51 protein-coding genes, 1 other RNA gene and 2 pseudogenes (2 of these 54 cut by a window edge) are annotated in these 57,671 nt (G+C 46.1%); 24 read left to right on the forward strand and 30 right to left on the reverse strand.

Annotation, left to right across the window (positions count from 1 at the left end; translation table 11 throughout):
* The 3 genes from C2U43_RS19550 to C2U43_RS19560 all read left to right on the forward strand — a co-directional run.
* On the forward strand, window positions 1-310 hold the 3' end of the coding sequence (locus C2U43_RS19550) for an HlyD family efflux transporter periplasmic adaptor subunit (RefSeq protein ID WP_085951585.1). It extends 854 nt beyond the left edge of the window; the window shows 310 of its 1,164 coding nt (coding positions 855-1,164); its start codon lies off the left edge, out of view; it ends in the stop codon at window positions 308-310.
* 72 nt (window positions 311-382) lie between these two features.
* Window positions 383-746, forward strand: a transfer-messenger RNA (tmRNA) gene (ssrA, locus tag C2U43_RS19555).
* A 165-nt stretch (window positions 747-911) separates the two neighbouring features.
* On the forward strand, window positions 912-2,141 hold the full coding sequence (locus C2U43_RS19560) for an integrase domain-containing protein (protein ID WP_049238486.1): 1,230 nt from the start codon (window positions 912-914) through the stop codon (window positions 2,139-2,141).
* A 156-nt stretch (window positions 2,142-2,297) separates the two neighbouring features.
* On the opposite strand, the gene C2U43_RS19565 is transcribed toward C2U43_RS19560, so the two are convergent.
* From C2U43_RS19565 to hxsD, 5 genes are read right to left on the reverse strand one after another with little or no spacing between them, the layout of a single operon-like run.
* On the reverse strand, window positions 2,298-3,905 hold the full coding sequence (locus C2U43_RS19565) for a TIGR04141 family sporadically distributed protein (RefSeq protein ID WP_049238476.1): 1,608 nt from the start codon (window positions 3,903-3,905) through the stop codon (window positions 2,298-2,300).
* A gap of 18 nt (window positions 3,906-3,923) precedes the next feature.
* Window positions 3,924-4,559 (reverse strand): His-Xaa-Ser repeat protein HxsA, encoded by a 636-nt coding sequence (hxsA, locus tag C2U43_RS19570; RefSeq protein WP_075200726.1) that lies wholly within the window; start codon window positions 4,557-4,559, stop codon window positions 3,924-3,926.
* A complete protein-coding gene (gene hxsC / locus C2U43_RS19575) occupies window positions 4,556-5,668 on the reverse strand; it encodes a His-Xaa-Ser system radical SAM maturase HxsC (RefSeq protein WP_023323122.1) in 1,113 nt (370 codons plus the stop codon). The genes hxsA and hxsC overlap by 4 nt, the downstream gene beginning before the upstream one ends.
* On the reverse strand, window positions 5,661-7,049 hold the full coding sequence (gene hxsB, locus C2U43_RS19580; RefSeq protein ID WP_049238477.1) for a His-Xaa-Ser system radical SAM maturase HxsB: 1,389 nt from the start codon (window positions 7,047-7,049) through the stop codon (window positions 5,661-5,663). The genes hxsC and hxsB overlap by 8 nt, the downstream gene beginning before the upstream one ends.
* On the reverse strand, window positions 7,049-7,321 hold the full coding sequence (gene hxsD / locus C2U43_RS19585) for a His-Xaa-Ser system protein HxsD (RefSeq protein ID WP_049238478.1): 273 nt from the start codon (window positions 7,319-7,321) through the stop codon (window positions 7,049-7,051). The genes hxsB and hxsD overlap by 1 nt, the downstream gene beginning before the upstream one ends.
* A 348-nt stretch (window positions 7,322-7,669) precedes the next feature.
* On the opposite strand from hxsD, the gene C2U43_RS29845 reads away from it, so the two are divergent.
* Genes C2U43_RS29845 through C2U43_RS19605 form a run of 6 tightly spaced genes read left to right on the forward strand, consistent with a single transcriptional unit; the run spans window position 7,670 to window position 12,867 of the window.
* A complete protein-coding gene (locus C2U43_RS29845) occupies window positions 7,670-8,044 on the forward strand; it encodes a hypothetical protein (protein WP_123912595.1) in 375 nt (124 codons plus the stop codon).
* A 16-nt stretch (window positions 8,045-8,060) separates the two neighbouring features.
* Window positions 8,061-9,215, forward strand: coding sequence for a hypothetical protein (locus C2U43_RS19590; RefSeq protein ID WP_004114812.1), 1,155 nt, complete (start codon window positions 8,061-8,063; stop codon window positions 9,213-9,215).
* Window positions 9,208-11,082, forward strand: a complete 1,875-nt coding sequence (locus tag C2U43_RS19595) for a ThiF family adenylyltransferase (protein ID WP_049238479.1) — start codon at window positions 9,208-9,210, stop codon at window positions 11,080-11,082. The genes C2U43_RS19590 and C2U43_RS19595 overlap by 8 nt, the downstream gene beginning before the upstream one ends.
* Window positions 11,075-11,563, forward strand: a complete 489-nt coding sequence (locus C2U43_RS19600) for a Mov34/MPN/PAD-1 family protein (RefSeq protein WP_049238487.1) — start codon at window positions 11,075-11,077, stop codon at window positions 11,561-11,563. Before C2U43_RS19595 ends, C2U43_RS19600 begins: the two co-directional genes overlap by 8 nt.
* On the forward strand, window positions 11,563-11,841 hold the full coding sequence (locus C2U43_RS29435; RefSeq protein ID WP_158654553.1) for a hypothetical protein: 279 nt from the start codon (window positions 11,563-11,565) through the stop codon (window positions 11,839-11,841). Before C2U43_RS19600 ends, C2U43_RS29435 begins: the two co-directional genes overlap by 1 nt.
* A 45-nt stretch (window positions 11,842-11,886) precedes the next feature.
* Window positions 11,887-12,867 (forward strand): IS5-like element ISKpn26 family transposase, encoded by a 981-nt coding sequence (locus C2U43_RS19605; RefSeq protein ID WP_000019450.1) that lies wholly within the window; start codon window positions 11,887-11,889, stop codon window positions 12,865-12,867.
* A 142-nt stretch (window positions 12,868-13,009) separates the two neighbouring features.
* On the opposite strand, the pseudogene C2U43_RS19610 reads toward C2U43_RS19605, so the two are convergent.
* From C2U43_RS19610 to C2U43_RS19635, 6 genes and pseudogenes are all read right to left on the reverse strand, one after another.
* Window positions 13,010-13,900 (reverse strand): annotated as a pseudogene (locus C2U43_RS19610) (DNA-binding protein); the annotation flags it as partial.
* The gene (locus C2U43_RS19615) at window positions 13,897-15,207 is read right to left on the reverse strand and encodes a tyrosine-type recombinase/integrase (RefSeq protein ID WP_089640394.1); all 1,311 of its coding nucleotides are present in this window, start codon (window positions 15,205-15,207) and stop codon (window positions 13,897-13,899) included. The pseudogene C2U43_RS19610 and the gene C2U43_RS19615, both read right to left, overlap by 4 nt.
* Window positions 15,200-16,402: a tyrosine-type recombinase/integrase gene (locus C2U43_RS19620; RefSeq protein ID WP_089640395.1), complete on the reverse strand. Its 1,203-nt coding sequence runs from the start codon at window positions 16,400-16,402 to the stop codon at window positions 15,200-15,202. The genes C2U43_RS19615 and C2U43_RS19620 overlap by 8 nt, the downstream gene beginning before the upstream one ends.
* A gap of 282 nt (window positions 16,403-16,684) precedes the next feature.
* Window positions 16,685-16,999, reverse strand: coding sequence for a hypothetical protein (locus C2U43_RS19625; RefSeq protein ID WP_089640396.1), 315 nt, complete (start codon window positions 16,997-16,999; stop codon window positions 16,685-16,687).
* Between the two features lie 21 nt (window positions 17,000-17,020).
* Entirely contained in the window at window positions 17,021-17,227 is a 207-nt protein-coding gene (locus C2U43_RS19630; protein ID WP_024130865.1) for a helix-turn-helix transcriptional regulator, read from the reverse strand.
* A gap of 282 nt (window positions 17,228-17,509) precedes the next feature.
* The gene (locus C2U43_RS19635) at window positions 17,510-18,355 is read right to left on the reverse strand and encodes a DUF6387 family protein (protein ID WP_001067211.1); all 846 of its coding nucleotides are present in this window, start codon (window positions 18,353-18,355) and stop codon (window positions 17,510-17,512) included.
* 499 nt (window positions 18,356-18,854) lie between these two features.
* Here C2U43_RS19635 and C2U43_RS19640 point away from each other — a divergent pair, with 499 nt between their 5' ends.
* Window positions 18,855-20,096, forward strand: a complete 1,242-nt coding sequence (locus C2U43_RS19640) for an integrase (RefSeq protein ID WP_033811201.1) — start codon at window positions 18,855-18,857, stop codon at window positions 20,094-20,096.
* A 447-nt stretch (window positions 20,097-20,543) separates the two neighbouring features.
* Here the strand turns inward: C2U43_RS19640 and C2U43_RS19645 are convergent, their stop codons facing one another.
* Genes C2U43_RS19645 through C2U43_RS19655 form a run of 3 tightly spaced genes read right to left on the reverse strand, consistent with a single transcriptional unit; the run spans window position 20,544 to window position 24,162 of the window.
* Entirely contained in the window at window positions 20,544-22,538 is a 1,995-nt protein-coding gene (locus C2U43_RS19645) for a DUF3732 domain-containing protein (protein WP_033811202.1), read from the reverse strand.
* A complete protein-coding gene (locus C2U43_RS19650; protein WP_033811203.1) occupies window positions 22,535-23,002 on the reverse strand; it encodes a three component ABC system middle component in 468 nt (155 codons plus the stop codon). The genes C2U43_RS19645 and C2U43_RS19650 overlap by 4 nt, the downstream gene beginning before the upstream one ends.
* Window positions 22,993-24,162: a hypothetical protein gene (locus tag C2U43_RS19655; RefSeq protein WP_033811223.1), complete on the reverse strand. Its 1,170-nt coding sequence runs from the start codon at window positions 24,160-24,162 to the stop codon at window positions 22,993-22,995. The genes C2U43_RS19650 and C2U43_RS19655 overlap by 10 nt, the downstream gene beginning before the upstream one ends.
* A 753-nt stretch (window positions 24,163-24,915) precedes the next feature.
* On the opposite strand from C2U43_RS19655, the gene C2U43_RS19660 reads away from it, so the two are divergent.
* Window positions 24,916-25,989 carry a hypothetical protein gene (locus C2U43_RS19660; protein WP_033811204.1) on the forward strand — a complete coding sequence of 358 codons (1,074 nt, stop codon included), beginning with the start codon at window positions 24,916-24,918 and terminating at the stop codon, window positions 25,987-25,989.
* Between the two features lie 258 nt (window positions 25,990-26,247).
* Here C2U43_RS19660 and C2U43_RS19665 read toward each other — a convergent pair whose 3' ends face one another.
* Window positions 26,248-27,228 carry an IS5-like element IS5 family transposase gene (locus tag C2U43_RS19665; RefSeq protein ID WP_000019402.1) on the reverse strand — a complete coding sequence of 327 codons (981 nt, stop codon included), beginning with the start codon at window positions 27,226-27,228 and terminating at the stop codon, window positions 26,248-26,250.
* A gap of 66 nt (window positions 27,229-27,294) precedes the next feature.
* Here C2U43_RS19665 and C2U43_RS19675 point away from each other — a divergent pair.
* The 6 genes and pseudogenes from C2U43_RS19675 to galE all read left to right on the forward strand — a co-directional run.
* Window positions 27,295-27,408: pseudogene (locus C2U43_RS19675) on the forward strand (transcriptional regulator MelR); the annotation flags it as partial.
* Between the two features lie 193 nt (window positions 27,409-27,601).
* Window positions 27,602-29,062 (forward strand): Na+/H+ antiporter NhaC, encoded by a 1,461-nt coding sequence (gene nhaC / locus C2U43_RS19680; RefSeq protein WP_103285663.1) that lies wholly within the window; start codon window positions 27,602-27,604, stop codon window positions 29,060-29,062.
* 123 nt (window positions 29,063-29,185) lie between these two features.
* The gene (locus C2U43_RS19685; protein ID WP_103285664.1) at window positions 29,186-30,358 is read left to right on the forward strand and encodes a MalY/PatB family protein; all 1,173 of its coding nucleotides are present in this window, start codon (window positions 29,186-29,188) and stop codon (window positions 30,356-30,358) included.
* Window positions 30,359-30,512: 154 nt separating this feature from the next.
* The gene (locus tag C2U43_RS19690; protein WP_003826059.1) at window positions 30,513-31,148 is read left to right on the forward strand and encodes a carbonic anhydrase; all 636 of its coding nucleotides are present in this window, start codon (window positions 30,513-30,515) and stop codon (window positions 31,146-31,148) included.
* A gap of 208 nt (window positions 31,149-31,356) precedes the next feature.
* Window positions 31,357-32,295, forward strand: a complete 939-nt coding sequence (locus C2U43_RS19695; protein ID WP_103285665.1) for a glucosamine inositolphosphorylceramide transferase family protein — start codon at window positions 31,357-31,359, stop codon at window positions 32,293-32,295.
* A 52-nt stretch (window positions 32,296-32,347) separates the two neighbouring features.
* Entirely contained in the window at window positions 32,348-33,364 is a 1,017-nt protein-coding gene (galE, locus tag C2U43_RS19700) for a UDP-glucose 4-epimerase GalE (protein ID WP_103285666.1), read from the forward strand.
* 46 nt (window positions 33,365-33,410) lie between these two features.
* On the opposite strand, the gene C2U43_RS19705 is transcribed toward galE, so the two are convergent.
* From C2U43_RS19705 to tctD, 14 genes are all read right to left on the reverse strand, one after another.
* Complete coding sequence (locus tag C2U43_RS19705; RefSeq protein WP_103285667.1) at window positions 33,411-34,802, reverse strand: DUF4832 domain-containing protein; 1,392 nt, start codon at window positions 34,800-34,802, stop codon at window positions 33,411-33,413.
* A 31-nt stretch (window positions 34,803-34,833) separates the two neighbouring features.
* Complete coding sequence (locus C2U43_RS19710) at window positions 34,834-35,241, reverse strand: hypothetical protein (RefSeq protein ID WP_003826052.1); 408 nt, start codon at window positions 35,239-35,241, stop codon at window positions 34,834-34,836.
* 2 nt (window positions 35,242-35,243) lie between these two features.
* Window positions 35,244-36,356 (reverse strand): glycosyltransferase family 4 protein, encoded by a 1,113-nt coding sequence (locus C2U43_RS19715; RefSeq protein WP_079934240.1) that lies wholly within the window; start codon window positions 36,354-36,356, stop codon window positions 35,244-35,246.
* Window position 36,357: 1 nt separating this feature from the next.
* Window positions 36,358-37,569: a glycosyltransferase family 4 protein gene (locus tag C2U43_RS19720; protein ID WP_103285668.1), complete on the reverse strand. Its 1,212-nt coding sequence runs from the start codon at window positions 37,567-37,569 to the stop codon at window positions 36,358-36,360.
* 14 nt (window positions 37,570-37,583) lie between these two features.
* The gene (locus tag C2U43_RS19725) at window positions 37,584-38,573 is read right to left on the reverse strand and encodes a glycosyltransferase (protein WP_103285669.1); all 990 of its coding nucleotides are present in this window, start codon (window positions 38,571-38,573) and stop codon (window positions 37,584-37,586) included.
* 4 nt (window positions 38,574-38,577) lie between these two features.
* The gene (locus tag C2U43_RS19730) at window positions 38,578-39,948 is read right to left on the reverse strand and encodes a hypothetical protein (RefSeq protein WP_048215715.1); all 1,371 of its coding nucleotides are present in this window, start codon (window positions 39,946-39,948) and stop codon (window positions 38,578-38,580) included.
* Entirely contained in the window at window positions 39,945-41,156 is a 1,212-nt protein-coding gene (locus C2U43_RS19735; RefSeq protein WP_103285670.1) for a lipopolysaccharide biosynthesis protein, read from the reverse strand. The genes C2U43_RS19730 and C2U43_RS19735 overlap by 4 nt, the downstream gene beginning before the upstream one ends.
* A complete protein-coding gene (locus C2U43_RS19740; protein WP_103285671.1) occupies window positions 41,153-43,282 on the reverse strand; it encodes a GumC family protein in 2,130 nt (709 codons plus the stop codon). Before C2U43_RS19740 ends, C2U43_RS19735 begins: the two co-directional genes overlap by 4 nt.
* 2 nt (window positions 43,283-43,284) lie before the next feature.
* Window positions 43,285-43,842 (reverse strand): polysaccharide biosynthesis/export family protein, encoded by a 558-nt coding sequence (locus tag C2U43_RS19745; protein ID WP_003826038.1) that lies wholly within the window; start codon window positions 43,840-43,842, stop codon window positions 43,285-43,287.
* A gap of 1 nt (window position 43,843) precedes the next feature.
* A complete protein-coding gene (locus C2U43_RS19750) occupies window positions 43,844-45,130 on the reverse strand; it encodes an outer membrane beta-barrel protein (RefSeq protein ID WP_103285672.1) in 1,287 nt (428 codons plus the stop codon).
* Window positions 45,120-46,448: an undecaprenyl-phosphate glucose phosphotransferase gene (locus C2U43_RS19755; protein ID WP_103285673.1), complete on the reverse strand. Its 1,329-nt coding sequence runs from the start codon at window positions 46,446-46,448 to the stop codon at window positions 45,120-45,122. Before C2U43_RS19755 ends, C2U43_RS19750 begins: the two co-directional genes overlap by 11 nt.
* Window positions 46,449-46,561: 113 nt before the next feature.
* The gene (locus C2U43_RS19765; protein WP_000019450.1) at window positions 46,562-47,542 is read right to left on the reverse strand and encodes an IS5-like element ISKpn26 family transposase; all 981 of its coding nucleotides are present in this window, start codon (window positions 47,540-47,542) and stop codon (window positions 46,562-46,564) included.
* A gap of 648 nt (window positions 47,543-48,190) precedes the next feature.
* The gene (locus C2U43_RS19770) at window positions 48,191-49,603 is read right to left on the reverse strand and encodes a sensor histidine kinase (protein WP_048225208.1); all 1,413 of its coding nucleotides are present in this window, start codon (window positions 49,601-49,603) and stop codon (window positions 48,191-48,193) included.
* Entirely contained in the window at window positions 49,590-50,264 is a 675-nt protein-coding gene (gene tctD, locus C2U43_RS19775) for a transcriptional regulator TctD (RefSeq protein WP_003826032.1), read from the reverse strand. Before tctD ends, C2U43_RS19770 begins: the two co-directional genes overlap by 14 nt.
* 153 nt (window positions 50,265-50,417) lie before the next feature.
* Here tctD and C2U43_RS19780 point away from each other — a divergent pair, with 153 nt between their 5' ends.
* Genes C2U43_RS19780 through C2U43_RS19790 form a run of 3 tightly spaced genes read left to right on the forward strand, consistent with a single transcriptional unit; the run spans window position 50,418 to window position 53,369 of the window.
* Window positions 50,418-51,395 (forward strand): Bug family tripartite tricarboxylate transporter substrate binding protein, encoded by a 978-nt coding sequence (locus tag C2U43_RS19780; protein WP_008785593.1) that lies wholly within the window; start codon window positions 50,418-50,420, stop codon window positions 51,393-51,395.
* Window positions 51,396-51,409: 14 nt separating this feature from the next.
* The gene (locus tag C2U43_RS19785; protein WP_095533105.1) at window positions 51,410-51,844 is read left to right on the forward strand and encodes a tripartite tricarboxylate transporter TctB family protein; all 435 of its coding nucleotides are present in this window, start codon (window positions 51,410-51,412) and stop codon (window positions 51,842-51,844) included.
* A 10-nt stretch (window positions 51,845-51,854) separates the two neighbouring features.
* Complete coding sequence (locus C2U43_RS19790) at window positions 51,855-53,369, forward strand: tripartite tricarboxylate transporter permease (protein WP_003826025.1); 1,515 nt, start codon at window positions 51,855-51,857, stop codon at window positions 53,367-53,369.
* 91 nt (window positions 53,370-53,460) lie between these two features.
* On the opposite strand, the gene C2U43_RS19795 is transcribed toward C2U43_RS19790, so the two are convergent.
* Entirely contained in the window at window positions 53,461-54,357 is an 897-nt protein-coding gene (locus C2U43_RS19795; RefSeq protein WP_032944682.1) for a LysR family transcriptional regulator, read from the reverse strand.
* Window positions 54,358-54,440: 83 nt separating this feature from the next.
* Here C2U43_RS19795 and C2U43_RS19800 point away from each other — a divergent pair, with 83 nt between their 5' ends.
* From C2U43_RS19800 to gabD, 4 genes are all read left to right on the forward strand, one after another.
* Entirely contained in the window at window positions 54,441-55,058 is a 618-nt protein-coding gene (locus C2U43_RS19800) for a short chain dehydrogenase (protein ID WP_286583196.1), read from the forward strand.
* A 248-nt stretch (window positions 55,059-55,306) separates the two neighbouring features.
* Entirely contained in the window at window positions 55,307-56,284 is a 978-nt protein-coding gene (glaH, locus tag C2U43_RS19805) for a glutarate dioxygenase GlaH (RefSeq protein WP_048215707.1), read from the forward strand.
* 17 nt (window positions 56,285-56,301) lie between these two features.
* A complete protein-coding gene (gene lhgO, locus C2U43_RS19810; protein WP_103285674.1) occupies window positions 56,302-57,570 on the forward strand; it encodes an L-2-hydroxyglutarate oxidase in 1,269 nt (422 codons plus the stop codon).
* Between the two features lie 23 nt (window positions 57,571-57,593).
* Window positions 57,594-57,671, forward strand: partial view of an NADP-dependent succinate-semialdehyde dehydrogenase gene (gene gabD / locus C2U43_RS19815; protein WP_103285675.1) — the start only. Its footprint extends 1,371 nt past the window's final position; 78 of the gene's 1,449 nt are visible here — the first part of the coding sequence; the start codon lies at window positions 57,594-57,596; its stop codon lies off the right edge, out of view.

The following is a 57,671-nucleotide window of genomic DNA, read 5'->3' on the forward strand; positions in this document are numbered from 1 at the left end:
GTTCATCCACCCTGGTCAACGGGCGCTGGTAAAGATAACCGCCTATGACTACGCCATTTACGGCGGTCTGGAAGGCGTAGTCGAAACCATCTCCCCGGACACCATTCAGGACAAAGTGAAACCGGAAATCTTCTATTACCGCGTGTTTATCCGCACCCATCAGGACTTCTTACAGAACAAACTGGGACGCCATTTCTCCATAGTACCGGGCATGATTGCCACAGTGGATATAAAAACAGGTGAAAAAACCATCGTCGACTATTTAATCAAACCGTTTAATCGCGCAAAAGAAGCGCTGCGCGAGCGCTAAATCCTTGAGGATTAGGGGTTGCGGGGGCTGGTCACGCGTGTCACAAGTCTGTTATACTTGCTCTAACACATTGGGGCTGATTCTGGATTCGACGGGATTCGCGAAACCCAAGGTGCATGCCGAGGGGCGGTTGGCCTCGTAAAAAGCCGCAAAAAAATAGTCGCAAACGACGAAAACTACGCTTTAGCAGCTTAATAACCTGCTCTGAGCCCTCTCTCCCTAGCTTCCGCTCTTAAGACGGGGATCAAAGAGAGGTCAAACCCAAAAGAGATCGCGTGGAGGCCCTGCCTGGGGTTGAAGCGTTAAAACTAATCAGGCTAGTCTGGTAGTGGCGTGTCTGTCCGCAGGTGCCAGGCGAATGTAAAGACTGACTAAGCATGTAGTGCCGAGGATGTAGGAATTTCGGACGCGGGTTCAACTCCCGCCAGCTCCACCACTTTTTAGTTGTTTGAAGTACAATAAAGTCTACTAAGCCCGCACAGCACAAGCTCTGCGGGCTTTTTTACGTCTATTGTCGTCCAGTGAGAATTGCTGAGAACTATCACTTATGGCACCCTGAATGGGACCCACTAAGAAGGGTCCAAAAACCGAGGGTCCCAAAATGGCAAAAATCGCTAAGAAGCTCACTGACACTGAAATCAAAAGCACCAAGCCAGCCGACAAAGAAATCAACTTGTTTGACGGAGATGGTTTGATACTACGAATCGCTCCCCTAGTGAAGGGAGGGAAGAAAAATTGGTATTTCAGATATGCAGTGCCTGTGACCAAAAAGCGAACTAAGGTGAGCTTAGGAACCTATCCTCACCTTACACTTGCGAAGGCACGAGCTTTACGTGATGAATACTTGTCGTTGCTTGCAAATGGTATAGACCCACAAGTTCATAACACCCAGAAAGCCAATGCCCTGAAAGATGCCACGGAACATACATTTCAAGCAGTAGCCAAGAAGTGGCTTGATGAGAAAGTCAAAACGTCAGGCATCTCCCAGGATCATGCTAACGACATCTGGCGAAGCCTAGAGAGAAATATCTTCCCAACGTTGGGTGATATCCTCATTAAGGAGATTCGCCCTAAAATGCTTAAACAGCATTTAGACCCCATAGAAAAACGAGGTGTCCTTGAAACACTTCGCCGCATCATATCCCGCCTGAATGAAATTTTCCGCTATGCAGCAACAGAAGAACTCATAGAATTTAATCCTGCTGACAATCTTGCCCAGAGATTTAGTAAGCCGAAGAAACAGAACATGCCAGCCCTGCCCCCAAGTGAACTGCCCCGCTTCCTTATGGTGTTAAACAATGCCTCAGTTCGTTTGGAGACAAGATTGCTGATTGAATGGCAATTGCTGACCTGGGTTCGTCCAGGGGAAGCCGTTCGTGCGAGATGGGCCGATATAGATACTGGCAACTCGATGTGGAACATCCCGGCTGAGTTTATGAAAATGAAGAAGCCCCATAAAGTTCCACTAAGCAAAGAAGCTTTGCGAGTCCTGGAGTCAATGAAAGCGATAAGTGGGCATCGTGAATGGGTGTTTCCAAGCATAAAGGCTCCTCTTAACCATATGCATGAACAAACAGCTAATGCGGCCATAATCCGTATGGGTTTCGGAGGTGAGCTTGTAGCCCATGGAATGAGATCTATTGCACGAACGGCCACAGAGGAGTCGGGTAAGTTCAGGACTGATGTCTTAGAAGCGGCCCTTGCTCACTCGAAAAAAGATGAAATAATTGCAGCTTACAATCGAGCAGAATATCTGGCAGAACGAGTGATTCTCATGCAGTGGTGGAGTGATTATGTCATTGCTCAAAAATTTAAAGCTATTGCGGCATAACAACTCTATGAGGGGTTAAATCTCCTAGCCCCTTATCCACCAAGACATAAACCTTTTTTGACACCACTTTGTTCTAAACCAAGATACATGGACTGTAACTTACAAAAGCGATTTTCTGCATGAACTGGCAAACATCTCTGGCATTGAAAAATTTATTTAAAGCTTGTTCTTTTGTGGTTTACATAGCTTCTTTTTATAAATATCTTGGTCCACAGCAATTTTGCAGATCCTGACCTCATACCCAAAATTGGTAATACTCTTGTGGAAATTTTTTAAGTTTATTTTAGAAAACAAAGGTAAATCTTCGGGAAGATTTTTATTAGAAGCTATGGCGAAAACTAGTTTATATTTTTTAGCATCTGGTCTATTCATATGATCGGCTAATTTTATATGAGCAGGTAGTTTCTCATTAAGTTTGCTTCGAAATTCAGAGTCACTTATAAAAAGCTCAGCACCTACAAATCCTTGTGAAAAAAGATGGCTCATACTTTGCGAACCAGTATAATATTTTACATGGATAAAATCTGATTGACCTCTGATAAGATCACAAAATTCAATCTTACTTTTGCCACCACCATGATGAATGAATTTCTGATCCATGTGTGTAAAGGAATTATCATCGTGGCAAAGTTTTTTATTATAATCCTCCTCTCGTTTATATGAATATACAGGGAATTTATCCGACTCCTCATAATGAATTATTTTTTTCATTTCATCATCAATAGTCGATACAAAATTCCTATCTGCAACATACCATATAGAGTCTCGAAGAATATAGTTCTGATCACCTTCTTTTATCTCGGCATAGAGGCACCTATATAAAGACCATTTTTTTATCGATTCAAAATCGGCATTCAAAACATGCAGGTAACTTTTTTTGAGTTCATCAACAGTTACATCAGTTTTCTTACCATCAAAATAATCACAAACATGGTATATTGATAAGGTTTCATGAATGAACCTTTGTCTCTTATCAAAGCAATAGCCTATTTGATTTTCCCAGTCTACTATTTCTGGCTCTCCAAGCCATAAATCATTGAAGTCTTTGTCCTTTATCCGATCAATCAAAAGTGAATCCAATATCTCAACTTCTTGTTCATCAGCCTCCTTGATATTGTTAACCCATTCGAATTCTTCAGGAAGAGGTAATAAGTAAATAGAGTCTATTTTGGTCAACAGTGCTGGAATAGCCTTCAATTCAATATCCGGCATGATCACAAACGCATCTTTGCCAGTAATTTTACTTCCTAAAATATCTTCTGTCGAAGTGCCTGTGAGAGTTGTGAGAATATCCATCTCAGAATCTATTTTTAGGTTGTATATATCGACTTCTTTACTGCTCTGACTGCGAGTTAACAGGTTCGTTTCGTTGTGACTGCCTTTATCTAAACTGCGAATTTTTTTATGTTCTATACTATTAAGAGTTGTTTTAAGCCCAAATCCTTTGACAATGCTGCCATCATTGATTAAGTGATGACCGGTTCCAAAGGGAATAAGATATCTGGAATTGTTAGCTTCAATAACTAATACTGCTCCTGTGCTACTATTCATACCGAAGAAATCAGGTTCTATGCCAGGATTTTGGCCCATAAAAAAGGTGCTCCATTCAGGAGGTTTTGGGTCCATATACTCCTTTACATATAGATGTGCTCGTGCATCCTCCATCTCGAATTCAACAGGTCTTTTGACCCTTTCCAAATTCAAAACCTGATCAATATCATCGCTAAACCTTTTTGTTTTATAAATAGAGAGTTTTATCTTCATTCTATTTAACCTAATATTTTAACGAGCCAGTATGTTCAAAGAGTTCAATAACTGAGAATCTAATGTTTCTCTTACTGGAGTAGGAAGCCCATATGCAACTCTGTAATTTTTGATAGCAGTTCGTGTCGCAGGCCCCATACTTCCGTCTATATTGCCGTTATAAAACCCTTTATCCAGTAATGCGAACTGCACTCGCATGATCAAACGCTTACGCTTTTCAGTATCAGAAGCCAGCCCACTACTTGCACGAGTAGTTCCATTCATTCCAGCAGAGTTTGTGGTCGTAGAGGCATCGGTGTCATTAGAGCGAAGCGAACGAACAGATGAAGAAGACGATGGCGAATTTGTACCTGAAGTGGATGAGCCTGATGAGCTTGGTGAACTGTATGTTTTAGGATAATAAGGAGTGCTTCCACCATAGTACCCACCACCAGACGAAGATCTATGAGAACTATGGCTTCGATGGGAGCTATGACTACGATGCCCTGCAATGTAGAAAGGTACTTCCGTGTTAAGTGGAGCTATAACTAAATCATGCTCATTAAGAGTCATACCGGGCAAATCACTTGCACCAGTGGAGGAATCACTTGCCCATACAGAATTATTGAGTGCTAAAAATCCCGGAAGCAGAGCAGCGAAATTAAATTTTTTCATAAAATTGGTCTCGGTGGTTGATGAAAACGGCCTTTTGATGAACTGAAATAACCAGCACAGGAAGACTTCTGAGTACATTCATCACATTCTTTGGGGTAGTAATTTTTCCAGTCAGAAATTGACTGAGTAGCAAATCCCCAAGCTCTTTCAGGAAGATGGCACAATGGGTAATTGAAGATTGTTAGGGTGATACCTGACCTTTGTGCTGTTCCTATGGCAGAGAGAATTTTCTCACTATAGCTATCATGCTCAATGAAGATTGATGACCAGTTTTTACGTGCCCAGCCGATAGATTCTAACCCCATAAGAGAAATCTGGTTGATATTGGAAAACACGCGACCAGCGAACTCTATGATTTTGTCCAGTTCCATATAGTTAGCCAGTGTCGGAATGATTCTTAACTCAATGTTGATCCCTGAGTTACCGGCATTGATAAGCCCCATAACTGTCTCATCAAATGCCCCTTCGCTTCCAACCAGATAGTCATGAACTGACGACCTTGAAGAATAGAGCGGAATACCGAAAGTTATTTTGAGCTTTTCGCTTCGCTCTTTCATCTGTTGAGTAAAACTGACATCTGCAAACTTTCGTCCATTGGTCAAAACATGCAAAGCTGTCTCAGGTGAGTTTTCGATTATGAAGTCCAGAAATTGCAAGAAATCTTCGCCATACAGTAGAGGTTCTCCCCCACTCACTCCTACTACACCATTCAGGGAGAAAGAGGCGATGGCAAGTGCTGACTGGTTAAGAAGCCAGTCATCGTTTCCTGTCTTAGGAGGCTGAGAACAAAAAAGGCAACGGTTGTTGCACCTTTCAGTTACCAGAACAGTGTTATGGTTTGCTCTCCGTGACAAAATCACCCTAATCATGTTGCCATTGTTAACAATCCCTATATCACCATCTTCTATGGAATTGAAAAGATCAGTGCTCACAACGAAGTCTGCAAAATATGCAGGAAGTCTGGAATCAAGTTGAGTTTCACTGACCAGTAAATTTGGCAGATAGAATTGAGGATTTTCGGGCTTAGATTTGCACAAGCGATAGAAACCTTGCTGAACTGGCAGATCTGCCGTAAATCTGAAAATGTCGTTTCTCAGCACCTCAGACATAAGCCCACCCTTTAAGCATCTTTGCCATCGGTCCATCCTGAGAGATTTCATTCAGAAGGAAGCGGAACATGCCTTTGTGATACTGGCAGAAAGTAGAACGACTCTTGTCACCAACAGGTTCGCCATGAACACTAATGTTCTGGCAAGGATCTGCTCCACAGAAAGGCTGGTATGCACAGGTGTCACAACCTGGCATGGCGAAGTTAAATGAAGATGAGAGAGCGGAACGGTAGTATTCGTTGCTACTGAATGAGAGTGAGGCAAACTCTCCTGCACTGAAATCTGCTTCCGGGTTTACTTTCTGAAGCATACGACTTTCATCACTACCGTAGACTTTACCGTCATAATTGAACAGGATGCAGTTCAGCACAACTCCGCTTGGCGATTTTAGATCTGCATAACCACTGAAGCCTGGATTGAAAATTCGCTTGAGATGAATAGCAGCCGAGTGCTCAATGACAGGTATTCCCCTTTCATTCTGAATCAACACTTCCTGCATCAACTCTTTATAAAAAGCAAAATACTCTGGCATTGAAAAAGTGAAGCTCTGCTTCTGAGCAAACCCATAAGGACTAACAGGCCTGATAAACATGTCTGTAAGACCCAGAGACAAATGAGCATCTACTATGGAAGCTGGCTCTTTAGTCAGCTCCTTAGTAACTGTGGTAACCGTAGCTACCCGGTTTGCGCCAAGTTCTTCTGTGATTTTCCGAATACCAGTTACTGCTTTGTTATGAGCTTGAAAGTCAGTAAGGATGCGATTCTTGTTATGGACAGCTTCATTCCCATCGAGCGAGACCGAGAAGGTGATATTCCGCTCTTTAACCCATGAGAGAATGCTTTCATCGAGTAATGACAGACTTGTAGCAATCACCATTTCAAAAGCATCACTACCCAATGAAATCTCACACTCGTGATAGATTGACTGAACAAGATCGAACCTGAGAAGTGGTTCACCGCCCTGTACTTCTATCTTGTAGGGAGGTGTACCTAGTTTCTTTATGGTGCTGACAATTTGCGGTATCAGTTCAGGATTGAGGTCATAACCATCAGCGGTGACCGATGCCCTACTGACCTGGCAATATTTGCAAGTATGATCACAACGAAGAGTAGGTACAATCATGAAGATTGGCCTGATCGCCAGTTCATTCATGAGTCGTTTGGCAAAAGCCGAACTTAGTGCATAAGGGGTAACGGAGGAAGATTCATCTCCGCAAATGAAAAGTTTGCTTTCAAGCGATGAGGACTGTTCTTGACTGATGTGACCGTTTACCAGATCGAGAAATTCCTGCTCTCCTAAAAAATGATGAAAGCCAGCGAGGTTACTGATGAATACCCGGCCGTCAGGCATCCTGTCGAAGTTGAAAGGCATCAGTATCATTATGCAAGCCTGTCATCTATGCTTCGGAGAACCTTGCTGACAATGGCATCACGCAATTGACCGGTTTGATGATGAAGTTTCTCGCGGAGGCTAAAATCGTTTAACAGCCTTCCGAATTCAAACTCACATTCAGGGCCACTTATCTCAAAGAAGATAATCCAAGAGGATATGTTTTCTTCAAGTTTCCATGGACTTACAGGAGTCATCCAGTATAGGGTGTTTCGGATAACCCATTCAGAATAAAGATTTTTTTGTAATATCTTTTCCCACATCGCCATTACCTTCCAAAAGAAATAATAACGGAAAGAAACTTATTCCATTTAGGGATTTTTTTTATAGATTAATGATATAACACCTTTCAAAACATGTTACTGAGTATGTCAAAATTCTGAGATTCAGTTCAACTAGAAATTAATCGAATCAAGCACTCACATGATGCAGCAGTACTTCTCTAGACAATCTAAGATCATGATCTAAAATGAATAAATATAAAAACCTCTTCAAAAGTTACTTATAGGCTACATATGAAAAGGATAATCGGTTATCTCTTCACATTACTCTTACTTGTTGTGCTTGTGTATGCAGGATTAGTAAAGGGCGATGTATTCCCTGAATGGATCATGAGTAAGAAGCTCATGATTCGTTGTGGATTGATAGGTGTTCTTGGTGGAACTCTTTACTGCATTCGTGGAGTATATCTAAACAAATGCGTTAGGAATTGTTGGGATGACCGTTGGCATGTTTGGTATGTATTAAGACCTATCGTTAGTGGCATTTGCGGTGTAGTGGCTTATCTATTCCTTAAAGCTGGATTAATAGTGTTAGATGCATCACAAAATGGCAGTGGTGGTGACTACGGATATATGGCATTTGCCTTCTTTGCAGGGTTGAATGTCGATAAGTTCGTTGGCAAAATTGAAGATGTTGGTATGGCTATTTTTGGGATTGAAAAATCTCGCACAGCAAGATCGGGTGATAATTCCGATCAGAAATAATTAAAAAGGATATGATATGTCAGCAAAGATATGCTTCTTTCCTGTTGGGAATGGGGATATGACCCTCATCCAAACGGAAGATGATAAAAATATTTTAATAGATTGTCGCATCAGGGATGGTGAAGAACATCCTGATGTTCGCACCCAACTCAGAGAAAAGCTTCCTCGAAATAACGAAGGCCGTTTGTTTGTCCATCTTTTTATTTGGACTCACCCTGATTCAGATCATTGTGATGGGGTGGCTGACCACTTTCATTTAGGAAAACCAGAAGATTGGAGTGAGAAGAACGATAAAATTTTTATAAATGAGATTTGGTCAAGTCCAATTGTATTCAGGCGACACCATGCACAAAATCATCCGTTATGCGATGATGCAATAGCTTTGAATAAAGAAGTTAAAAGAAGAGTTAATCTTTATAAAGAAAAAAATTATTTGGATGGAGTTGGAAACCAAGTTCTGGTCTTAGGAAAAGACGAAGATGGGAAAACAGACGACATACCAGGTATCCTATTAGAATTAGACCAAACAACCCGCTGGATTAATCAAAGTTATTCTTCATATTTTGAAGCTCATTTATTGGGTCCTTCACCCAAGAAAGATCTTGATGAGTTGGAAGATAAATTAGGTAAAAATCATTCCAGCGTGATAATAAATTTTGAAATTAAAGGTGACAATAAAACTGCACACTTTTTAAGTGGTGGTGATGCAGAAGTCGTTTGTTGGGAAGGTGTTAGAGATCGTTTAACCAATAAATATTCTATGTCATGGTTAGATTATGACATTTTACAAGCACCACATCACTGTTCTTGGCATAGTCTATCTCATGATAGTTTAAGCAAAAAAGGAGATGATGCTAAAACTTCCGAGAAAGCTATGGAAGTTTTTAATAGAGCAAAAGAAAAAGCATTTATAATTTCAAGCTCTAAAACAATTGAAAATGACGAAAAAGATCCTCCAGCATACCGAGCCAAAGAAGAATATGAAAAAATAGTAGACGATGTGCAAGGTCAGTTTTTATGTGTGTCAGACCATAAAAAGAATGGAGAGAATATTCCGTTAGAAATTGAAATTTCCGATAACGGTATTAAGAAAATTGCTGCATCTGCATTAGGTATGGCTGAATCATCAAGTGCTGCTGTAAATAGACAAGGTGGTGGTGGTTATGCCTGATTGTCTTAGTAAAAAGATAGATCAGTTGAGCACAATCCTTGCACCTTATGGTGCAAGGAAGGTTTCTACGAATGAATTATCAAAATTCAACGATAAATATGTTTGTGCCTGGGAATTAGTAACTGATTTAGAATTTAGTAATGAACCTATTGTATTGCAACTAAGATACAAAACTCTTAGTCAATTTGACATTCCAGATGTGTTTATTTCCTCACCTAAAATTGATGTTTGCCAACTCCCGCACTTAGAAAAAGATGGCAAGTTATGTGTTTGGCCTGACAGTTATATCATCGATCATAATGATATGACCTATGCAGTCGATTTACTAAACGATGCTATACTAATGCTAAGAAAAGGAATAAATGGAGATTTAAATGAGGATTTTATTGATGAGTTCCAGAACTATTGGATTTATCAATGTAATAAAATAGATCGACTTATAAGCCTGTGTGATCTAACAAATAAAAACACAAGGTTGGTTTTCGGTTATCGGACTCGGAAATTTGGAGTAATATATTCTGACACACAAAAAGAATTAATTAACTGGTTGGAAAACCAAAAAATATTGCCATTAGAATCGGATGGAAGTAATTCAAAAGATAAGCGAATAAGGCAACAGCAACTCTCTAAAGTAGTTTCAATTCCATTGATATTCTTCAATGAAGCCTGGTATCCGAGTCAGTATCCCAAAACTGCAAGGGATTTTTTTGAACTCATAAATCAGCAACAGGAAGATCCAGAAAGCACTATTGAATTGATCTTAAGATCTTGTGCTAATATGTTCAATGTCAAGCCAATAATTCTAATTTCATTCCCAACTCCTTCTGGGATGAATATTATAGGAATACAGATTCCTAAGGGAGTTAGTGATCTTGCCACTGACCGCTTTGATACCAGAGGTATTAGTCGGGGTCGATTCAGAAATACAGCTTTATTAGATGGTTATAGAAATTACATCGATGGAAAGATTTTAAAAAATAGAATAGGCCAAACTAAAACAGAAAATCTTATAGTAGACCGTTCTGACGATTCTTGGTTAACGGGCCGTGAGCATAACAAAACTTACAAGAAAATCTCTGAACATAAAGTAGCTATCGTCGGATGTGGTTCAGTAGGATCTTCGGTATCAAGACTGTTACTTCAATCAGGCATTAGAAAAATGATGCTTTGGGATGATGATTTAATGAAGAGTGAAAACTCCTCTCGTCATCTATTAGGATTTGATTCTGTTTATAAAAATAAAGCATTAGCTCTTGCCTCAAGGCTACGAGAAGAGTTTCCAAATGTCTATATAGAAGCTTTTAATGAATATTGGACAGAAGATTCCAAGAATAACAAAAAAATTGCAGAAGCCGATATTATAGTAAGCTGCACTGCACATTGGAATACTGAACAGCAGTTAATTAAAAGACAGTCGGAAGACATTCTCGGTGCTATTGTCTTTGCATTTGTTGAAGCTCATGCAATAGCGGGGCATGTAATAGTCAACCAAGTGGATTCTGATGCTTTTAATAGTTGGCATATTACAGAAGGCAAAAATATAGGTGCATTAAAATATCCTGCTACTTACTGGAAAGAAAATACTCGTAAAAGAATAGCAGCATGTGCCGGAGAGTTCCAACCATACGGAGCTATCCCTTTGACTAATTTACATGCTCTAACGGCAAGAACGGTAATAGATCTAATTATGGATCGTTTTTCAAATAAATCTTTTGCATATAGTTACATAGGAAGAGAAGCAGAGCTTTTAGAACTTGGTGGTAACTGGAATGATAAATGGATTGCACAATTCGGAAACCCAGGAAAGGGTGATTGTATTATACCTTTGATTTTTGAAAATTCTAATTGGGAAAAAAGTGATGCATAAATTTCATTGTACCGAATTAGATTTCAAAATATGCATCAGCCAAAGCATAGTAGATGAATTATTTTCTCATCGTCAAACCCACTGTTTTAGTAAAGAATCAGGAGGTATGCTATTTTCCAATAATCTCAATGATTCTGAGATTGAAATCAATAAAATAACCACACCAGGCTCTACTGATTTGAGGAAAAGAAATTATTTCAAGTTAGATGAGAATAAAGCCAAAGAAGATATCATATCGTTATTCAAGCAAGGTTTTCACTACTTAGGTGATTGGCATACCCATAACGAAAGCATGGCAAGCCCATCAGGAACTGATATCCGAAGTATCCATGATTTATTTATCAAATCAGGTCATACAAGACCTTTTTTTCTCATGCTAATAGTCCCAAACAAAGAAAATATTTCCAACTGTTATTTATCAGCAGCAGATGGGAAAAAATTATATACTTTCAAGCATATTCCAGATAAGGAAGAATTTTAATGAATAATTCATTGCCTCAAAGCTATACAAAAATTTCGTTAGGGATAATAATATTTGGGTTTTTAGCACTTTTGGCGATTATACTTATAAAAGAATACAACAACGAATTCTTGTCTAAGTATTGGTTATTGCTCCCTCCAATTTTATTGGCTTTCGGTTTTGCTATTTTCTATAAGAGAATGGAAAAAACTGCAGAGTTTATTTTCTCAATTGCATCAGCATTGGGGGCACTGACTCTATGTGTTGATACCTTAGGGAAGGTGCGAACAAGTTCCTGATATGAGATCATCATATTCATCCGGAGCGCATCCCAGAGGGACATCATGAGCCATCAACTCACCTTCGCCGATAGTGAATTCAGCACTAAGCGCCGTCAGACCCGAAAAGAGATTTTCCTCTCCCGCATGGAGCAGATTCTGCCATGGCAGAATATGACCGCTGTCATCGAGCCGTTTTATCCCAAGGCGGGCAATGGCCGACGGCCCTATCCGCTGGAGACCATGCTGCGTATTCACTGCATGCAGCATTGGTACAACCTGAGCGACGGTGCCATGGAAGATGCCCTGTACGAAATCGCCTCCATGCGCCTGTTTGCCCGATTATCCCTGGATAGCGCCCTGCCGGATCGCACCACCATCATGAATTTCCGCCACCTGCTCGAGCAGCATCAACTGGCCCGTCAATTGTTCAAGACCATCAATCGCTGGCTGGCCGAAGCAGGCGTCATGATGACCCAAGGCACTTTGGTGGATGCCACCATCATTGAGGCACCCAGCTCTACCAAGAACAAAGAGCAGCAACGCGATCCGGAGATGCATCAGACCAAGAAAGGCAATCAGTGGCACTTTGGCATGAAGGCCCACATTGGTGTCGATGCCAAGAGTGGCCTGACCCACAGCCTAGTCACCACCGCGGCCAACGAGCATGACCTCAATCAGCTGGGTAATCTGCTTCATGGAGAGGAGCAATTTGTCTCAGCCGATGCCGGCTACCAAGGAGCGCCACAGCGCGAGGAGCTGGCCGAGGTGGATGTGGACTGGCTGATCGCCGAGCGTCCCGGCAGGGTAAAAACCTTGAAGCAGCATCCGCGCAAGAACAAAACGGCCATCAACATCGAATACATGAAAGCCAGCATCCGTGCCAGGGTGGAGCACCCGTTTCGCATCATCAAGCGGCAGTTCGGCTTCGTGAAAGCCAGATACAAAGGGCTGCTGAAAAACGATAACCAACTGGCGATGTTATTCACCCTGGCCAACCTGTTTCGGGTGGACCAAATGATACGTCAGTGGGAGAGATCTCAGTAAAAACCGGAAATAACGCCAGAAATGGTGGAAAAAATAGCCTAAATAGGCTGATTCGATGTGTTTGCGGGAAAAAAATCGGCCCAGATCCGCGAAATTTTAATCAGCGAGTCAGCTTGGGAAGAAATGACCTGCTTATTCGCACCTTCCCTAATTCCCTTGCATTTTGTGATAAGGAAAGCAGTCTCCTAATCGCTTTCTTCGCAACTGGTATCATAACCTGTGGAATCCACTTGATATTATGGCCATACCCCTTAACCGAATAGAATCTCAGACCATATCTTTCGACACCCTTATCATCTTTTTGTGTAATCTCACAATCAGCAGGTAAGGCTAAAATCTCAGAGATTCTGCTCGGACAACAAAGTAGAAGTGCAAATACTGAACTGGTGAACTTATCCCTTGGGCTCAGTAACTCATCATTTTTAGAAAAAATATCAGCAATAGCGAGTAATGCCTCTTCATCTGGTAACTTATCGCGTCGGTGATAATCCTCGATCTCAGGAAGGTAATTATTTTTGACTTTCTGTTTCACATGGTTTTTCCATGAGATATATCCTGACTTAACAAGATTATGTTCACATAGAAACTTTGATATTTTTTCAAGCTGTATTCCACATTTAGCCAAAACGTTACCTTCAAAATATTTACTTCCGATCTGCATTGCCTCATCGAAAACAACGGCTGTAACATTATAAATGAGACCACTGTTCAGAACTTGCAAAAGAGCCTGTTCGAGACATCTCAAGGCCATCATTGTAGCCCCATAATTTTTCAAGGGTTTCAATGAGTGTTGATATCTAATATATGCTTTCGCAAAATTGATATAATCTTCGTGCATTGCATCATTGGAATCAAAGACTTTATTTCCAACCCCTATTTTTCTAAATGTGACATATCCTTTCCAGGCATACTGGTTCCAATCCTGAGTTTGGGTTAGTCCGATCAGTTGATAGCGACAAAACTTTATAAATTCATTATAGTTGCTTTCTGCCGTAAGTTGTTTTTTAGATTTAAATAAAATAATATTATTCATTTGACATTTACCTCATCAATATCAACCGGCTTAAAGAAAGCACATTTATCACAAGGGAAATTTTTATTTAAGTTCCGACTTATGCATTTTTTTGAAGAGCAAAACTTAATATGATAATTCTCTTTCGAAGTGATTCCATTCATAAAAATATCAGCGACAAATGACAACTGTTCTGAAACTGCGGAATCAATTCTTTCAACACTGTCAGCATGATTTTTAATATAAATCCCCGCACTTGAAGTAGAGGAATGATCCAATAACTCAGCTATAGTATTAACATTATGCCCATCCTTAGCCAGCATAGTTGCTATTGTATAACGAAGCCTGCGAGGAGTAATATTTAGTATCGAACCGGTACGGTTGGATATTATATTCCCATTATTAACAACACCTTTCAATGCTACATTAGCAATTATAGGCTTCGCATATAATTTATTATATTCCAGAAGAATTGAACCTGTTATGGATAAATCTGAGAGTTTTTCCTCATTTAAGAAAATAGGAACTTCTCGTTTAGAATAATCATCAAGAGTTTTTCCAAGAGCTTGCTCAACGAGTTTCACTGATTGATTAGCTTGCAATTGAACAATTGATGCAACCTCTGATATTATTGCAAGTTCTCGATATCGTAGTTCTTTACCCCGTTGTTTAACTCGTGGCACTGAAATTACATATTCTACTTTGCCATTATCTAAGTTCTTTTGAAGAAGGTCTTTATATTTCAACATAACTAACTGCTGAGGTCTTCTACCTGTAAGGCTGATCAATAGTGATATTGCATAATGTGGCAGTGACAGTTCACCTTTTCTATATGCATGATTCATAGCCTTAATCAAAGAAGTATGTTCTTCTTTAGTTAGTGGTCCCTCTGTTGGATCATCTTGAAGCACAGACTGACCAGATTTTTTTATCTTTAGGTCCAAATGCTTTAACAGTTCTACCGCACTTTCATCTATTCCTGGATTTCCTAACTCAAACCATTTAATCAAAAATGGTCGTAAAACGCGAAGTGATGCTGGGGCTTTTGATAATTTCTTATTTTGATATTCAATTAGAACCTTATCATCAATATGAGTAGGAGATACTTTACAGATAAGACTCTCCATATTTCTAACAATATTTTTCACATACAAATAGCTGTTGCTATTAAAATAATATTGTACTGTATATACAAATCCACAAACCAAATTTTCGTTCATAGCATATATTAAGTTTGTAAGATTGATTCCATTGCTTTCAATCGAACTGACGATTTTATGCTCATGCAAAGACATTTTATCAGAGTTATATTTAATTAAATTATTCATCAAATTCTCCTTTGAATAGTTGCTCTTGTTGTTGAAGTGCAGTTTTTTTCGATAGCTCAAAAATATGCCTGCGATTATAAATCATTGAAGTTTCTGAACCCGGTCGCCATCCCATGAGATAAGAACGGATTTGTTGCTCTTTTTCATCGGATATGTCCTGATTCTTGTCTATTGCTTTCGAAAACTCATAATTCCATGTATGTCTGAGTTTGTGACCTGTCAATCCCCCTAGAAGTGAGGAGGATTGACGAACAACACTCACCACTTTGTGATATGAAGAAAATGAAATAGGTTGCCCTTGAGTTTTTCCTTCCTTATAAGTAATAAACAGGAAATCATGTTTGTTAGAATTTTTTATCTTTCTTCGATCATTCATAATATAATCTGAAATTTCAAACATGAGCTTTGTATCAGCAATTAATTTCCTCTCACAAGTTTTAACTAATGGCTGATACACTCGCGAATCTGTTTTATCATTTGCTCTTCTTCTTATTGCAATTGTCGATTCTGCAAAATCTATATCACCAATTCGCAGATTCAAAAGTTCACCTGCTCTCAGGCCAAAGCAGTATAATAGCAGGAATATTAGATTGTTTCTTTTTTGCACTTTTTCTGAAAAAGGATTTAATTTACTACCCGGTGCAAGAGTGCTAAACAAAGAATCCAATTGTTCTTTATCTAAGCTTTTTTCTATATCCATATTATATTTATCATTGTTTCTCGGTTTCTTTCGTTTTATGTTGTTAATGAAATCTAAAATATATTTGAGAGTATCCTTCTGCCCTGTATGAGAAAGATGTATTTTGCACAGCCATTCCAGATAGTTAGCTATGGTTGTAATCCGAAAGTACTTAGTTGGTTTTTTGACAATTGAACTCCTAAAATTATCATCCTCGCCATCTCGGAAATTGAATGAAGTGAATTCAATCAAATCTTCAATTTCATGAGGAGCCAGAAATATCTTTTTCTGAATTCTTTCATCAATATTGATCTCTTTCCTCATAAAGAATCGATATAACAATGAAATGCTACCGGCAATAACCTTCATTGTTGATATAGACTCTGACCGATTCCTGACCTGTGTTGTTATATACAAGTTAGGATAATACAATGGTTCACCAGTATTTTTATTTACAATATGACAATATCTCTCACCATTTTCGAACATAAAAGAATCCACACAAATACTACGCATATTTTCCTCCTAAACTTTACAAAAAGTATAATTCCAATATATTAATAATAAGCATTTCGTAGATTTACAAATTTATTTGAATCGATTAAGTCATTTAGTTAAATTAAAACAGTGAGATAGACGATTATTCCTGTCAAATTATCATCTGGTAGATCTAGTTAATATTATGTACACCTAATACTTCGAAAACTATCTCACTGCCTTGCTAATAAACGGCAACCAAAATTATGTAAGTTATTTTGTAAGGTTTTATGCCAAAATATGGGACCAAACTTTACACTTTTACAAAAGAGTTTTCAGCCCAATCTGATATTGAATTACTCGCTTTGAAAGATTTCTCATTTCAACGGGACATTTAATTAGCGAGAACCATGTTTCATACACATAAAACTGTTCGAAAATATTAAGCTCAGAGATCGAATCTAACGGTTCTCTTAAATTCCCCACTAAATACTGGCTTAACCAGTAAACAATCTTTCTGTTAAATTCATTATTAGGTAAATCGTAAATCGCTCCGGGTTTGAAGATCTTGTAAAAAAGATCATCGCCTAAATTGCACATATGGTTATCTTCACACACAAATTCTTCGATATTCATAAAATTCTCTCCCAGGTTTAATTAAGCAACTTTATTGCGGCTTGTTTCGATTACAGACTGAATCCAGGCATCAATCTCACTTTCAACGAAAGCTACTGCACGACTTCCAATTTTGACAGGAGCAGGAAACTTGCCATCGTTGATCAGACGATAGATCCATGCTTTTCCGTAGCCAGTTCGTTCGAGAACTTCTGGTAGGCGTATGAGGCGGGTTGCTTGATTGTTCATTTTGTTTCCCCTTGTCGTTGCGGTGAAGTCACTATACGAACACTTGGGAAAAGAAAGGAGCGAAGCTCCTGAAACGGAGATTCTTCGCTGCTATGCAGGATGGTTTTCTCGAAGTTGGTGCCGTACAGAACAGGGGAACTTGAGAGTAGCTGAAATTCCCCTGTTTTATAGCAAGTGGCAAAATGGCTGGTTTAAAGTAAAAATCGCAAAAAAAAAGCATCATTTACGATGATGCTTTTGGTTTTCTTTTTATAATAAAAACAGATGGTTATAGATAAAACACTAATCCGATAGTTTCATTACATCAGAGACTTTCATTTGCTTCAAATGGCTATTTTTGTTCATGAAGTAATGGAATTGTCGGATAAAGTCAGTTGTGCAGGATTTAAGAGCCAAAGGCCTGTCGGTATCTTTGATTTGACTAGACTGCCTCATTTCGCTTTCTTCGTCATCGTCTGTATACAGTAGTCTGGATAACCTGTCGTCAGAGACACGGATTTTTTTAACGGCTGCCCACACCAGGATATCCAGCATAGGTATTACACGATAGCTGATGAGTTTCTTGATAGTTCCGTATCCAAAACGAACAGATTCCAATGGGTTTTCATCAATACCCTTAACTTTACGCCATTGCGGTAATGCAGCTTTAAGCGACTCTGCAATCTCTTCGTCTGTGCCACTTGCCAAATCAATCTCGAACATGACTGTTCGTGTAAACTGATCTGGCATAATGTCTGAAAGTGATTCCTCTCGAAGCTCTGCGTTTATAGAATAATTGTCACCTTCATGCCAAAGAAAACCTCCACGTTGCATTGCAATAATGCTCGTTTCAGCAAGGCGATCAAGGGTTGTTAGAAAAAAATGGGGAGGCTGGAAAAGTTTGTTAGCAGGAGTCATGTACCCCAGTTGCCCTTCTTCGATTAAAAAAGGGTTGCCGCTGAAAATCTTTGAGAAGTAACCCATAAGAGTTCTGCTCTCAAACTCTTCTCGATATTCCTTAAAGAACAAGTTTCGGGCCCATATCTCATGGTAGAACTGGATCAATGAGAGGTCTTCAAATTTGCGATATGTATCAATCTTAAACCAACTCTTGATGTCTTTTGTATGCTCTGGTGACCAATTGTTCAAAATTCATTCTCCACCTATGCTGGTACTGCCCTACGGGTACAATTCAGTTATGTTGAAAAACTACCGTATACATTAATCGGTGGAAAGCAGATCCTTCTTACGCAGTTCAGCTACCAACTGGGAGTTGAACTGAGGATTTGTTATCTTTTGATACAATTTGCCAATCAGCTAATAGTGAGAAGTCATACCATTAAGATTTATGGTTCCTTTTTAGAACCCCCCATAATATTAAAAGTCAAAATAAAACTATAAATCAGTAGATTGAATAACTAATTACAGGGACGCCAGCCCACCAAAATTCTCCATCGGTGATTACCAGAGTCATCCGATGAAGTCCTAAGAGCCCGCACGGCGCAAGCCCTGCGGGCTTTTTTGTGCCCTCAATTTGTCCCGCGAAGTCCGAAGATAACTAATTAAATCCGAACCTTTTAGGCACCTTGTTAGGCACCTCATAAAGCTTTATTGTTTTTGAGGTGCCTAAAACTATGGAAACCCGGCAATGGCAAGACAAACCAAACCTCTATCCGTTAAAGAAATCGAATCTGCTAAACCCAAGGAAGCGGACTACGTTCTCTATGATGGCGATGGCCTTGAGCTACTTATCAAATCCAGCGGGAGTAAAATCTGGCAGTTTCGCTACATTCGCCCCGTCACTAAGAAGCGAGCGAAAAAGAGCATTGGCCCCTACCCGTCAGTTACGCTTGCCGATGCCAGAAACTACCGGGCAGAGTCACGCTCTCTCCTGGCGAAACAAATCGATCCACAGGAACATCAGCAAGAACAACTTCGCAGTTCGCTTGAAGCTAAAACCAATACTTTCCAGCTCGTGGCTGAACGATGGTGGAATGTGAAGAAAGCCAGCGTGACAGAGGACTATGCCGACGATATCTGGCGCTCTCTTGAAAGAGATGTCTTTCCTGCAATTGGCGACGTTAGCGTTACAGATATTAAAGCTCACACACTGGTTCAGGCCGTCCAACCAGTTCAGGCCAGAGGAGCACTGGAAACCGTTCGTCGCCTGTGCCAACGCATTAATGAGGTCATGATCTACGCCCAAAACACAGGGCTTATTGATGCTGTTCCCAGCGTTAATATCGGTAAAGCCTTCGAGAAGCCTCAGAAAAAGAACATGCCCAGCATTCGACCGGATCAGCTACCTCAACTGATGCAGACAATGCGAACAGCCAGCATTAGCCTTTCCACACGCTGCCTGTTCATGTGGCAACTTCTTACTATTACCCGCCCTGCCGAAGCGGCTGAAGCTCTCTGGGAAGAGGTAGACATAGAAGCGCGAGAGTGGAAGATTCCTGCAGCACGCATGAAAATGAACCGCGACCATACTGTTCCATTGTCAGATGAAGCAATTGCGATACTGGAGATGATGAAGCCGTTAAGTGGAAATCGAGAATTTATCTTTCCCAGCCGCATCAAGCCAAACCAGCCGATGAACAGTCAGACCGTAAACGCATCGCTAAAACGCGCAGGTTTTGGTGGGGTCCTCGTTTCACACGGTTTGCGATCTATTGCCAGTACAGCTCTCAACGAGCAAGGTTTTCCGCCTGATGTGATTGAGGCTGCATTGGCCCACGTGGATAAGAATGAGGTTCGCCGTGCTTATAACCGCAGCGATTACCTGGAACAGCGTCGCCCGATGATGCAATGGTGGGCTGATTTTGTGATGGCAGCTGATTGTGGAAGTATGATTGAGGGCAGTATGAAAGGAATGAGGTTAGTAGGGTGACGGGTAACTAATAACAGTTCCTACTTTAATACAGTGCTAAATGAGGCTTTAAATTTCATCCCCGTAAGCGCCAAAAACGGAAGTTGGTATTTTTTGCCAAATTGAAAGATGCTTACTGATATGCCAGCTAAACCCGTGCCTATCCAGATTCAGTTATCGTTTCTGAAATCAGGTTGTTAGACAGTAAAATGGGTCGAAGGATGACCCGTTTTTACTTATTCGAAAATCGGCTCGCCATCACCGGGAAAAAACCATTCGCAGACTTTACCGTGTAACCTAATGCGCTTAATACCGGGCTGATTTCTGGACGATGAGCAGTGCACACTACCACTCTGAATCCGAAAGCCAGAACTACAGACTGGTTCGGGACCGGGACGCACCGCTGTTCTCTTGATATGGAGCTTTCGACTACCTTCCATAGCCACCGATTTGCTCCATAGCGATCAGTCAGTCCGCAATGAACCCACGGTGGCGCCATTTCGCCCGTACGAAATCCTTGAAGTTGTAGCCCTGTCCGAGATTGAGTCCATCGGCGTGATCGCAGACGATGATCTGTGGCATCACGCCCGTCTCACGCGCCGTATCATCACAGAAATGCGCCATCTGCGTGAACATGTTCGACACCGCATCGATGTCATCATGCAGTTCTATACCTTGGGTGTCCTCGGCCCGCAAATTCTCGGCTTCGAACTCCTCGCCCTCATCCTTGGAAGGGAAGTACACCTGAGTTGGTTGATCCAGAAATAGGATGGGGGGGATTGCACATTTGTCCCCCCAAGCAGCGAACTGGTAATGTAGCGCCATAAACAGGGTGAGGTGTGAGTACACCCAGTTGGCACCACTGCCCATAGAGCGGAGAAACACTTTCTTGTGCGCCTCTTTCTCGTGCCACAGGTCAAACGTATTAATATCAAATCGCAGGGAGCCCTTCCTGTAGGTCTCCTCGAAATGGAACCGCTGACCGATCTCCTTCATTTTTTTGTTGATATCCCGAGATAACCGATCCAGCTCGATATCAACGTCATACTTATCCAGAAGCTCCTGATACTTCTTGACCTGCTCTGCCCAATACGCCTTAATCTTCTTGAGGTCAGATGGCGGATTCTCGATGAACTCATCGATAGCGATCTCAAGTAACAGCTTGGCCTTTTTCGGCGCATCTTCGAGCGAGCTTGCTTCTGCAACCCGCCTATCATGCTCTTCGAAAGGTTTGAGCGAGGTTTGAACGCTCTTCAGCTTCAGCCGAATTTCCTTGATCTCCTTTCTCAGATCACGACTCTCCTGCCCCAAGCTCTCTCGGGCGTAGGAGGAAAGCCTCAACTCGGTATTGAGCCACTCAATCGCCTGAGTGAGTTTGTTCGCCTGATCTTCGGGAATGTCGGAGTGCGACTCACAAACGGGGCAGAACGTGTGATCAAAGCTCGTGGAACGAGGGACTGTCAGTGACGCATACGAGGTACCGATCCCCTTGACCTGCTCGACAGACCGTTCCAGCAGGTTCAGCCGGCCAATGGCTGAGCGTAGTTCGGCCACAAGCTTGGCTTTCTGGTCACGCAAGGAGTTGAGGGTTTTCTCGTAGTCGTCGGCTAGACCATCCACAAAAACTGGGGTCGCGAGCATAAGCCTGAGCGCTTCCTTTGGCTTGAGGAAAATTTCATCTGCCGTCATGTCGAAGAGGGGCTTTCCTGCAAGAGCTTGGTACTGATCCAGCAGTCTGTTGAATTTCGCGATGGCCATCTCTCGCGCTTTGTCGTCTTTCGGTATTTTCAGCTCAACACGCCGAAGCTCATAGGACGCCTCGGTCAGATCTTTATACACATCAAAGTAATCTTCCTTCACGATCCCCATGAGAATCTTGAAGTGGTCGATCGCCTGGTCTCGTTTAACCTTCTCATCGAAACGGTAGAAAATCGCATGCTTATTCGCGACCAGATTCTGGTGCTGCAGCATAAATGACGGGAAGCTTCGCACGGACGGCGTCGCACCTTTGGCCCCCGTGACCTGCTTATACATTGGGTCTGTATCAATGTTCTCCATCGTGATACCGAAGAACTTGCCCAGGCTCTTCAAGAACTGATCTTTGTGAATATAGTGTCGTTCATCGAAGAAGTATTCGACGTGTCCCATGAGCTCAAGAATGTTGTCCGCCTCTGTCCCAGTGACTTCACGCAAGAAGCAGCGTTTGGAAGCTGCTGTACGCCCTATTACCAAAGTCAGCGTAGGGAATTGCAGGACGGTGAAAAATGTCTTGCCACGCTCGGTCAGCTTGCCATCAGGGATAGTGTCTTCGCTGCTGCCCAGGCAATAGTCGAAGATCTCCAAGATAGCACTCTTACCTGTCGAAGACTTCCCGGTAATGATGTTCAGACCCCGAGTAAACTCCACAGCATGAATCCGGTCGTCTTTGTCAACGACGCCGATAAACCTTACATAGCAGTTCATAGCGATTTCAACCCCAAAGACCTGTAAACAGAAACAACATTTTCACCGTTAAACACAACAGCGAGCTTTCGTGCGTACTTGATGAGCTGGGCATTAGCATTTTCTTCCCTGATCTTACCTTGGGGTTCCACCGACATGTCGTCATTGACCTTGATGCTTTTCTCGGAGGTAAGGATGAGCAGGGAAGCATGGGTGATTGGCTTGTATTCCTCGATCCTGGCCTCCAAGCCAAGAACACGGCTTGGCTCCTGCATCAGCGTGCGCAATGAGCTGTTTTTCTTGGCATAGTTCAAGAACTTATGCATGGGCTTGTATGTCACTAGCGGCAGCACTAGGTAGCTAAGAAGGATGTCCTTCTCTGTCGGATCCCAGTGGTCATAGAACGAGTGGATGATGGGCGCGAGAGCAAATGGCGTCCGGCGCAAGGTATAGATGTAGTCGGCAGCGTTCAGGTTCACGGCCATAGTCTCCAGTAAAACGTTTTGTCTTCGTCATCGGTTTTCACATCAGCCAGCATGTGGTAGATGCCGTTTCGAAAGTCCGCCGTCGTATCTTCAAAGGTGTTTAACTGCACCACGGTTTCGGCGTGCTGCTTGTAGAAGAACTTCAGCGATTGGCGCCGCAACTGGATGGGACAGGTCTCATCCATGCAATCAACCATCGCACTCAGGCGTCCATCCAGATGACGATCAAGGTGGTTTTTCTGGTAGCGCTTGACGTCAAATTCAGAGGCCAAGTTGTCGCTATACAGCTCATCAATGACCTCACCCGCAATGAGCAATTGCAGGGCGGCCTGCTTGATCCGTGCTTCACCACCGATCTCTCGAATTTTCTGGACGAAAGGCCGGTCAGCAATTTCATCAAGATCAATCTTCTGCTTCAGAGCGTCGGTATCGACCTCCGGAAAGATGCTCGAATGTTTCATGTAGAGCTTGGTCAGATCAACAAACTTGGCGGTGAACTCCTCGCAGGTGATCTCCCAGCCAGTATTGATGTACCGCGAGCTCCCAATAAAGCCCAGGATGTCATCCATGAAGGTCTGCTGCTTCGACTCCCGTATGACCCTGAGTTTGTCCACCTTATAGGCATGGAGTCGCTCGTTGAGCGAAGGTGAGCCGGTGATGAATACCGCGCGCTCCAGCACCTCCAGCAAATCGTCTCTGATTGCCAGATCCATGACCGACCGCTGCAACTGCAGGGTTTCCGATGGCTCCGTCGCCTTGGAGGCGGCAAAGCGCTGCTCAGCACCGTCGTAGATCGCAAGCAGTAAAGCGAGCTTTTCGCCAGCGGTGGAGCCGTTCCAGTCGGTCAAGGTGGACTTGGGTGAGTACTCCTGGTTCGTCAAGAGTATCAGGCTTTCGTAGGCCTTATGGTCAAACGCTTTATTCAACCAATTATTCAAGGTGTTCCAGATGTTCTGGTGGCCATCTCTCAAGGTATCGGCATACAGCTTGACCTCCACCTGAGCCACATCCTCCAAGGTTACATCGCCGTACACCTCGACCCAGAGGCGTTTCCCCTTCTCCAGCTTATGGCAGTACTCAAGCGCAACAACTAACTGATACATAAGGGCTTCGAAAAGCTTCGAAGCATCAAACGGCAATTTCTCTGACAATTTATCCATAAACATTCCATGACCGACTTCAGAGGCAAGAGCGACCATTACACTGAATGCACTCTAGCGTGATGATCCATATTCCTGGAAACGCCGACTGAGACTTTGCCACCAACTTGATCAGTCTCAAATACTATATAAAAAGACAGTAACTGCGACGGTTTTAGACCCCAATATAACTGATAAATAACCAATTAACTCAATTGACGCCACCAAATAGTAGCACTGCAAACCAAGTGTTCGCAAAGGGCTTTCATTTACTAGGGGATAGCTTCTAAAAACTATCAAAGGGATAACGCTTACTGCTCATGTGAACCTCTCTTTAAGCCATTTTAAATGACTCTGAGGTGTCTGTTAAACCCGTGGCGATTCAACCGCCGATATGACTGTGAACGGATTTCCAAGGAGAGTAACTCAGGTGACCGAGCGAGAGATGTGACCACTCGCCTACTACAGTATATCTAGTGTGATCATTGTCTCTGTCAACGATAAAAAATCCGCCAACCTACGATGACTGTGGCTATGCACTTGGCCGGATGATACCGGTGCTACATCAATATGACGATGTCGAGCTCATGCCATATCGATCCGATCCCGAGCTTATCACTCGGGTGTTTTTCTTGATCAGATATTGCTACTATGATCGGCATAGAACAGTCTGGATTGATTACCTTCTAAGGGTCTATTATTCGGCGCAGTTACTTGGAAAGTACAGCACATTGCAACTAGTAATTTTATAACATCTATGTGCGAGGGATGAATATGCAAGGTTTAAATTATCTATCGGAAGTGGAAAAACTAAAACTATTTAAAAACATTCGAATCGGAATGAGCTCTGAGGAAGAGTTTGATGTTTTCCTTACTTCTATTGGGAATGATAAAAATAAAGATGAAATAAAAAGGCGAATTAACGGTTTATTTTTAGAGGACGAATTCGCTTTATTGTGCTTTTTTATGGAAGTATGTACAAGTTTAGCGTCTTTAGGCCAATCACCAGTAAATAACACTGGCATTAAGGTACCGGATTATCTGGCCAGTTTTAACATGCCCAAGGGTAAGGAATTAAAATGTTTTATTGAGGTAAAGACAAGCAATGCTTTAGAAACCAAAAAAATCTCAGGATCTTTTTTAAATAAGTACAGTGAGTTCTGTCACAGATTTCGATACCCTTTATTTATTGCATCACGCATACATCAAAACAATCTTCTTTTCTGGATATTGCAAAGTGAGAGTGAGTTTATAGATTCTGGGCGAAAAGTAGAGGTGTGTAATTTAACTAATAATAGTGGGTGTATTCTCTTAGATGATTGGTTTATTTGCGCAATTAGTGCCTTAAAAGTGACAATTCATTTTAGCGAGTATCCTTTAGTATCTCAGGCCAGATATGAGGACAAGGGGTATTTACATCGAATTACCGTATCACAGGAGTATGGTGGAAAGATTTACGAGTTTAATCTTGATGAGAAAGAATTTGTTTTAAATGCCTTCCTTGATGAGTTTCAGTCTAATGATGTTTATTATAAAGAAAAAAACATATTAGTAAGAGAAATACCTGAGCACTCTGGTGATCTATTGAGCAGCTTATTACTAAGGATGAATATGAGAGTAATTGATTCAGCCAGCCCCGACGACAGATTGAATGCAAGTAGAATGTTGGTAAAAATAGAATCAGGCTACAGTTCTTACATAAACAAAAGTTATTTGAAAAACATAATTAATATATTAAATAAAAAATCAAACCTAAGCGGCGCCGGGACTATTTTTGCACCACTGGGACTTGGTAGTGACCAAGAGAGAAAAAAGAAAATGGGCGAACTACTTAGGCTTTGTAAATGAGAATGTTATTTACTTACATGCATAAAGTATAGGTTCTCTACCCTGCGCCTTTAGGGACTTTTTTTCCTTATCATTGCGTTAAAAGATGCATTAATTACTGTATCATTTCTAGGGAAGGTGCGAATAAGCGGGGAAATTCTTCTCGGCTGACTCAGTCATTTCATTTCTTCATGTTTGAGCCGATTTTTTCTCCCGTAAATGCCTTGAATCAGCCTATTTAGACCGTTTCTTCGCCATTTAAGGCGTTATCCCCAGTTTTTAGTGAGATCTCTCCCACTGACGTATCATTTGGTCCGCCCGAAACAGGTTGGCCAGCGTGAATAACATCGCCAGTTGGTTATCGTTTTTCAGCAACCCCTTGTATCTGGCTTTCACGAAGCCGAACTGTCGCTTGATGATGCGAAATGGGTGCTCCACCTTGGCCCGGATGCTGGCTTTCATGTATTCGATGTTGATGGCCGTTTTGTTCTTGCGTGGATGCTGTTTCAAGGTTCTTACCTTGCCGGGGCGCTCGGCGATCAGCCAGTCCACATCCACCTCGGCCAGCTCCTCGCGCTGTGGCGCCCCTTGGTAGCCGGCATCGGCTGAGACAAATTGCTCCTCTCCATGCAGCAGATTACCCAGCTGATTGAGGTCATGCTCGTTAGCCGCGGTGGTGACCAGGCTGTGGGTCAGGCCACTCTTGGCATCGACACCAATGTGGGCCTTCATGCCAAAGTGCCACTGATTGCCTTTCTTGGTCTGATGCATCTCCGGATCGCGTTGCTGCTCTTTGTTCTTGGTCGAGCTGGGTGCCTCAATGATGGTGGCATCGACCAAGGTGCCTTGAGTCATCATGACGCCTGCTTCGGCCAGCCAGCGATTGATGGTCTTGAACAATTGGCGGGCCAGTTGATGCTGCTCCAGCAGGTGGCGGAAATTCATGATGGTGGTGCGGTCCGGCAAGGCGCTATCCAGGGATAACCGGGCAAACAGACGCATGGAGGCGATTTCGTACAGAGCATCTTCCATCGCGCCATCGCTCAGGTTGTACCAATGCTGCATGCAGTGAATGCGTAGCATGGTTTCCAGCGGATAAGGTCGCCGGCCATTACCAGCCTTGGGGTAAAACGGCTCGATGACTTCCACCATGTTTTGCCATGGCAGAATCTGCTCCATGCGGGACAAGAAAATCTCTTTTCTGGTCTGACGGCGCTTACTGCTGAATTCACTGTCGGCGAAGGTAAGTTGATGACTCATGATGAACCCTGTTCCATGGCTCCAGATGACAAACATGATCTCATATCAGGGACTTGTTCGCACCTTCCCTCCAGCAGTCGATTTTACAGCTCGTTCCATAAATACGTCGGCATGCCGCCACAGCAGTATCGCAAATTGAGTCAACAACGCCGACATCATTCACCTTATGCCGAGGGGTAATTTATTCAACAAACGTTCTCTTACCTTACTACTAAAATATAAGTACCAGAATAGCAGGTCAAAAAAGATAATCTGCAGCAGTTAATAAAATAGGGTTCAGCCATGAGCTCTGGCAACTATGTTGCTCAGACATGAGTGACCTGTAGCAGGTATTTATTTGACGTGTTCAACCATTAATGATTGGGATGGAATTATGGAATTAAATAACTGCACCGCCAACAACAGAAAGCCATTATCTTTCTTTTGGTCAGTTTTACCCATGGTAGTCATGCTGGGCGGGATTAGCATCGGATATTTTATCTTCAATATTCGTGCTGAACCCATGATCCTGATGGGAACGGCAGCCGCCTCGTTTATCGCCATCGCTCACGGCTACACGTGGGATGACATTCTACAATCTATTTGCAATAAAATATCTGAAGCGCTGCCGGTCATATTAATCGTCGCCAGTATCGGTTTCTTAATTGGCGCATGGATGGTGTCAGGCACTATTCCAATGATGATTTATTATGGTTTGAAGTGGATTAACCCGCAGTATTTCTATATTTCGGCATTTATGCTGGGGGCACTAATCTCAGTATGCACTGGTACCTCCTGGGGTTCTATCGGGACCGTTGGTATTGCCATGATTGGCGTAGCGATTGGTCTGAATGTCTCGCTGCCCATTGCCGCTGGCGCCATTGTTTCAGGCTGCTGGTTTGGTGATAAGCTCTCACCGGTTTCTGATTCAACCAACATGGCTGCACTGGCTGCCGGGGTAAACCTGTACTCGCATATCGGCCACCTGCTGTGGACTACCGGCCCGGGTTTTATTATTTGCTGCGTCGTTTACAGCTATATGGGCATGGGCATTGATGCCTCGTCCAGCGCGCCAGAAAACATTACCAACTTGATGAATTCTATTGGTCAGATTTATCACTTTAATATTCTGCTGCTACTCCCGCCGATCATCGTTTTATATGGCTCACTGTCAAAAAGGCCGCCCATTCCGATGCTCTTTTTATCTACGATAGTCTCAATGATTTTGGCGTTAGTCTTTCAGCAATTTACGGCATCCTCTGTCGGCGAATCCGTGGTCAGTGGCTTTAAGCTCGCAATGCTTACCGGAGATAATCTGCCGACACTGTCTTCCGATGTTTCCCGCTTACTGGAGCGAGGCGGCGCTATTTCAATGTTTAGCAGCTTCGTTACCGTTTTCAGCGCCTTCAGCTTTGCCGGGGCAATGAGTGCGACAGGCTCTCTGCACACCGTGATAAACGCGCTGACAAAAGGCGTTAAATCCACATTCCGCCTGGTGGCTACCACGATTGTGACGACATTTACCATCTGTGCCTGCACGGCAAATGGGACCTTACCGTTGCTGCTGTGCGGTGATGCCTTTAAAGAGGAGTACAAAAAACGAGGTCTTGCGGCAAAAAACCTCTCGCGAACCACTGAAGATGCCGGAACCGTTGTCGAACCGATTATCCCCTGGTCTGCCTCAGGCGTTTATTGCGCCACTATGCTAGGCGTTGCCACGCTTGATTACTTGCCCTGGGCAATCCTCTGTTACAGCGGTGTCATCTTTGCCCTACTGTGGGCGGCAACCGGTATTGGCATTGCTAAATATGAGCCCAATGAGGCCACTGAGAATATGGTTGAGCAAAAATCATAAACGACTAAATAGCTAAATATTAGCTATCACCAGGGTAAATTAAATATATCCATTAGATATACATAAACATTCTTCGCTTTTGCGTTGCTTACACTATTTTCAGAGACTTTCCAGGAGTCAACAATGTCTTTGTTTGATGATATTGTCACAAGGGATGTTAATTGTCGTAAATACGGGCAATTACAACAGATGTACGGTACCACCGATGTATTACCGCTGTGGATTGCAGATATGGATTTTGCGACACCAGAGCCAATCATGAGCACGCTGCGTTCGGTGGTGTCGCAGCCTGTGCAAGGCTATAACCTGGATTATCCACAATGGAAAGAATCTGTTATTCATTGGTATGCACAACAGTATGATGCCGATATCAAGGCACACTGGTTACATTTTATTCCCGGTGTTATAAAAACTATCGTACTCTCTTTAATGGCGCTTACCCGTCCAGGCGATAATATTTTAACCTGTACGCCAATCTATGATCCCTATCCTAATCTGGTAAACACCAGCGGTAGGAATTTGATTCAGACGCGCCTCATTGAGAAAAACGGGCACTATGAATTTGACTGGCATGATTTCAGCGAGAAACTCAAGCAGTGCAAAATGTTTTTGTTCCCTTCACCGCATAATCCAGGTGGAATGGTGTGGTCGCGGGAAACGTTGGAAAAAATAAGCCACTATTGCCAGCAGGCTAACGTCATCATTCTGTCTGATGAAGTTCATAGTGATTTAACCCTGCCAGGAAAGCGCCATTTGCCATTTTTTACTGTTGATGAAGCGCCAGATAGTCGGTCAATCGTGCTTACTTCCATCAGCAAGACCTTCAATACGGCGGCGATCCAGGGCGGAATCGCCATTATTAAGAATGATGAATTACGCCATCAGTTCTACCACTTTCTGGATAACTGCTACCTTGCCGAGACGCATTCATTGCAGCAGGCGGCCATTTATAGCGCTTTTACCCATTGCGCCGACTGGCACCAGAAATTATTGGCCTATCTGGCCGACAATGTAGCGTTTGTAAAAAGTGAAATCGAAAAGCACTGTCCTTTGATCTCAATAGTGTATGGCGGCGCATCGTATCTTCTGTTTCTGAACGCGGAAAAAATGGGTTTCAACGATGAACAGCTAAGCGCTTTTTTTGTGCATGACGCCAGGCTTGGCCTGTCACCTGGGGCGCAATACGGTCCCGGTGGAGAGGGGCACATGAGACTCAACGTTGGCTGCCCGCGCCCGGTACTGGTAGACGCGATGAACAGGCTAAAAGCGGCATACCAGAAATGGCAGAACGCATAGCGTATATCACACGATTTGCCCTGCCACGGTGGGGCAAAATTATCCAAAGATGTTGCTGAACTGCTATAAAGTCTTTCCCTTCTGTCGGCTGGTGTTAAACTGGAAAGTGTGATCTTCATCATAACCTGCTTAAACAGAGACAAGAGACACTGCTATGCAACATATCATCGAGGGCTTCCTCAACTTCCAAAAAGAGATTTTCCCTCAACGCAAGGAACTCTTCCGCAGCCTGGCATCCAGCCAGAATCCTAAGGCACTTTTCATCTCCTGTTCCGATAGCCGCCTGGTACCAGAACTCGTTACTCAGCAAGATCCAGGACAGCTTTTCGTTATCCGCAACGCCGGTAATATCGTACCGTCATTTGGTCCGGAACCGGGTGGTGTATCCGCAACCATCGAATACGCGGTTGTCGCACTTGGCGTAACGGATATCGTCATCTGCGGTCACTCTAATTGTGGCGCAATGAAAGCCATTGCCGATAGCCAGCCCCTGGATCCAATGCCCGCTGTCGCTCACTGGCTGCACTATGCCGATGCCGCGAAAGCCGTGGTCGATAAAAAAACCTGGGATAACCCAATCGATAAAGTTAACGCCATGGTGGAAGAAAACGTTATCGCACAGCTTAACAACATTAAAACGCATCCTTGTGTCGCGGTTGGGCTGCGCAATAATGCGCTTCGTCTGCACGGTTGGGTGTATGACATCGAAAGCGGTGAAATCCGTACCCTGGATAAAAACAGCAAAACCTACGTTTCCCTTGCAGATAACCCGCAGGTGCATTTCGAGTAATTCCCCCCACTGGAGCAAGGATGCTCTGGACATCTCCTCTCCCTATTTCTGTTAGTGGACAAAACAAGGGCTTGCGACTAGTTTTAAAGTAGCCACTGGTGTTCCACGCCGGTTTTCGCACATTTATACAACATTGCGACAGGCTCATTCACTGAGTCGCAAACAGCTGTTCATACATGGTGCAGGCGATAAAAAGGAGCAGGTGCAGATGCAAACAAAAATAAAAAGAATAATGGATAAGTTATTTTATCATGAGTCGTGGGACATCATGCTTATTAAGGATAATGGTACACACTTATTCCCCGACAACACTCTGGAGATATTAAGCAAATCCACTGCGCAGCAGTTAAAAAAGAAATATACATTTCAGGCCGATCCTTTTCTGATTGAAAAAGACGATAAACTGTATGTTTTCTATGAAGCTCTTAGCTTTCGCAACTCAAAAGGCACGCTACGATGTCGCGTTCTTGACCGCGAACTGGTTGAACTTGAAGATATTAGGCTTGAAGGCTTTGACGACTTAAAGTGTCATTTGTCATTCCCTTATCTGATACATATCAACGATCAACTGTTCATGATCCCCGAGTCTTCAGAAAGAAAAGAGGTTATACTGTTTCAGTCAATTGAGTTCCCTGCACGCTGGAAGCAAGTTAAAGTTTTAATCTCTGATACCAAATTAACCGACAACGTATTTATCTCAATTAATGAAACCTGTTATCTGTTGTCCACAACGATGGATAACGAAATAATTATTCATTCCGCAGATCATATTTATGGACAATGGCAGCGGATTACCCCCTCATTGAAGGTGAGCAATCCTCATCATCGAGGCGCAGGAGCCTCCTATCAGGTCGAAAATAAAATGTACTTCCTTACACAGGAGTGCACACCTGAAACTTATGGAAAATCAATCTATATCAAAGAATTAGTGACACTGAACGACGCTAATTTTGCTGAAACTCTGATCGAACAAATCAATTCGTCGATCAACCACAGTGACGGCGTCCACACGCTGAACTTCTCAAATAACTATATTGTTTATGATACAAAAATAAACAAATTCAGCTTTTTATCTATACTTAAAAAAATATCTTATAAATGCATGGTGAGGTATCGCAACTATTACCTTACCAAACGTAACCAATAACGCGTTCTCTATGGTACTGGCGTGAATCAATCCCCGTTTATCTGGAGTCTGTATGGCAATTCTTGTCACTGGTGGTGCAGGTTATATTGGTTCACATACTGTGTTAACGCTACTGGAAAGAGGCGATGATGTCGTAGTCATCGATAATCTGGCGAACGCCAGCAGAATTTCGCTGGACAGGGTCGCGGAACTCACCGGAAGAGAGCCCATTGTCTATATCGCCGATGTTCTCGACAGGCAGGCATTAAAAAACATTTTCGCCGACCATAACATCACCGATGTCATTCATTTTGCGGGACTCAAATCGGTTTCAGAGTCGATAAAAGAGCCCCTCGCCTACTATGAAAACAACGTCACCGGTACGCTGGTTTTACTGGATGAGATGCTGGCCGCTGGCGTTAATCGTTTCATTTTTAGCTCATCTGCGACGGTATATGGTAATCCAGAAAGCGTACCGCTGAGCGAGCAATCACCTACGGGCGGCACCACTAATCCGTACGGCACCTCTAAGTTGATGGTCGAACAAATTCTGGCCGATTTCTCACGTGCACAACCCGATTTTCGCATTACCTGCCTGCGCTATTTCAACCCGGTTGGCGCCCATCCATCGGGTCGGATTGGTGAAGATCCTAACGGTATCCCTAATAACCTAGTTCCGTATATCTCCCAGGTCGCGATTGGTAAGCTGGAAACCGTGTCTGTGTACGGTAATGATTATCCAACCCCTGATGGTACCGGTGTGCGTGATTATATTCACGTCATGGATCTGGCGACCGGTCATTTAGCCGCGCTGGATTGCCAGAACAAAGGCGCGGCTTACAAAGTGATTAATCTCGGTACCGGTGTCGGTTATTCCGTAATTAATCTGATTGAGGCGTTTGAAAAAGCAGCGCAGACAAAAATTAACTATCAGTTTGTCGCCAGAAGACCCGGAGATATTGCCGAATGTTGGTCTGACCCATCGCTGGCATACAAAGAGCTAGGTTGGAAGGCCATCTATAACCTTGATGAAATGATGCGTGACACCTGGAACTGGCAAAAAAATAACCCGAATGGGTATCAAATTTAATGTTCTCAGCAGCGAGCCTGACCGTCAGGCTCGCTGCTGTGTCTGACTAGCGTACCGTTATTGTTGACACCCGGTACCAGCCGCTGCTCTGTTTCCCTTCATTGGCAAAGTTAATTCTCGCCGCACCCGACTTATCCAGCATCGCAACCTCAATCGCGTATTGCCCTTTCGCCAGTCGGCCTGGCATAGATAACGCATAACTGACCTGATACTTACCGGGGAGCCAGCGGCGAATATCCTCCGCGGAATTCCCCTGTGCCACCACCTTATTGGCGCTGTCTACGACCCGGAATGCCAGTATGTAAGGCAGATAAATCGGTGCTATACCCTCATTGTACCAGGTACTGTTCAATATCAGCGTTTTCCCGCTGTCCCACACGGACTCATGACTCAGGGACGCAAGGCGAAATCGATAGCCCAATTTGGTCAGCGCATCGTCGACAATCGGTCGATAGTCGCTGGGTATCGTTCTCGATTTCAGGTTAATGGTACTGGCGTGCTGCTTGACCGCCCAGTCAAAAATCCCCTGCACTTCAGCACGTGTATAATGAAAGGTGTTCTTCCAGTCCTGCATATACGAGCAGATCTCCAGACTCACCGGCGCACGTTTCCAGGCATCGTTGAACCCTGAATAACTCTGCTGCGCAGCCAGCAATCGCTGCGGGTAATCATCAGCCATATGGTTCCAGGTGTCCGAAAATACGCGCAGGTCCCCCCAACAGTCCGCACGCCACCCTGCCCCACGAGCCACCGCATTCGCCAGACTTTGTCCGCTGCTTATCAACATGATTTTTGGCGTCACCGGAAAAGCAGAAAAGTGCATCGCGACGTAGCGATCCAGTTGCGCCGTGGTGTATCGCTCCAGTAATGGCTTCAGGTTCGGGAAGTTGCTGTTATGCCATTCTCCCCACGATCCCACCATGCCAATATCAACAAACGCGAGATTCTCATTACCATCGTAGCGCTTACCAAATGCGTTCAACAGACGCTGGCTGTATTGAATAAACAGAGGATCGTCTAAATCCGGGGCAAATGTCTTTTTATCCGGCGTCCAGGTTCCTTTCACACCTTTTTTAATCAGCCAGTCAGGAATTTGCGAACCGCTTTCCGGCTCTGCCAGCGCCATAAATCGTAGCCCGACATTCATCGCAGGACGATGTGCCGCCGCGTATTTGAAGGCATCATCCACCAACGCAAAATTGTACTGGCCTTCGACTGGCTCCAGATCCCGCCAGTAAAAACGCTCGTATTCAAATCCGGTATTGGGATAGTCCGCCAGCCCCAGCGTTTCACCATATCCCTGATGAAAACTTGCCACGCCAATCCCCGGATTGGTTAACGGGCCCGTCAATGCTTTGGGGGTAACGGTCGTCAATGCGGCCATAACCGTCAGCGGGAAAAACATGCTCAACAACGCACAAACCCATTTACGCTTCATCGCAATGACGTCCTCCACCAATTTGTTAACGCTAGCGGTCTTTCAGGCTTAACCACCAGTCCCAGATACCTACGTGAAAATTTTGGAACACATCAATACCTAACGCGGATTTGATCATATACAGCGTCAGCAATATGCAGCAGGTGACGAATAGCACGGCAATCAGCAGCAAAAAAGTGAGCAACATTCTCGACAGGGTTGATTCCTGGCGATGCTGGCGGCGTAAATCTCTGCCAAACAAAAAAACCAGATAATAACGCTTACTGAAAAAAGGAAAGCTTCTGCGAATATCGATCTGATGCCGCGAAGTCAGGGTTGTAGCAAGGAGCGCTTTTTCCACCCCTTCTTTTTGTTCAGGGGTCAATTCCTCCGCTATCCGCTCATCAAGGTGAGCGTAAAACCGTTCGATGGCAGGAGGACGATTTTGAGGACTGGTCAAAATTAACCTATATCTTTATCAATGGAGTGGTAGACGTTAACCGTCTTTTTGGCGATTTCATGCCAATTGTAGTTTTGCAAATATACACCATAGTCCACGCTATTTGCTGTTGCCCCTTGGCCTAATTTTTCAGCCAGACCGGTTACATCTCCCACCTTAAAATAGGCCTCGGCGGGCAGTTGAACTTCAAGGTTAGCCGGAATATCACTGACGATGGCCGGAAGAGAAAATGACATTGCCTCCAGCAGCGCAATGGGCAATCCTTCATGGTATGAGGGCATCACAAACAATTTAGCCTGCGAAAACACCGCCTGAAGTTCGTCACCACGTAAAAAACCAGTCATCACAACACCTGGCGTGTCGGCGGCAAGCTTTTTGAGGCGCACGCTGTATTCGGTCGGATGATCCGCATCGCCAATTAACACTAACGGCATGGTCAAACCACTGTGTTGATAAGCGGCGATGGCATCATGCATCCCTTTTTCTTCCACAAACCGCCCAACCACCACGAGGTAGTTTTTCGGCTGCAGTCCAAAGCGGGAGAGCGTATTGTCGATGGTGAGCTGTGATAATAACCGCGGCTCGTTCACGCCATTGTGAATTAAATGCGCATCATAGCGACCGTGTTTTTTCTGGATCAGTTGATTAATAACGTCAGAAATCACAATCACTTCGTTGGCATATCTCACCGCCCAACGCTCACCCAGCAACAATATTTTTTTGGCTACAAATCCCCATTTCTGGCGATCGTAATCGGGCCCATGGTGGGTAAAAACCACCTTCTTACCCATCACGCGTAAGAGTGGGATCACAAGGCCAGGGCCGATAGCATGGACATGCACAATATCTGAATGGTCGATACGTGTCCTAAACGCCGCTATAACGGAATGGACAATCGCTTCCAGCGAGCGCTTTTTGGGTGCCCACAGCGCGTAGGTTTCGACTTTTTTATATACCGATCGTTTGTAATTTACATATGGCGAGCGAGCAATCACGCAAATATCCACGTCGAACTGCTGCTTAATGGCAGGATATAGATTCTGACAGTGTGTCTCCACACCGCCCAATACATCGGGAATACCACGTGTTCCAAAAACCGTTATTTTTTTACTCATACTATGGCCTGCTCAGCAGTTCTTTATACAGCGCCTGTAGGGTATCCATATGTTTACTCAGCGCATATTTTTCACTCAACCGCGCACGACCAAGTAAGCCCATGACCCGCGCTTTCTCTGGCGAGTCGGCCAGGGCATCCATCGCATTGGCTAACTCCTGCGCATTGCCCGGTTCGAATAAAATCCCTTCGATACCGTCACGAATTTGTTCCGGTATACCGCCGATGCGCGACCCGATAACCGGCTTGCCTAAGGACATCGCTTCTAATATCGCCATAGAACAGTTTTCATAGCATTCTGAAGGCAGGATCACCGCTCGCGCATGCTTAATAAGGTTGTCGAGGGCTTCCCCTTGTTGCACATAACCTAAAAACTCAACATCAGGGTATTTGGCGGCTAATTCATCATGCAACGGACCGTGCCCCACAACTTTCAGCGGCGCTTTGTTCTGCATTTTTTTATGCGCTGCCAACAACGTTGCCACGCCCTTTTCACGGCTCAGACGGCCAAAGTACAGCATATAGCCCTCATCGCTCACTTCAGCCAGGGGACGGCTGTCATCAACGCCATTGACGATGACATCAATGCGCGAATTTGGCAGCGTGCGCAGCAAGACACCGCGTAAAAAAACGCTTGGTGAAACAATCACATCCAGTGCCTGATAGTTTTGTGCAATGTACTGCCAGGTTGCCTCCAGGGAGAGCAGTAAACTTTTTGAGGCTGAACCTTCCTGACAACGATATCTGAAGGCATTGAAAACCGTTCCGGTAATACAGGAATCACACACCTTGCCGTCGCGCAGCATGGAATACGCGGGGCACACAATCTTATAGTCATGCGCAGTCAGCACCGTTTTGCAGCCAAAATTGCGCGCAACTTTAATCAACGCTGGTGTTAACTGATGGTAGATGTTGTGAAAATGGACGATATCCGGGCGCTCTTTTTCTAATAGCGCCAGCATTTTTTTGCAGGCCTGCGAATTATGAATAAAGTTAACCGCCGTTTTGATACCACCCAGCAGATTGCTCGCTTTGTGGTAGTCCACATTACTGACGAAATAATCCGCATAGTCCGAGGGGAAATTATTCTCATGCTGCATAGAGAAATCAATAACCTGCACTCCGGCCTGTTTCAGCATATCGCGCTCTTGAAAATAAACTGTTTCTGCGCCGCCTTTGATGAAAAAAAACTTGTTAACCAATAATACTTTCATGGCGCCTGCCCCGGTTATTCATGAATGATTTTACTGTTAGGCGGAGTCAGCGGATCGCGTACCGGATAAAAAATACCTTTGATCAGCCCCGCTGAGCGTACGATTAAATTAATAACGCTTTGCAGCCCATCTGTTAACGAGCGGTTTTGCACAATCTTCAACAAAGCAAACGCCAGTAATGGTAGAAGCGCAACGGCAAACACATTGATATTTAAACTGAGCAGCGCCACAAATAAGAGAATAAGGTAAAGCGCAAATACCGCCTCATTCTTCACGATGTTGAATGACTGGGAAAACCAGGGCTTCCCCCAACTACAACGCAAAAGCTCACCCGGTGCCTGGTAATAACCGCTGGTCCAGCGCCGCGCCAGCATCTTAAACGTCGGCAGCGTATGTGATGTATGGCTGAAGTAAGGAATATCCAGACGCCGCAGTTTATAGCCTGCTTCGATTAAACGCAGGCCCAGTTCAGCCTCTTCATACGCGTGCAAATTACGGTTAGTCAGATAACCAATTTTTTCAATTGCCGACCGACGATACAGCCCACCGCCACCCAGATGATCGCTATCCCCGAGTGGATAGATTTTATTAATGCGTTGCTTACGCGATTTAAATTCATAGTTTACGGCATCATCCATTTCAACGGTTCCCGCAACGCCTGCATATTCTGGTTCGGCCTGCAAAAACGCGACGGCCTGATCCACAAAGCCCTCCTCCAGCTCCATGTCGCCGTCCATCAACAACAGATATTCCCCTTCACTATACAGATAACCTAACTGGTGCCCGACGCCACAGCAGCGATCGCCAGGGTCAGTTAAGGACACTACGGTCACCCCTTTATCGATCGCAAGCTGTTGGGTGTTATCCGTTGACAGACTATCTGCCACAATAATTTTGTGTGGATAATCAATAAGCTGCTTACGGATACTGTCAATCGTCTTCTCAATACATTTAGATTCATTGAGTGTTTTAATACTCACTGAAATAAACGGTTTTTGGTCCATACAATTACCCTACGCAGCGAAGGACGGTTCGACGAATCACTAAACTTGATCCTAGTGATAAATAGAACAGGAATTGTAACATCGGTGTAATCATCAGTATCTGGCTATAAGGTAAGCTAATTAAGCAACCAATCGCAAAAGCGTTAAACGCCGGTGCAAAGCTCAACAACTGAAGATCCTGCTGGTCCAGTTGCTCAAGCATCAGTAATGGCTTTGGCTGACAAACTTTCAGGATATAAATGAATAAGCTAATAAAGAGTAACGTGCCGATCACCCCAACTTCCCACAGCAGCATACTCAGGGAAGTCGAGTCGAGAATTAAGTTGTAGATAATATTCAAAAAGCCCGGCGACACCGTACTACCACTGTTAGTGGCATTGAGTCCGTAGCCAAATAACGTTCCTGAAAGCCCCCACAGATCGTTATTTTTCAACCAGAACAGGAACGTCGTAAAGCGCCCTAACTCACCGGTAGACATAATGTAGTTCGGATCAAAGATATAGCTTAAGGAGTCGATAAAAATACTTAACGAGCTTTTCGATGGATCGCCACCGAACGCTGTAGAATAATAGTATGCGAGGATCACAATCGACAGGCTAATAAGCAACAGCATTCCCGCCACAATAACCAATAACGTCTTCAGATTGACCTTACTAACGTCTTTGACGTAGCTCGGTGAAAGCCACACCCACGCCAGGAATATAGGCGATAGCAGGATGACAAACTTCACTTCACCAATGATGCATAACCCGATACCGAGAACAATATGCAGCGCCATGGACTTGAACGTGGTGAGCCCATGCTTATATTCGGAGACTTTTAACAACATAATTAACAGGCAAAACAAACCCATTGCGGCAGTATTCCCGCCTCCCATGGGGTCACCGCCAAACGTGCCAACCACGGAGTCCCATTTCTCATCTTCGCCGCGCACCGCAACACGCTGGGGAACAACCAGTAAAACCTGATAAATCATTACCGGAATCTGCGCGTAAAACACCCAATACAGATAGCGCGTTGCGCGGTAAATCTGTGATTCCCTGCAAAAGCCCAGCAGCAAACAGATCATCACCAGCGACAGCGCAATTTCGTTTTTAAATGCCACAATCGCGACTGTGATCCCGCCCTGAATCAGCGTCGATGCTCCAGCCAGCACCAGAAACGAAAAGTACAACGCCAGGACAATCGTCTCCTGGGCATCCAGATGTAAGGAGCCATCACGCGTCTGCATCACCAATAATCCCACCATCAACAGGGTCAGGAAAAAAGGTATCCACAGCACTGACTGCATGCCGGTAAAGTATTGCACCAGGCCACACAGGATCAGCGTGACAAAGGTATAAACCTGTAAATAGTATCCGGTATTCAGCGTCATAGTATCACCGGCTTGTCTTTCAGGAGATTGGCCCGCTTATTCATTTTCAGATAAATGAAGGCGTAGCGAATAAATGTCAGTGAAGAAAACAAGATGACCGACGTTGCATAATCTTTATAAAAATAGGGCGTCACAACAAAAGCGAAGAGTACAATCGCCAGCTGTTCCAGTTGGATACGCAGAAAATAGCGATGGGAACCAAAAATAAGCTCTATCACCGTCAGAGGGCTTATCGCCAGCGCCGGGAATAAATAGGGCAACATGTAGCGTGACGTCTCAATGGAGTTTATCCAGTCTTCGCTAAAGCCGAGGCGCATCACAATCGGATAGAAAATAAAAACCCCAAGGGTACAGATAACCCCTAGTACCAGCAATAGCATACGTACCCTGGTATACTCCTGATAGTTGAAGGTATTATTTCTGAAGTCGATAGACCATTTAGAAAAAATAGTATTGCGCACCGCATTCCCGATGATCACCACCGGCGCCAGGCAAAAGCGGCTAACCACGGAAAAATAACCCGCCGTCAGCGCCGAGAACCAAAAGTTAATCAGCATAATAGGCAAATTGCTGCTGGCCATCGCCAGCACTTCCGCGCTGCCCACTTTGGTAATGTGATGAATATTCTGTTTGAAAAAATGCCAATTACTGGCGGGTCGCAGATGTCTGGCCGCCACCGAACGAATATCAAACGAATGCAAAATACAGCTTATGGTCAGCACCATCGTCGCGCAGGCCCACGACCAATAAAACAGCTGTACATGGTGCGTAACCAGAACCGAAAGTAATACCACCACAGAGACAGAAATACGCTGGAAGATCAGAAAACGAAAGTTAGCCGTGCGTAGTGACAGGTTTTCCGAGATTAAAACCCACGCCGTTGCCAGCGTCAGTAAATAGAGGAACAGAATGTTCTGGTGAAACAGCCACGCGGTCAGCACAGCGTACGGTAAGGCAATGATCGTGCTTTGGATCAGGCAAAACACAACATTCTGCACCAGTTCGTCATCCTGCTGTTTAGGAATTAACAGCTGTGATGCAAAGGTACACACCTGAGCGCCCACCACGGCGATGCTGTAGTTGAGCGCATAAAGCCCCACTTCAGCCATATCGTACTTGTGTGAAATCAACCAAATAGACAGTGCACCAATCAACTGCGAGATGACTGATGAACCGGCTATTGTGGAAGCGCTCTTCAGTAGACTCATACGCGGCCTGGCGTTGCCATCAGTTGATCGGTACTGAAGTTCAGTGAACGCAGACCCTCTTGTGTCTCAAGATCCTTTTCTTCAACTGCATTGAGCACCGCACCAATCACCACGCCGTTATTTTCCTCGATCTTATCCAGCGCGTTGGCTATTTGTCCCGCGGACCCCGCCCCGGCTTTCACAATGAAAACAACGCCATCGACGGCACGTTTGATCAGTTGAACATCCTGGCTCTGGTTCACGGCAGCAACATCAATAATGATGCGCTGATAATGCGATTTCAACTCGCGCATTAAGAGTTCAACATGCTCCGACGACAGCATCAGTAAAGATGAGATGGTGTTCTTGCCGTGTGGAATAAAGTCGAGGTTATCACTGAGTTTGATCCTCGCCTGTTCAAGCTCTGTCTCCCCGCGCAGCAGTTCCGCTAAGCCTGCGGATGTAGCTGACGCCAGCTCGGATGTGAGCCCACCAGTGTTAAAGAAATCTGCATCAATAAGCAGTGTTTTCTGGTCGAAACTAAAAGAGTTCGCTAACAGATTCGCCAACAAAGAACGCCCATCGCCGTGCTCCGTCGACGCCACGGCGAGCGTCTGTAAAGGTCGATTATCCAGCATAATCCGGGTACGGATACCGTGCACAATATCGGCATTAAGCGGGTTCTTCATGATCATGTCCCGCACCTGTGCGCGCCCTGAGGTTCCGCTAAAACGACGAATTTCACCCAGCGGAACAACATTGAGCCGTTTTTTCATGCGACTGAGGGTACCGATTGAGTTATCCATTGCCGCTTTGACAATGAAATACATGATGCTGAACACCACTACCAGCATGACCACCATCAGCAACAATAAAGATTTATTCGGTTTCGCCGGTTTTAACGCGGGTACCGCAGGGTCGTATAACACCGCATCGGCATTCACGCCGGACAGCGACAACTCCTGAGTACGTTGATAAAGCGATTTATACAGGTCTTCCATTTTATCTAACGACAGCTTTTGACTGTTCCAGGCATCCCGTTTTGACGCCATTTTCTGGAAGATCTCTTTCTGCTCAATCACTTGCTGTTGATAGTTTTTTTCGTCCGCCAGCGCCGCCAGATATTGCTGACGTAAACCGACTTTCAGCTCGCCCAATACCCGCCCGGTCTGGCTTTGGATCGACTGAACATCGGCTTCTGCTTTTAAAATAGCGGGATTTTTTGGCCCATAGACTTTACGCTGTTCGGACAACGTTCGTTGCGCCTGAATCAACGCGATGCGCAAATCCTGGATCTGAGCGTGGTTAGAGACCGAAGGCAGCGAGATAACGCTCTCAAGGGACTTACCTCCCCCGTTCACCTCGTTATAGACGGATTCAGCGGCAACCCGACGCTGGGTCGCATCGGCCAGGCGATTAGTTACGATACTTAACTGCTCGGTTTCAAAACCATCGATACCGCGGAAGGTCAGCAGCCCGGCATTTTTCAGATAGCTGTCCATCTCGTCTTTTTGCTTAGCTATCGACTTCTGAATCTCTTCCATTTTTTCAAAATTCAGTTCGCGAGCTTTCTCCACCTTCAGACGTTTCTGCTCCACCGTATAGTTGATGAAAGCCTGCGCGACGCCGTTGGCAATATCAGCCGCTACCTGAGGCGAAGTTGATTCATAGGTAATGGAAGCCAGGTTCGTCGTGCGAATACCGATGACATTCAGGTTTTTCGATAACGTTTTCAGCGCTTGCTCCATTCTCAGTTGCCGACTTTCATTGCTATCAGCCCCCTGAGCACCGGCTTTTTCCCCGGTAAACTCCGGGTTTTCATCCAGCTTCATATCACGTACGGCTTGCTCCAGCACAATACGTGAATGCATCAACGCATATTGTGTTTCGTAGTAACCACTGCGTGTTGAATCGAAACCATCAACCTGTGGAAACGGAGAAACGTTATCAGCCTGCGCCTTAATCAGCACCGTCGCCGTTGAAACATACTTTGAGGACATCATGCTGATTAACGGATACGCGACGACCCCGGCAACGATACCGGCCAGCGCGATTTTCCAGGCGTTCTTTTTCAGCTCTTTGGCAAAGCGGGAGAATTCGACACTGCTTTCTCGTTTTTTGCCGTTTTCCACTATTGATAGTTTCATCGTCAGAAGAACCCCATGCCAATAATCACGACATCCCCAGGATGAACAGAGTGCGTTAAATCGACATTCTCAAGCAGCTGATTGCTCCCTGACAGGCGAATGTTGATATCTTTTCGGTCAGCACGATCTGTAAATCCACCCGCCTGCGCAATAGATTTCTCGACGGTAAGCCCTGGCTCATAAGCGAAGCCATTTGGACTTTTTACCTCACCTGAAACATAGTATTTGCGGAACTCGGCAATACTCACCGTCACCATTGGAGATGTAAAATAATCTCCGGTCAGGCGTTGAGTTAATTCTTTAGTCACTTGATCAACGGTTTTATCTTGTAATTTAAGAGCACCAACAAACGGGAAATTAATTTCCCCGCTCTTATCCAAAATAAACCGCATCGTCATATCGGGTTGACCATGAACAGCGATATTGACCGTATCCCCCGCCCCAAGTCGGTAATCCTGTTGAACTGTAGCAGGATCGTCCATTAATCGCGGGCTGGACGCTGTGCATCCGACCAACAGGATACTGAATAGCAAAACCGCGCACAGTTCTATTATTTTCATTTTAGATCTGAACCTTAGCTTTAAGCATAATCATAGAATTATCATAACCCAACGTTCTAATGACTTCCTGATTGTCGTTGGGACCGATATAAAACGAGTCAGTATCCTTATTCGAATTTAATGTATCTATCTGATATTTAATCTCAAAATTAACCGACGGCGTGTAGTCATAGCTCATGGTGACGCTAAACACGCCATCTTTATCATGCCGATCCTTGTTCTGTTTTTTATAGTCTTCCGAAGTGAATGAGTAGTCCAATAAAGTAGAAAAACGAGTACCTAACCAGAAATGCTGGTAAGAAAGGCCATACTGGGTCACTAAAATATATCCCCCAACTTCCGATGGGTCTTTAATGCTTTGCGCAGAGTGGGCCGTGAAAACAGACTGCTGTAACGGCTTCCACTCCGCTTTTATGTCCCAGTTTAGACCATTAAAATCATGCGAGTTTGCGTTGTTTTCAAATGTTTTATAAAGCCATGAAATATTCATGTCGACATTAGTTTTCCCCGTCAACTGCGACTTCAGGCCATACAGCAAATAATACTCATTAGTGTCTTTTTCTGAGTTGTTATCATAACGACGCTGGTTAGTAATAAAGCTATAGCGAAAGCGCGTTCTGGATGAGTATTGGTCAAAAACTTCCGCTATCAGGCTATTTTCATGCCATTCCTGTTCCTGAATATAATTGTAGAAGTCTTCACTACTGTCCTGAACATCAGAAGTGTTACCGAAAGTCAGTTTTTTGTATAACAACGCCAGTTCCGCTTTGCCGCGACCATCAGGCGCACCGTAGCTGTAGCGCAATTCACTATTGATAAAATTCGTCGTCAGCGGAGATTTAATCCCATACTGTTCAAACTGGCTCGGTAAAAAACCCTCGGTGATGTCACGACCGCGGGATTCATGCCCAAGCGAATCCTCCAGATTGAGGGTTAAGCCATGCTTGAGCCCATACCGCCAGGCACCGTTAAAACGGAAAAAATGATCGTTGTAGTTATCAGCAGAATCGCTTGAGTAGTTACGATAATCCCCGGAGTACATCAGCAAATACTTATCCTGACCACGCTCTCCAATCATACTCAGAACGGGCGCCGCACTCTGAAACGAGGAACCGATAGCATCACTGCTATGTGGCTGATAAGACACGTTATCATTATAACCGTAGTCCACAGCGACCTTGCCCTGGAAGTCTATCCCCGCAAAGCCAATGTGTGATTTCGGTGTTAAATCAGCCCATGCGGACTGCGATATCACGATTCCGGTAATAACGAGTAATTTAGTATGCATTCTTACCGACAAATCCTTTGAAAATAGTTTTAATAATAATTTTTATATCCAGCCATAACGACCAGTTTTGAATGTACTCAATATCGTACTGAACCCTTTTTTCCATCTTATAAAGCGCATCGATCTCCCCGCGGAATCCGTTGATCTGCGCAAGCCCAGTGATCCCTGGCTTAACTTTATGGCGAATCATGTAATTTTCGACCTGTTTGCGGTACTGCTCATTATGCGTAACCGCATGAGGTCTGGGACCGACAATCGACATACTTCCCTGCAAAACATTAATAAATTGCGGAAGTTCATCCAGCGAAGTGCGGCGCAAAAAGCTCCCGAATTTGGTTACCCGCGGATCGTTTTTAGTGGCCTGAATAACCGTATCGGAATTCTCCATGACGCGCATAGAACGAAACTTCCAGACCTTAATTTTTTGCCCACTCAAGCCATAGCGGTCCTGTTTGAAAAAAACCGGCCCACGGGACGTGAGTTTGATACCAATGGCAATCGCCAGCATCAGGGAGGAAATCATCACCATAATGATGCTGCCAAGAACCAAATCTTCCGCCCGCTTAATAAACGAGCCCGCCCCTTCGAACGGTGAACTGAAAATACCGATAGTTTGCAGATTGTGGATGGAGCGTAACTTGGACATGTTGTTACTGTAGGTATAAAAGTCAGGGACAATATAGGTATCTACGGTGGTGTCTGACATCATGGCCAAAAAGTGACGAATGCGATGTAAAGCAACCATCGGTAAAGCAATATAGATTTCGTCTATGTTTCCCTTCTTGGCTTCCTCGACCAGATTGATCACCGGACCACGAAAGGGGCTTTTAACCTTATCAACGACATCGCCACAGCGAGATAAGGCGCGCTCATCATAAAAGGCCAGATCTAATGTGATATTGGCGTATTCATTCATTAGCGCGGTTTCTGCGGCCAGACCATTGTCGGTCAGACCAATAATCGCCACGCGTATACTCTTTTTCGTTGAATACTTAAAAATAAAAAAACGAATGTAGTAAAGAAAAGGTAATGGAATGAAGTACCAGTAAATAATGGCTGAATAAAAAGGGGAAGGCAGTCTGTCTAAGTAGCCCAGTGACTCAGGTTCAGCCACCGTCATACTGACCAGTTCGTTAAAAAAAATCGCCAGCAGCGTACAAAAAACCAAGCGCTTTTGATTACGTAAACCGATCGTCTTAATCTTTTGCTGGTACATTTTAATGTATTCAGCAAACAGCAAGAAAAAGATTGAGAAGAGAAGACTCAAAATGGCAATGGTGTTAAGGAAGGTGCGAATAAGCAGGTCATTTCTTCCCAAGCTGACTCGCTGATTAAAATTTCGCGGATCTGGGCCGATTTTTTTCCCGCAAACACATCGAATCAGCCTATTTAGGCTATTTTTTCCACCATTTCTGGCGTTATTTCCGGTTTTTACTGAGATCTCTCCCACTGACGTATCATTTGGTCCACCCGAAACAGGTTGGCCAGGGTGAATAACATCGCCAGTTGGTTATCGTTTTTCAGCAGCCCTTTGTATCTGGCTTTCACGAAGCCGAACTGCCGCTTGATGATGCGAAACGGGTGCTCCACCCTGGCACGGATGCTGGCTTTCATGTATTCGATGTTGATGGCCGTTTTGTTCTTGCGCGGATGCTGCTTCAAGGTTTTTACCCTGCCGGGACGCTCGGCGATCAGCCAGTCCACATCCACCTCGGCCAGCTCCTCGCGCTGTGGCGCTCCTTGGTAGCCGGCATCGGCTGAGACAAATTGCTCCTCTCCATGAAGCAGATTACCCAGCTGATTGAGGTCATGCTCGTTGGCCGCGGTGGTGACTAGGCTGTGGGTCAGGCCACTCTTGGCATCGACACCAATGTGGGCCTTCATGCCAAAGTGCCACTGATTGCCTTTCTTGGTCTGATGCATCTCCGGATCGCGTTGCTGCTCTTTGTTCTTGGTAGAGCTGGGTGCCTCAATGATGGTGGCATCCACCAAAGTGCCTTGGGTCATCATGACGCCTGCTTCGGCCAGCCAGCGATTGATGGTCTTGAACAATTGACGGGCCAGTTGATGCTGCTCGAGCAGGTGGCGGAAATTCATGATGGTGGTGCGATCCGGCAGGGCGCTATCCAGGGATAATCGGGCAAACAGGCGCATGGAGGCGATTTCGTACAGGGCATCTTCCATGGCACCGTCGCTCAGGTTGTACCAATGCTGCATGCAGTGAATACGCAGCATGGTCTCCAGCGGATAGGGCCGTCGGCCATTGCCCGCCTTGGGATAAAACGGCTCGATGACAGCGGTCATATTCTGCCATGGCAGAATCTGCTCCATGCGGGAGAGGAAAATCTCTTTTCGGGTCTGACGGCGCTTAGTGCTGAATTCACTATCGGCGAAGGTGAGTTGATGGCTCATGATGTCCCTCTGGGATGCGCTCCGGATGAATATGATGATCTCATATCAGGAACTTGTTCGCACCTTCCTTAAAGGGCACCAAACCCAGCAGATGGGCGCTAAAAATTAACGTCACATTGATAACAATGAAATCGACCAGTTTTAAAAAGACTGGATATCCTTGGCTGCTAATCTTTAGCGATTTTTTAAGCATATCTCAGCCCATTATTTATTGATCTTTAATTGTTTTTTTCTCATTTCATGTTGCTAATTATATCACAAGTCTAAAAAACGCAATGGTACATTGTCAGTAAATGTAAAAAATAATACTCATTACTGTGACAACACTCCCCAGTGAAATCGTATCTATATGATTTTAATGCAGATGACATCAATAGAAGTTTTATCTACCTCAGCAAAAAAGATAACCTTTAACAACATTTTCGCTATTGACAGATAACATCTCATGGTCTATGAAAAAATGTTTTATGTATGATAAATTGCACAAAAGTATTGTTTCAGTGACGTTGAATCACCTTAGAGTTGCTGTTTAATACCGTAATTAAAATAAAAAACAGCTGCCTTACGACAACATTTCAAATGATATTAATAATACAATTAATTACTTTTTATTATAATTAAACAACAAATATCATCGCCATGAATACCTCATACGGTAACGCTTAAAAAGCGTACCCGAACCCTCAGCCCACCTAATGTCTCACTACGCGTTAGCTGAGGATGCGTGCGATGCAGACGAGCAATATCATTGACCAGCGCCAGGCCGATTCCGGCGCCTGGGACATTGCCAACGTTATCAAGACGATGAAACGGTAGCAGAGCCTGATGAACCATCTGCTCATCTATGCCCGGCCCGCTATCTTCGACTACCAGCACCACGGCCTCTCCTTCTCGTTGCAGCCGGGCGGTCACCATCCCCTGCGACGGCGTGTATTTCAGTGCGTTATCCAGCAGATTCCCACACAGTTCACCGAGCAGCACTTCATCTCCCTCGACCCACACCGCGTCCTGTTCCCCCTCATAGCCCAGATCGATCCCTTTACTACGCGACTGCGCCAGTCGGGTAAAACAGCTGGTTTGCACCACCTCATACAGATTAACCGGCGAGAAATGCCTTTCCCCCTGCTCCTTGCGCTTCACCGCAGACAGCTGCAACAGCCTCTCCGTCAGTTGAATGGTATTATCGAGCGTGCTACTCATGGCTTGTAAACTCTCATACCATTGCCGCGGTTCGACGCTGGCGAGAGCCACCGATGCCTGAGTTTTCAGTACCGCCAACGGCGTTTTGAGCTGATGGGAAGCATCCGCGCTGAAGCGCTCCTGGCGAGAGATCAGACCGCGAAGTCGGTCCAGATAACGGTTGAATGCCACAATCAGCAGACGGGTTTCCGACCATGGCAGCAGCTCCGGCAGCGGCGTCAGCAGGCCTGGCTCACGACGCACCATCAGCGATGACAGCTGGCGCATCGGGCGTAGCACCCGGCGCAGCAGCCAGCCAACCAGCACCAGAGTCAGTAGTACCAGCAGCCCTTGCGAAACCCACGAGGAAAACAGCAGCTGTCGCGCCAGATAACGCCGCGATTGCAGCGTTTCGGCAACATAAATCTCCGCCATGCCGACAATACCGCCTTCATTGACGGGCTGCAGAAGACGTGCCACGCGGATTGCCTCACCGCGATATTCGGTGTGATAAAACCATGCCAGCGCCGGGTAAAGACGCGTGCGCGAGGTGGCAGGCGGCATCGCCGGTAAATCGTCATAACCAGAGATAACCTTCCCCGCCGGATCAACCACTTTGTAATACAGTCGGTCGTTCATATTCAGTTCAAAGCTGTCCAGCACCACCCATGGCACGTTCACTTCCAGCTGTTTATTGCGCACCACCAGCCGCTCGGAGACGGTCCTGGCGGATGAGAGTAGTGTCCGGTCATACGCCTGGGTCGCCGCCTGTAGCGCACTGACATAGCTGTTGAATGCCGACAGGCCCCACAGCAACATTAGCGGCAGGCCCAGAAACATCAGCAGTTGCAGGTACAACGATTGGGGTTTAACCCACTTCATCGCTACGCTCCAGCACATAGCCCAGACCACGCAGCGTAGCAATACGCACATCGCTTCCCTGTAGCTTTTTACGTAAGCGATGGATATACAGCTCAATGCTTTCAGGACTAACCTCATCACTCAGGCTGAAGACCTGCTCAAACAACTGCTGACGTGAAACCGGCCGCAACCGACGGTACATCAGCACCGTCAACAGCGCCTGTTCACGTGGCGTGAGCGCCAACGGCTGCCCCTGCAACAGAAAATAGCCTTCATCGTGAAACGCCAGCTCCCCCAGTTGCTGTATGCCTTGCACCTGTCCCGCACTGCGACGCAGCAAGGCCCGCAGCCGGGCATCCAGTTCCTCGATTTCAAACGGCTTTGCCAGATAATCATCGGCTCCGACGTTCAACCCTTTCACCCTATCGGCCACCGCGCTACGCGCCGTCAGCAGCAGGACAGGAAGCGTCTGCCCGCGCTTGCGCAGCCGCTGAACGACTTCCAGGCCATCCAGCCCCGGCATATTGATGTCCAGCACCGCCAGCGCATACGTTTCGCTATGTAAAAGATGGTCGGCTGCCAGGCCATCAAACACGCAGTCAACGGCAAAACCGTTTTGCACTAGCGCTTTCTCCAGCCAGTGAGCTAACTCACGGTTATCTTCCGCTAATAAGAGACGCATATCACATCCTGTAAAGTTTCTGCCGCATTGAAAGGGAATTGAAAGGTTAATGTTTTAACAATCACGCAACCGAACTGCTACACATCGGCTCACATAATCACAAAAATCTTCTTCCGTACCTGAAAATCCGGTTTTCCGGTGTGAGGATAAACAATGAAAAAACAGTTATTTCGTACCCTTACTGCAAGCATTTTACTGATGAGTACCTCTGTACTGGCGGAACAAGCGCCGTCGCGCACTGAATGTATCGCCCCTGCTAAACCCGGCGGTGGTTTCGATCTCACCTGTAAGTTGATTCAGGTGAGTTTGATGGAAACCGGCGCTATCGAAAAACCGATGCGCGTGACATACATGCCCGGCGGCGTTGGCGCTGTGGCCTATAACGCGATTGTTGCCCAACGCCCGGCTGAAGCAGGCACCGTGGTGGCCTTCTCCGGCGGCTCCTTGCTGAATCTGTCACAGGGCAAGTTTGGTCGCTACGGCGTGGATGATGTCCGCTGGCTGGCCAGTGTGGGTACCGACTACGGCATGATTGCCGTACGCCAGGACGCGCCATGGAAGACGCTGAAAGATCTGCTGACAGCCATGGAAAAAGATCCCAACAGCGTGGTCATTGGTGCTGGCGCCTCTATCGGTAGCCAGGACTGGATGAAGTCGGCACTGCTGGCGCAAAAAGCCAATGTCGATCCGCACAAGATGCGCTATGTAGCCTTTGAGGGCGGTGGCGAACCGGTTACTGCATTGATGGGAAATCACGTACAGGTGGTTTCCGGCGATCTCAGTGAGATGGTGCCTTACCTCAGCGGCGACAAAATCCGCGTGCTCGCGGTGTTCTCTGATGAACGCCTGCCGGGCCAGTTAGCCAACGTACCAACCGCTAAAGAGCAGGGTTATGACCTCGTGTGGCCAATCATTCGTGGCTTCTACGTTGGGCCAAAAGTCAGCGACGCCGAGTATCAGTGGTGGGTTGATGCCTTTAACAAACTCCAGCAGACCGATGAGTTTAAAAAGCAGCGCGATCTGCGCGGTCTGTTTGAGTTCAACATGAGCGGCAAACAGCTCGACGACTACGTGAAAAAGCAGGTCACGGATTATCGTGAGCAGGCGAAAGCCTTCGGTCTGGCGAAGTAAACGCAGAGGCAAAGATGATGAGCGATCGTATTTTCGCAGGTATCTGGCTGTTGCTCTGCATAGCCGGGCTGTTCGTGGCCTGGCAAATCAGCAGCGAATACAGCTATGAACCCGTAGGGCCGCGTCCCTTCCCGCTTGGCATTATCAGTCTGATGCTGGTCTGCGCCGTGGCGCTGCTGTTGCGCCATCCGGACACCATCAGTTGGCCTCGTCGCCACGTGCTGCAAAAGCTGCTGACGATGGTCATTGTTCTGTTGATGTACGCCTGGGGTTTTGAGTGGCTCGGTTTTCCCATCGCCACCGCCATTCTCACCGTGGTGATTGGCATGCTGTTCGGCGCAACCATCCCGGCTGCGGGTATTTCCGGCGCAGTGCTCGGCATTCTGCTGTGGTTTGCCTTCGACCGACTGCTTGACGTCACCTTACCACTCGGCGCCTGGCTGGGTTAACGGAGAAACGATGGATACCTGGATTTATCTTTCTCAGGGTTTCGCGGTGGCAATGACGCCGGAAAACCTGGTCATCGCCTTGATAGGCTGTTTTGTCGGCACCATTGTGGGTTTGTTGCCTGGCCTTGGGCCGATCAACGGCGTGGCGATTCTGCTGCCGTTGGCCTTTGCGCTGCATCTGCCCGCAGAATCCGCGCTGATCCTGCTGGCTACAGTCTACATAGGCTGTGAATATGGCGGGCGCATCTCCTCCATTCTGCTGAATGTTCCTGGCGATGCGGCGGCGATTATGACCGCGCTGGATGGTTACCCGATGGCGCAGCAAGGGCGCGGCGGCGTGGCGCTCTCTATCTCGGCGGTCAGCTCTTTCTTTGGTTCGCTTATCGCCATCGGGGGCATCATTCTGTTTGCCCCGGCGTTAGCCCAATGGTCGCTGGCCTTCGGTCCGGCGGAATACTTTGCCTTAATGGTTTTCGCCATTGCCTGTCTCGGCAGCATGATGGCGCAAAATCCGCTGAAATCATTTCTGGCAGCGCTTATCGGTCTCGGACTTGCGACCGTCGGCGTAGACGCCAACACCGGGGTTTATCGCTTTACTTTTGACAGTGTCCATCTCTCCGACGGTGTGCAGTTTATCGTGGTGGTGATTGGGCTGTTCTCTGTCTCTGAAATATTGTTAATGCTGGAACATACCAGCAGTGGCCAGACGCTGGTGCGTAAAACGGGCCGCATGTTGTTCAACGCCAAAGAAGGTGCACAGTGCGTAGGGGCCACCCTGCGTTCATCAGTGATTGGCTTTTTCGTCGGCGTTCTGCCTGGCGCTGGCGCCACCATTGCCAGTGCCATCACCTACATGACCGAGAAAAAGCTCAGCGGCAACAGCGACAGCTTTGGCAAGGGGGATATTCGTGGCGTAGCGGCGCCAGAAGCCGCCAATAACGCCTCGGCCTGCGGCTCTTTTATTCCGATGCTGACGCTCGGCGTGCCGGGCTCCGGTACCACGGCGGTGATGATGGGCGCGCTGACGCTGTACAACATCACCCCGGGTCCAGCCATGTTTACCGAGCAGCCGGATATCGTTTGGGGACTGATTGCAGCGCTGCTGATTGCTAACGTAATGCTGCTGGTGATGAACATTCCGCTGATCGGTCTGTTTACCCGCATGCTGACCATCCCGCTGTGGTTTTTAGTACCGGCTATCGCGGCAGTTTCCGCGGTTGGCGTGTACGCCGTTCACAGCACCACCTTCGATTTGGTATTGATGGTCGCCCTCGGCGTGCTGGGCTACATCCTGCGTAAAATGCACTTCCCAATGTCGCCATTGATTCTGGGCTTCGTTCTCGGGGAAATGCTGGAGCAGAACCTGCGCCGGGCGTTGTCTATCAGTAACGGCAGTATGGATATTCTGTGGGCCAGCGGCGTGGCGAAAGTACTGCTGGTGATGGCGGTACTGGTTATCGTGGTCCCGCCGGTGCTGCGCATGATCCGTAAACGCAACAGCAAACCGCAGGTGGATATCGGTTAATAATATGCCGGATGGCGGCGCTATTGCGCCCTATCCGGCCTACAATTTGGCTCGGTTGTAGGCCGGATAAGTGCAACGCCATCCGGCATTTTTATTTTCCGCGCAGCCCCTGCGTTCCTTCCAGCACATGTTCAACAAACCGTGTCAGCTTAGGCAACGGACGCAAATCCTGTCGCCACAGCAAATGAATTGGCCGCGGCTGCGGCGTAAACCCTTCCAGGATCCGAATCAATTTCCCCGTAGCCAGTTCTTGCGCCAGCAGCACCTCAGGTTGCAATAACAGCCCAGCCCCCGCTACTGCCGCCATACGCAGGCCATGACCATCGTTACAGCGCAGGATCGCATCGCGCTTCCATCTGACCTCCCCCGTCACGCCAGGCAGTATCCACTCGTTGCGAGCCGTCCACACGGTATGGGACAGGCACAGATGATCCACCAGATCCGCGGGCGTCCGGGGGGTGCCATGGCGGGCAAGATAATCTGGCGAAGCACAAATTGCCATACGGTAGGGACACAGGTATTTCGCCACCACGTCAGTCTGATGGATATCGCCAATGCGGATCGCCAAATCAACACCTTCATTCACCAGATCAACCATCCGGTTGGTGAGATCCAGTTCAATACGCACCTCTGGCCAGGTCTGTAAAAACGCAGCGGCTAGCGGCGAGATCACGCAAGCGCCAAAAGAAGTGGGCGCGCTAATGCGCAGCGTTCCCGCAGGTGCCAGCCGCAGACGCTCTACCGAACGTTCGGCTATCGATACCTGCTCCAGCACGCGACGGGCTTCTTCAAAATAGACGCGTCCGGCATCGGTCAGACTCTGGCGGCGCGTATTGCGCTCCAGCAAACGCGTGCCGAGCTGCGCTTCCAGTTGGGTGATATATTTTCCCACCATCACCGCAGACATCTCGAGCCTCGTCGCCGCAGAAGTAAAGCTCCCACTCTCCACAACGGCGACAAACGTTTCCATGCCGCGCAGTTTATCCATATTACAAACCCCTGGTTAGTAATCATCTAACTTTTAGCCAGTTTATCTGATTTCATTTTCATTAAAGAATAGTGGCTCACACTATTGCGGAGGTGGTTATGAAAATCGTCATTATTGGTGCCAGTGGTACAGTGGGTCGCGCAGTTACGCAAGCATTGAGCCGTAAACATGAGGTGGTCCGCGTGGGTCGCACTCAGGGTGATTACCAGGTCGATATCACCTCGCAGGAGAGTGTCGAGGCCTTGTTTGAAAAAGTCGGTCGGGTAGATGCGATCGTTTCCGCCACCGGTAATCTGTTCTTTGGGCCGCTGTCGACCATGACCGACCAGGACTTTAATCAGGGGCTTCAGGATAAACTATTAGGCCAGATACGCCTGGCATTAACCGGGCAGCATTTCCTGAATGATGGCGGATCGATAACGTTAATTAGCGGCATTATCGCCCACGAGCCCATCGCCCAGGGGACAAACGCCGCAACGATCAATGCCGGGCTGGAAGGATTTGTTCGCGCCGCGGCCTGTGAACTGGGCCATGGTCAACGCATTAACCTGATAAGTCCGACCGTGCTGAGTGAGTCCGCCGAAGCTTACGACAGTTTCTTCCCGGGCTTTGAAAGCGTGCCTGCCACCACCGTCGCCAACGCCTACCGCCGCAGTGTGGAAGGCATCCAAACCGGGCGTATTTATAAAGTCGGTTACTGACTTTGACGCTGCCGTTGACACATCACCCACGGCAGCGTGATTAACCCACTGTTTTAAAATACTTTATCTTTTTCCTCGCATTAACCCACACCCTTCACAATGTTAAATATTTGTTGCTTTTGATCACAAATAATAAACAAACAAGCTCATTCTGTGCGCGCTTTTCAAAAATGTAGATATTTTTAATTTATGGCTACGAAACGAGCTGCGCCATATCTCCCTGACAATCTACTGAGAGGAACGATTTGATGAACGCACTGACTGCCGTAAAACCGAACGCTGAAGATCCAGCCCAGCACTACAGCGGTTTCACGCTGAAACCCTCAGCCCAATCCCCACGCCTGCTGGAGCTGACTTTTTCTGCTGAGACCACTGAGCAATTTCTGCAGGCCGTCGCGCAGTGGCCGGTTCAGGCACTGGAATACAAATCCTTCTTGCGCTTCAAAGTGGGCAAGATCCTCGACGACCTGTGCGGCAATCAGTTACAGCCCCTGCTGCTGAAAACCCTGCTCGATCGTGCCGAAGGCGCACTGCTAATCAATGCCGTTGGCGTAGATGACGTGGCGCAGGCGGAAGAGATGGTCAAGCTGGCAACGGCGGTAGCGCACCTCATCGGACGCTCTAATTTTGATGCGATGAGCGGTCAATATTACGCACGTTTTGTGGTGAAAAACGTCGATAACTCAGACAGCTATCTGCGCCAGCCTCACCGAGTGATGGAATTACACAACGACGGAACCTACCTCGAAGAAATCACCGATTACGTGCTGATGATGAAGATCGACGAGCAGAACATGACCGGCGGTAACTCGCTGCTGCTGCACCTCGACGACTGGGAGCATCTGGAGCAGTACTTTACCCATCCTCTGGCACGTCGCGCCATGCGCTTTGCCGCACCGCCAAGCAAAAACGTCAGTCAGGAAGTGTTCCATCCGGTATTTGACGTTGACCAGCAGGGCCGCCCGGTAATGCGCTACATCGACCAGTTCGTCCAGCCAAAAGACTATGAAGAAGGCGTCTGGCTGAGCGACCTGTCCGATGCGCTGGAAACCAGCAAGAACATTATTTCCGTTCCGGTTTCAGTAGGTAAATTCCTGCTGATCAACAACCTGTTCTGGCTGCACGGGCGCGATCGTTTCACTTCGCATCCGGACTTGCGCCGCGAACTGATGCGCCAGCGTGGTTATTTTGCGTACGCGACCAACCACTACCAGACCCATCAGTAAGCGCGAAGGAAAAGCGGATGTATGATTTTGTGATTATTGGCGGCGGCATTATCGGCATGTCGACCGCCATGCAGCTGATTGATATCTATCCGGACGCCAAAATCGCGCTACTGGAAAAAGAGTCCGGCCCGGCCTGCCACCAGACGGGCCACAACAGCGGCGTCATTCATGCCGGGGTCTATTACACCCCCGGCAGCCTGAAGGCACAATTTTGCCTGGCCGGAAATCGCGCCACAAAAGCCTTTTGCGACCAAAACGGCATCCGCTACGACGTCTGCGGAAAAATGCTGGTTGCCACCTCCGCTCTGGAAATGGAGCGCATGCGCGCGCTTTGGGATCGCACCGCCGCTAACGGTCTGGAGCGCGAATGGCTGAATGCGCAGGAACTTCGCGAGCGTGAACCCAATATCACCGGACTGGGCGGCATTTTTGTCCCGTCGAGCGGGATTGTCAGCTATCGCGAAGTCACCGCCGCGATGGCGAAGATTTTCCAGGCTAAAGGCGGTGAGATTATTTACAACGCCGAGGTCAGCGCGCTGAAAGAGCATGCTGCGGGCGTGATTGTCCGTACCCGTCAGGGCCAGAAATATGAAGGCGCGACGCTGATTAGCTGTTCTGGCCTGATGGCGGACCGACTGGTAAAAATGCTCGGCGTTGAACCTGGCTTCATCATCTGTCCGTTCCGGGGCGAATATTTCCGCCTGGCGCCAGAACATAATCAGATAGTTAACCATTTGATCTACCCCATCCCCGACCCGGCGATGCCGTTTCTCGGCGTTCATCTGACCCGGATGATTGACGGCAGCGTCACCGTCGGCCCCAACGCGGTACTGGCATTTAAACGTGAAGGCTACCGTAAACGTGACTTCTCGCTCAGCGATACGCTGGAGATCCTCGGCTCTTCTGGTATTCGCCGCGTGCTGCAAAACAACCTACGCTCAGGGCTTGGCGAAATGAAGAATTCGCTGTGCAAAAGCGGTTATCTGCGGCTGGTACAAAAGTACTGCCCGAGCCTGACGCTTAAGGATCTGCAGCCGTGGCCTGCGGGCGTACGGGCACAGGCGGTATCACCTGATGGCAAGCTTATCGACGATTTTCTGTTTGTCACCACGCCACGCTCAATTCACACCTGTAACGCCCCTTCTCCGGCAGCAACGTCGGCGATCCCTATCGGCGCACATATTGTCAGCAAAGTTCATGCGCTGCTGGAGAACCAGAGTAACCCCGGACGCACGCTGCGTGCGGCACGTAGCGTGGAGACATTACACGCCGCATTTACCCGTTAAACCGATTAAGACAGGAAGCAATCATGCAACTTAACGATCCAACCTTATTTCGCCAGCAGGCACTGATCGACGGCAACTGGCGTGACGCCAACAGCGGCGAG

The organism is Citrobacter freundii complex sp. CFNIH9 (genome assembly GCF_002903305.1).
GTDB lineage: Bacteria > Pseudomonadota > Gammaproteobacteria > Enterobacterales > Enterobacteriaceae > Citrobacter > Citrobacter portucalensis.

What these genes read in the sequence shown, in the direction of transcription:
- C2U43_RS19560 (WP_049238486.1), top strand. Translation starts at nt 912, where the DNA reads ATGGCAAAAATCGCTAAGAAGCTCACTGACACTGAAATCAAAAGCACC.
- C2U43_RS19565 (WP_049238476.1), bottom strand. Translation starts at nt 3,905, where the DNA reads ATGAAGATAAAACTCTCTATTTATAAAACAAAAAGGTTTAGCGATGAT.
- hxsA (WP_075200726.1), bottom strand. Translation starts at nt 4,559, where the DNA reads ATGAAAAAATTTAATTTCGCTGCTCTGCTTCCGGGATTTTTAGCACTC.
- hxsC (WP_023323122.1), bottom strand. Translation starts at nt 5,668, where the DNA reads ATGTCTGAGGTGCTGAGAAACGACATTTTCAGATTTACGGCAGATCTG.
- hxsB (WP_049238477.1), bottom strand. Translation starts at nt 7,049, where the DNA reads ATGATACTGATGCCTTTCAACTTCGACAGGATGCCTGACGGCCGGGTA.
- hxsD (WP_049238478.1), bottom strand. Translation starts at nt 7,321, where the DNA reads ATGTGGGAAAAGATATTACAAAAAAATCTTTATTCTGAATGGGTTATC.
- C2U43_RS29845 (WP_123912595.1), top strand. Translation starts at nt 7,670, where the DNA reads ATGAGTAAGAAGCTCATGATTCGTTGTGGATTGATAGGTGTTCTTGGT.
- C2U43_RS19590 (WP_004114812.1), top strand. Translation starts at nt 8,061, where the DNA reads ATGTCAGCAAAGATATGCTTCTTTCCTGTTGGGAATGGGGATATGACC.
- C2U43_RS19595 (WP_049238479.1), top strand. Translation starts at nt 9,208, where the DNA reads ATGCCTGATTGTCTTAGTAAAAAGATAGATCAGTTGAGCACAATCCTT.
- C2U43_RS19600 (WP_049238487.1), top strand. Translation starts at nt 11,075, where the DNA reads ATGCATAAATTTCATTGTACCGAATTAGATTTCAAAATATGCATCAGC.
- C2U43_RS29435 (WP_158654553.1), top strand. Translation starts at nt 11,563, where the DNA reads ATGAATAATTCATTGCCTCAAAGCTATACAAAAATTTCGTTAGGGATA.
- C2U43_RS19605 (WP_000019450.1), top strand. Translation starts at nt 11,887, where the DNA reads ATGAGCCATCAACTCACCTTCGCCGATAGTGAATTCAGCACTAAGCGC.
- C2U43_RS19615 (WP_089640394.1), bottom strand. Translation starts at nt 15,207, where the DNA reads ATGAATAATTTAATTAAATATAACTCTGATAAAATGTCTTTGCATGAG.
- C2U43_RS19620 (WP_089640395.1), bottom strand. Translation starts at nt 16,402, where the DNA reads ATGCGTAGTATTTGTGTGGATTCTTTTATGTTCGAAAATGGTGAGAGA.
- C2U43_RS19625 (WP_089640396.1), bottom strand. Translation starts at nt 16,999, where the DNA reads ATGAATATCGAAGAATTTGTGTGTGAAGATAACCATATGTGCAATTTA.
- C2U43_RS19630 (WP_024130865.1), bottom strand. Translation starts at nt 17,227, where the DNA reads ATGAACAATCAAGCAACCCGCCTCATACGCCTACCAGAAGTTCTCGAA.
- C2U43_RS19640 (WP_033811201.1), top strand. Translation starts at nt 18,855, where the DNA reads ATGGCAAGACAAACCAAACCTCTATCCGTTAAAGAAATCGAATCTGCT.
- C2U43_RS19645 (WP_033811202.1), bottom strand. Translation starts at nt 22,538, where the DNA reads ATGAACTGCTATGTAAGGTTTATCGGCGTCGTTGACAAAGACGACCGG.
- C2U43_RS19650 (WP_033811203.1), bottom strand. Translation starts at nt 23,002, where the DNA reads ATGGCCGTGAACCTGAACGCTGCCGACTACATCTATACCTTGCGCCGG.
- C2U43_RS19655 (WP_033811223.1), bottom strand. Translation starts at nt 24,162, where the DNA reads ATGGATAAATTGTCAGAGAAATTGCCGTTTGATGCTTCGAAGCTTTTC.
- C2U43_RS19660 (WP_033811204.1), top strand. Translation starts at nt 24,916, where the DNA reads ATGCAAGGTTTAAATTATCTATCGGAAGTGGAAAAACTAAAACTATTT.
- C2U43_RS19665 (WP_000019402.1), bottom strand. Translation starts at nt 27,228, where the DNA reads ATGAGTCATCAACTTACCTTCGCCGACAGTGAATTCAGCAGTAAGCGC.
- nhaC (WP_103285663.1), top strand. Translation starts at nt 27,602, where the DNA reads ATGGAATTAAATAACTGCACCGCCAACAACAGAAAGCCATTATCTTTC.
- C2U43_RS19685 (WP_103285664.1), top strand. Translation starts at nt 29,186, where the DNA reads ATGTCTTTGTTTGATGATATTGTCACAAGGGATGTTAATTGTCGTAAA.
- C2U43_RS19690 (WP_003826059.1), top strand. Translation starts at nt 30,513, where the DNA reads ATGCAACATATCATCGAGGGCTTCCTCAACTTCCAAAAAGAGATTTTC.
- C2U43_RS19695 (WP_103285665.1), top strand. Translation starts at nt 31,357, where the DNA reads ATGCAAACAAAAATAAAAAGAATAATGGATAAGTTATTTTATCATGAG.
- galE (WP_103285666.1), top strand. Translation starts at nt 32,348, where the DNA reads ATGGCAATTCTTGTCACTGGTGGTGCAGGTTATATTGGTTCACATACT.
- C2U43_RS19705 (WP_103285667.1), bottom strand. Translation starts at nt 34,802, where the DNA reads ATGAAGCGTAAATGGGTTTGTGCGTTGTTGAGCATGTTTTTCCCGCTG.
- C2U43_RS19715 (WP_079934240.1), bottom strand. Translation starts at nt 36,356, where the DNA reads ATGAGTAAAAAAATAACGGTTTTTGGAACACGTGGTATTCCCGATGTA.
- C2U43_RS19720 (WP_103285668.1), bottom strand. Translation starts at nt 37,569, where the DNA reads ATGAAAGTATTATTGGTTAACAAGTTTTTTTTCATCAAAGGCGGCGCA.
- C2U43_RS19725 (WP_103285669.1), bottom strand. Translation starts at nt 38,573, where the DNA reads ATGGACCAAAAACCGTTTATTTCAGTGAGTATTAAAACACTCAATGAA.
- C2U43_RS19730 (WP_048215715.1), bottom strand. Translation starts at nt 39,948, where the DNA reads ATGACGCTGAATACCGGATACTATTTACAGGTTTATACCTTTGTCACG.
- C2U43_RS19735 (WP_103285670.1), bottom strand. Translation starts at nt 41,156, where the DNA reads ATGAGTCTACTGAAGAGCGCTTCCACAATAGCCGGTTCATCAGTCATC.
- C2U43_RS19740 (WP_103285671.1), bottom strand. Translation starts at nt 43,282, where the DNA reads ATGAAACTATCAATAGTGGAAAACGGCAAAAAACGAGAAAGCAGTGTC.
- C2U43_RS19745 (WP_003826038.1), bottom strand. Translation starts at nt 43,842, where the DNA reads ATGAAAATAATAGAACTGTGCGCGGTTTTGCTATTCAGTATCCTGTTG.
- C2U43_RS19750 (WP_103285672.1), bottom strand. Translation starts at nt 45,130, where the DNA reads ATGCATACTAAATTACTCGTTATTACCGGAATCGTGATATCGCAGTCC.
- C2U43_RS19765 (WP_000019450.1), bottom strand. Translation starts at nt 47,542, where the DNA reads ATGAGCCATCAACTCACCTTCGCCGATAGTGAATTCAGCACTAAGCGC.
- C2U43_RS19770 (WP_048225208.1), bottom strand. Translation starts at nt 49,603, where the DNA reads ATGAAGTGGGTTAAACCCCAATCGTTGTACCTGCAACTGCTGATGTTT.
- tctD (WP_003826032.1), bottom strand. Translation starts at nt 50,264, where the DNA reads ATGCGTCTCTTATTAGCGGAAGATAACCGTGAGTTAGCTCACTGGCTG.
- C2U43_RS19780 (WP_008785593.1), top strand. Translation starts at nt 50,418, where the DNA reads ATGAAAAAACAGTTATTTCGTACCCTTACTGCAAGCATTTTACTGATG.
- C2U43_RS19785 (WP_095533105.1), top strand. Translation starts at nt 51,410, where the DNA reads ATGATGAGCGATCGTATTTTCGCAGGTATCTGGCTGTTGCTCTGCATA.
- C2U43_RS19790 (WP_003826025.1), top strand. Translation starts at nt 51,855, where the DNA reads ATGGATACCTGGATTTATCTTTCTCAGGGTTTCGCGGTGGCAATGACG.
- C2U43_RS19795 (WP_032944682.1), bottom strand. Translation starts at nt 54,357, where the DNA reads ATGGATAAACTGCGCGGCATGGAAACGTTTGTCGCCGTTGTGGAGAGT.
- glaH (WP_048215707.1), top strand. Translation starts at nt 55,307, where the DNA reads ATGAACGCACTGACTGCCGTAAAACCGAACGCTGAAGATCCAGCCCAG.
- lhgO (WP_103285674.1), top strand. Translation starts at nt 56,302, where the DNA reads ATGTATGATTTTGTGATTATTGGCGGCGGCATTATCGGCATGTCGACC.